This is a genomic window from Paenibacillus sp. IHB B 3415, from assembly GCF_000802655.2.
Classification (GTDB): Bacteria; Bacillota; Bacilli; order Paenibacillales; family Paenibacillaceae; genus Paenibacillus_AQ; species Paenibacillus_AQ phytohabitans.
This window is the reverse complement of the sequence record NZ_JUEI01000022.1, coordinates 1-56,517: the sequence shown is the minus strand read 5'-3', so window position 1 is coordinate 56,517 and position 56,517 is coordinate 1. Positions and strand designations below refer to the sequence as shown.

Sequence of the window (56,517 nt, the reverse complement as noted above, 5' to 3'; positions counted from 1 at the left end):
CTACAGCGCAGTGCTGAAGCTGGTGCAGGATTTCAACGAAGCCAAGAAGCCGATCGGGCAGATCTGCCATGCCGGCTGGGTCTTGATCTCCGCCAAAATACTGGAGGGTGTAACCGTCACCTCCACTCCAGGCATCCGTGATGATATGGAGAATGCCGGAGCCATCTGGAAGGACGAGCCTGTGGTAACCGACGGACATATCATTTCCGCCCGCCGTCCGCCGGATCTGCCTCCTTACGGCAAGGCTTTCTGCGATGCGCTGGCTGGGGAATAAGCCGCACCATATTGAAATTAAGTGACACTAGTACATGAAGAGCCCTGTTCTCCGCTGTAGCGGCGAGCAGGGCTTTTTAAATTACATTGTGTTATTTGCAAAGAGTAAGCTCTGCTTTATCTTTAATCAGATTCGGGTAACTAATGATCTTGAATGTCAAAGGCTGCTGCAGCTCGGCCGTGCCCAGCTTGTAAGCATGTTGAAAGGGAGGAACCTTGTCGTCAGCATGAGCAGGATCAATAACAGGCACCGCGGGATTATACGTAGCCGTATGCAATTTGCCTGCTCCGTCCTTGAATGTCTGATCCAGAATTACATTTGCAGTATAGCCAGCGCTTTTATTGCTGGGTCTTTGGTATTCCATAATCAAGCTATGAGTATTAGACGCAGCGGTTATCCGCAGGCGGTCGTCAGGTCCTTTGATTATTTGCTTCTTATCCGTATCTACTATCAGCTCCTGGGCGGATTTCTCAAGACCGACGACACCATCAATTTGCAGCTTCATGGTTCCAGGTGACAATTCACTGCCAGGGAATACGAGATACTGTTTGCCCTCAACATTAATCGATGCTTTTGAATACAATGCAGTGAAATCATTACCGCCTCCAAGCAGAATATGCGGGCTGTTCAGACCGAATATTTCCACGGAATTCTGCGGGCTGTATGCAGTTTCCACATAGATGCCAGTTGCAGCTATATATACGTCCCCGATCTCAACATCCTGGCCAGCGATTTCCATAGTCCGGTTAATGGATACGGTCTCTCCGGACTGTGCAACAGCATTCTGCTCAATGGTGATCGGGACATACACCTCATTGGTTGTCGCAAAGTTCTGTATGCCATCGACCACCCCGCCTACCGGCCCCACCACACTCAGCTTTACCGCCATCCGCTCCGGCAGCTTCGTATAATTGCGGTTCCAAAGTGCTTTTTGGTATCCTCGTGTTACTCCAGATACAGCTTTCGGATTACTGCTGAAGTAAGCCCCTTGTCCTAGTTCTATATCTGCAACTGTAGTCACTGAGAGCGAATAAGCAGATGCACTTAAGTTCTTATTCTCCAGCTTATAGAAAAAGAGGATTCCCATCCGATCTGCTGCAACGGCTTCCACTGTCAGAACATACCCATCCTTCTCTGCTGTTGCGCCGCTTAACGGCTTAATGAGGCCTGCGGCAAAAGCTGAAGTAACTGTAGAATCACCTCCGGCAACTTTGCTGTAAGCATCAAACCACTTCATATCCTGCGCCGTGACCTGTGAGCTCAGAGCAGAACTTCGCGGCTTCAAAGCCTCGCTCCCCCAAGGAAAAACGAACAGCAGCAGAATCGCCAGCATAGCCACCGAACCCAAAACATAACGCGCTTTTAGAGACATATTGAATTTCTGCGACCGGGTTATCCCCTTGCGAATTGCAGCATTCAGCTTCAGCTCAGCAATTTCATCCGCTTCGACTGACAGACTGTGATAATACTCCTTCAGCAGTGTTTCTTCACTCGTAGCCATCCTATAGTCCTCCTCTAATTCTCATTTTGTCGCGCAGCTGCTTCAGTCCCTTGTTCAGCCAAGTTTTGACCGTCCCTTCAGGCTTGCCCAGCACCTCGGCGATTTCGGTCAGTGTCATATCCCGGTAATACTTCAGTACGAGCACCTGGCGGTATTTCGGCTTGACCCCATTCAGCGCCTGCTCCATATCCAGCTTACGGTCACTGGTCATCTCCTGCAGGCCGCCGCTAATCTGAACCGGACCAGGAGACGCCAGACGTTTCCTCCGCTTCAATTCATCCTTACAGCAGTTGATCAGAATTCTTGTCAGCCAGGGCGCAAACCGGTCCGTATCCTTCAGACTCCCACGCTTGACCCAGGCTCTATATGTAGTTTCCTGCACTACTTCAAGCGCCTCCACCTCGCTCCGCAAGTAGCTATAGGCTATGCTGTAGAGTATTTTCTTCTGCTCTAGCACCCGGCTGATGAACAGCTGCTCCTGCTCATTTAAGACCCGCATCCGCTCGCCTTCCCAAACATTCTCCATCCCGCATCCTCCCTCTGTTTTTTTTGATTTCTGTATATACTGACTGCGCAGCGCCGCAAACGGTTTTACTTTTTTGGGACAAATAAGATAAACGGGTAAGGCAGCTTCTCTTTAAGGAGCCTGTGACAGCTGTGATTCACAGCAAAAAGCCCGGCGTGTATGGGTTGACCACCACGCCGGACTTTATATTAGTTAAGCTCATTATGTGTGCCCGTTAATGGTTATGACGTTTTTTCTTTGGAGTCACCGCCTGCACCCAGCGTAATTCCGCTGCGCCCGGCAAAGGCACTCAGCTGCTCCTCCGTCTCAGAACTGGTCCGGTTACGGAAGCAGAGCTTGGCAACTTCTCTGGCTTCGGAAGCCAGCGTGTTCAGGGTACGGTGCTTCACCTTAAGCAGCGCCTGCGGCGACATGCTCAGCACACTGATTCCGAGCTCCAGCCAGAGCGGTAGTGACCGTTCATCTGCGGCCATCTCACCGCACACACTGACATCGATGCCTACGCTGCGGGCCGCATCCACGGTCATCTTGATCATGCGCAGCACTGCCGGATGGTAGGGATGATACATATGGGCAATCTGCTCATTCATCCGGTCCACAGCGAGTACGTACTGCACAAGATCATTCGTGCCGATACTGAAGAAATCCACTTCCTCCGCCAGCAGATCGGCAATCATAACAGCGGCTGGAACCTCAATCATAATGCCTACAGGCAGCTTGCGGTCATATGGAATCCCCCGGCTGTCCAGCTCGCTTTTCACTTCCTCCAGCACGGCTTTGGCAGCCTGAACCTCTTCTACGGAGGAGATCATCGGGAACATCATCCGAACATTGCCGTAATGGCTGGCCCGCAGAATGGCCGTCATCTGTGTCTTGAACATGTCTTTGCGGTCCAGACTGATGCGGATCGCACGGTAGCCGAGGAACGGATTCTGCTCCTCCGGCAGCTGGAAGTAATCCAGATGCTTGTCTCCTCCGATATCCAGGGTGCGAATGACTACAGACTCCTTGCCGACTTTTTCAGCTACAAGCTTATAGACTTCAAACTGTTCGTCTTCCGTCGGGAACGTATTACGGTCCATATACAGAAACTCCGTACGGAACAGCCCCACACCTTCGGCTCCATATTTCAGCGCCATATTAAGCTCCTTCACAGAGCTGATATTGCCTGCCAGACGCAGAGATACGCCGTCTTTGGTGAAAGCTTCAACGGTAGCGAGCAGCTCCAGCTGTTCCCGCTTTTTGAGCTGTTTGGCACGTCTGGAGGTGAAATCCCGCACTGTGGACTCATCCGGATGGAGCATCACGGCTCCGGTCTCCCCGTCGAGCACCAGCATGTCCCCGGTCTGAATCGGGGTAAGGATTTTGTTCTCCAGGCCCGCGACCAGCGGAATGCCAAGCGCCCGGGCCATGATGGAGGAATGCGAAGTCTTGCCGCCCATCATCGTGACAATGCCCAGCACATAGGCCGGGTTCAAATGCGCCAGCTGGGACGGAGAGAGCTCCTTCGCCACAAGAATATAAGGCTGTGTATCCGACGGAAGGGTAACCTCCGGCGCACCCAGCAGATGCTTCAGCAGACGGTTGCCGACATCCTTGATATCCACCGCCCGCTCCTTCATATACTCATCGTCCAGCAGATCGAACATAGCTACAAAATGGTCAATGGCTTCCTTAACCGCCACCTCTGCCGCTTTATACTGGCGTTCGATAATGCCGCGGATTTCGCTCATGAACACAGGGTCGTCCAGGATCGCCAGATGGGCATCAAAAATACTCGACTCCTCCGGCCCGACGACCTCCCGGAATTCTCTTTTGATAAATTCGATCTCATCCTTGGAGGTGCGGATCCCTTCGTATAAACGTTCAAACTCCTTAGCCAGATCCACCGGATTCACCTGAGTGTCCGGCAGACTCCATTCCCAGTTCGGCAAGACAAAGGCCTTCCCGATGGCAACACCTGCTGCGGCGCCTATGCCTTGTATCATGCTTCGATCCCTCCAACATTACTTTCGTGTAGAACAACGGACATGACTGACGACTGCCCCTTTTTAACATTTTTAAATGGAGCATAGCTCCAGGATTTTACGCGGTCCGGATTGGTAATGACCATAGGTGTAGCGAGTGAAGCGGCATGCTCCTTCAAAAAAGCCAGATCAAATCTGACCAGCAGCTGCCCCGGCTCCACGCTGTCCCCCTCCTGTACAAGCGCCTCGAACGGCCCTTTAAGCTGCGAAGTATCAATCCCTATATGCATAAGCACCTCAAGCCCTTCGGGTGTAGAGATGCCCACTGCGTGCATTGTAGGGTATACATGCATCACCTTGCCGAATACGGGCGAGACCAGCTCTCCTTTTTCCGGGAAAAACGCTACTCCGTCCCCAACCAGCTTCGCGGCGAAAATATGATCCGGCACCTCTTCGATCGGCATCATCCGGCCCTGTATGGGCGAGCTGAACAGCACCTGCGGCAAATCGCGCAGCATCAGCTTGTCGATCTCTTCGCGGATCAGCTCCGAGTATGTACCGAAGACGACCTGCACATTGCCGCCGCCCAGCTTGATAATGCCTGCGGAGCCAAGCCCCTTAAGTGCTCCTGTATCTATCAAACGGTCGTTATGCACAGTTAATCTTAGCCGGGTGATGCAGGCCTGTACCTGTACGATATTCTCTTTGCCGCCCAGCGCCTCCAGAATCAGCGGAGCCTGATACGGTATATTCCCCGCCCAGTCTCCCAGCTCGGACCCTTCTTCGCGGCCCGGTGTAGGAATCTGGAAGCGGCGTATCGCCCAGCGGAACACATTATAGTAGACGATGCCATAGCCGATCCCGATCGGAATCAGCAGCCAGGCCCGCTGGGACAGATGCAGATTGAGGAAGAAATCGATCGCACCGGCCGAATACGAGAACCCGTGATGAATGCCGAGCGAGTAGGTCAGTACCATGGCAAGGCCGGACATGACTACATGCAGCGCGAATAAATATGGTGAAGCGAACAGAAACGCGAATTCAATCTGCTCCGACACCCCGGTCAGAAAGCAGACCAAAGCGGCACGCAAAAAAGTCTTCTTAATCTTCGGCTTGAGGTCCTCGCGCGCTTCCTGGATAATCGCGAAGGCAATCGCCGGCAGGGCAAACATCATGATCGGGAACAGCCCGGCCATGAAGATTCCCGCTGTAGGGTCACCGGCAAAAAAACGCGGCAAATCCCCTTGCACGACCGCACTTCCGTCAGGCGTCGTGAAGGAGCCCAGCTGAAACCAGAATACATTATTGAGAATATGATGCAGGCCAAAGGCCGTCAGCACCCTATACAATACCCCGTAGACGAAAACTCCATATCCGCCGGTAATCTGCACTCCCCTGAAGAGATCATTCAGCAGCTGCTGGAGCAGCGGTGATACGCCAAGCATCACCCAGGCGAACAGCGCGGAGAACAAGCCCATAAAAAGCAGTACAAAACGCGACCCTCCAAAAAACTGGATCGCCTCCGGCAGTTTGATATTCTTAAACCGGTTATGCGCTACGCCGGCTACAATCCCAAGGATAATACCAATTAATGTTGCAGGCTGTACAGCCCCGTCTCCCATGTTGGAAACAATCCGGTCATAAGTGAACATCCCTGCGAGCGCCGCCAGTCCGGCCGGTCCGGCCTGATTGGACAATCCCCACGCCACACCGACAGCAAACAAATAAGGCATGAAATAGAATATTCCTTGCCCCGCGTATGTCGTCACTTCGGATACCGAAGAAAGTCCCCATGCAGACCACGGTAAGCTGCCCAGACTCAGCAAGATGGCCGCCGCCGGAAGCACCATGGTAGGAAGCATAATGGCTCTGCCTAACTGCTGCAAAGATCCGAGCCAATTCAAGGTGACCCTCTCCTTTCTTTCTATATTGAATGGTAAGCGCTGCAGCAGTTTTTGTCAAAAGAATACGTGTGAACAAACACAGCAAGGATAGCCTGGCTCGGAGGCGATTACCCGGATACTTTTACCTGACACAAACCATCCTCTGCAATGCAGGTCAGTCGCAGGACTCCTGCGACTCCTGCGACTGCTGCGACTGCTGCGACTGCTGCGACTGCTGCGACTGCTGCGACTGAATAAGTGTAGTTTGTACAACTATAATTGACTAGGAGATCTTATATTTTATTTTAATTGCATTCTGTACAACTATTCAGGTCTAATTCCGCTATAATCGCAAAAATCGGTTTTTTAATTGTACGAAGTGCAGTTATTCCTGAAAAACCCTCTGTAGAGCGCATTTTAGTTGTACTAAATACACTTATCTGCTATTACACTTTCAGTTTGAAGACTGCAGTAAATAACGTTAGGCGTGTCCGCAATGAGCGGCTGTCTTTCGCACAGCACTAGATCTGAGGCGTATTTATTCCCATGCGATCACATTAATAATTGTTATTCCGAAGTCACCATACGATATCAGACCGCATTGTGCTAACCTCGTAGTACCGTACCCGTTCCTTTGAAAATACAGGTTTGAGCAATCCTTTATCACTCAAGGCTACCAGCAGCTTGCGCGCCGTCCGGAAATTGATGTGTAAATATTCAGTCACATCCTTGGGACGAAGCGGCCGTGCAATCCGCCATGCCAGTCTTAACACATCCATCTCTTCAGAAATCAAATGCTGAGCGGCAGTACTCCGGGCTAAATAAGGTGCCAACGCCAGTTGCAGCAGCATCCGGCATACCTCCGGACGCTGCTGGATATCGTCGAATGAGAAATGCAGCATTTTCCAGCCCATTCCCGTTAAGAAGGTATCCCTGTTAAGTGCATAGCTGAATTTTTCACGGTCCATGTCTTTAACATGACTCTGAAAACCATCGCATTCGATTCCGAAACGGCTGCCGCTTGCAGGCAGAAAAGCAAAATCCAAAAATTGCGACTTGCGGTTCCAGTCATATACTTCGTATTCCGGATGCAGCTGCTCCAGCGACTCAAACAGCGGCCACCATACATTCTGTAAAAACAGTTTCTCCGCATAATTGTGTCCACGCAGCAGCCTCCCCCGCCGTTCACCAGCCCTTTCATTAGTATGCGTCTCAATAAACGTGCAATGTGCCTGTTCAAAGTCCATATGAATGACCTCCTGTAAAATAAAAAAAACGCCCTTCCCCCATGAAATGGAGTAAAGGACGTTCTTCGTCTGTTTCAAGTATAGCAATCGCACTTGATAAAATCCATATTCCTCCAGCCGTGTGCGGCAAGAGGACAAAGACATTCGGATTCCAGGGATTTGTACTGTTCCAGCATTCCGGATTATGAAAACCAGAAGCCGGAGCTCCATCCGGCTCCCCATGAGCTCTTTCATCCGGCTGCATTCGAGCACCTAGGCCCGGCTCCGGCCCTTCATCGTAATCGCTTCTTCCACCTTGATACAGCGGTCCATGATGGCGATCATATCGTGGGCAGCGGCGATGTCAGCCGCCTCCTGGCTGATGATGCCCTGCTGCAGCCAGAGCACGCGCGCGCCTATATCTGCGGCTTCCTGCGCTACAGCCGCGCAGTATTCACTGCGGCGGAATACATTCACAATATCCACCGGCTCAGGAATTTCCGCCAGCGTGTGATAGCATTTCTCACCCAGGATCTCTCCGTCTACCGACGGATTGACCGGAATAATCCGGTACCCCCGGCTCTGCATAGCGCCTGCGACCATATAAGAGGTGCGGTCCGTTTTGTCAGATAGGCCAACTACGGCAATATTGCCTGCACCAGCCAGAATATCTCCAATTTCATCCCTGCTTGGATTCTCAAAGCTCATGTGTATTTCCCCTTCCCGTGGTTAGATGTCGTTATAAATACATCATACAGCGGAGCTTACCAAGTTCCAAATTCACACGGCTCACGCGACTGCTGAACCTGTTCATTATCAGTCTGGTAAGAAGCCGGCGCCAGGGAGACACGTTCCCGTTGGTGCGGCAGAAATTTCAGCTCACCGTACACAGCCAGACCATATGGACAGAATCCGGACCCCAATAATCCTTAACTATCACATAGGGTTCTCCAAATTTCCGCAGCCACCTGGTTTGTGCGCGTCTGTAGCCGCTGTCCAGGCAGAACTGAGTGATTCCCTGCTCCCGAAGAAATACCATGAGCATCGCAATCAAAGCCGACCCGATCCCTTGCCCCTGATATTCAGGCAAAACGTACAGACTGCCCAGCTCGCCTACAGCATCCAGCTGATTCCTGGTACAGACCCTGATGTCCTCTCCGCATGGTGCATAAGAAATGGTGCCGACAACCCTACCGTCAATTCTCGCGACCCAGAACCAGGTATCTGAATTCGGCGGATTCAAGGAAGCAGCAGCCATTCGTATCTTGGATTCGATCTCCTGCTGTAGGTCACTTTGCAGGTGACCCAGTCCTTCTCTTTCAAAAGCATCCAATATTGCAATCTTATAAAGATCCGATACCGGAGAAATATCATCCTCCGTGAGCGGATTGATATTTAACGGACCCACCTTTGTTATTCTACCCATTCCACATTCGCGCCCAGCGAACGCAGATGGTCAAAGTATTGCGGGTACGACTTCGCGACATGATGGGCATCCTTGATCCGCAGCGGCTGACGGGCTCTGAGGCCAACTACAGTAAGCGCCATAATTACGCGGTGATCATAATGCGCGTTTATGGTTACACCGCCTTCAACACCTTCAGGCGTGCCATGGACAATGATCTCGTCACGGCGCTCTTCCACCTTCGCACCGGCACGGGTCAGCTCGGCCAGGTAGTCGGTAATGCGGTCACATTCCTTGTAACGCAAATTCTCCACATTGTAGAAGCGTGAGGTTCCTTCAGCGAATACGGCAGCGGCCACCATGGCCAGTACAGCATCCGTAGCTGCATCACCATCGAATTCCACCGCCTTCAGAATACCGTTGCCCTGCACATGAACGGTACCATTCTCATGCGTGAGCGGTACCTCCATCATCCGCAGCACATCAACAATCGCCCGTTCCCCCTGCTTGCTATGCTCGGCCAGACGGTGAATCGTCACATCCGATTTGGTCACCGCTGCGGCCGCAAGTACAGCTGCTGATCCCGGATAATCCCCCTGAACCGTATAGGACTTGGCCGCATAGGCCTGACGGCCCGGCACCTGGAAGGACATATAATCCTCAGCAGCATGTACGGTAATACCGGCCTGCTCCATGACCTCAAGCGTCTGTCCGATGACCACCTTGGATTTCAGATCATCCTGGACGATAATCTCGCTGTCTTCTTCAAGAAGCGGAGTTAGAAACAGCAGCGCACTGAGATACTGTGAGCTAACGGCACCGGATACGGTAATCCGTCCGCCCTGCGGTTTGCCGCCGCGAATAGTGATCGGCAGCCTTCCGTTATGATGCTCTACCTCTACACCAAGCTGGCCCAGCGCCTGAATCAGGTCATCATGCGGGCGTTTGCCGAGCGAATCCGGATACGTATTCACGAAAGTGACCTCTGGGCTGAGCGCGGCAACCGCCATCAGGAAACGCAGCACGGCACCGGCATTCCCGACATTCAGCTCCTTGACATCACGCGGGTGACGCCCGAACCCCTGAACTACAATCTTCTCCTCATCTTCGGTCAGTACAGCACCGAGATCGGCGATACATCTGCGGATGGCATCGCTGTCCTCGCTGTGCGCGGGATGATAAATCGTGCTGACTCCTTCCGACAGGGCAGCTACCAGCAGGTAGCGTGTTGTGTAATTTTTGGATGACAGAGCTCCGAATTCCCCTTGCAGTGTCGGCGTTGGCCTAACAATAACGTCCATAATTTAAGCGCTCCTTAAAGTAATATAGTTTCTGTATGTACGGCCCCGTTTGACAGGGTAATCCGCAGTTGTGTTATCATTGATACATTCTATTAGGACAGAAAAGAGGGTACAACCATGAATGAAATCCCACAGATTACACCGCAGGAACTGCGTGAGCGACTCGCTTCAGGCGAAGAGCTTGTTCTGATCGACGTCCGCGAAGATGATGAGGTTGCCTTCGGCATGATTCCCGGTGCGCAGCATATCCCGATGGGCCTGATCCCGCAGCAGACTGATGAGCTTCCGGCTGATACCGAGATCATCTTCATTTGCCGTTCCGGCAACCGCAGCCAGCGTGTCTGCGAATATCTGCAGCAATTTGGCATTAAGGGCTCGAATCTGAGCGGCGGCATGATTGAATGGAATGAAACCGAACAAGCCTAGTCTAAATCACGAACGCAAACACACTTAAAAGCTCAAGCGCGGTAATGCATTAAAATATATTGTGAGACTTCGGCCACATTCAGCTCCGTTGTATCGACCGTGCAGTGCGCGAAACGGTAAGCTTCCCTGCGCTGCTCCATAATAGCGCGGACCCGTTCTGCAGCATTGCCGGCGAGCAGCGGCCGGTTCTCATCCCCGCTGACACGGGCGATAATCGCTTCCTCAGTGGCTGTAAGTGCCACAACAAGTCCCTGCTCGAGCATAACTTCCGCATTACCGGGTGCCAGCACTGCGCCTCCGCCTGTAGAGATAATTCTGCGTTCACCCTGCAGCATCCGCTTCAGTACGGCCGATTCAATCTTCCGGAAAGCCTCTTCGCCGCCTGCGGCAAAAATATCAGCAATACTCCGGCCTTCACTCTCCGTAATCACTGCATCCAGATCAACCAGTTCATATCCAAGCTCCTCAGCCAGCATAGCGCCTACCGTTGACTTCCCCGTAGCCATCATTCCAACAAGTATGATATTTCTGTTCTCTGTTATATTCCGTATATTCTGCTGTTCTTCCTGATCCCCAGCCATAACTACCTCCAACCGCGACATTTGTCATATCATAACACAGGGTGAAAAGTTTGCACAATGCAGCATAGGTGCAAAAAAGCCCGAAAGCTCTCCGCAGGAAGCGAAAAGCATTTCGGGCTCTCAATAGCCTAAGCTGGGCGGTTACTGTTATTCAGCCAGCCAGTTGTGGTGGAATACGCCTTCTTTGTCCACGCGTTTGAAGGTGTGGGCGCCGAAATAATCGCGTTGTGCCTGCAGCAGGTTCGCCGGAAGGCGTTCTGTACGGTAGCTGTCATAGTAAGCAAGCGCACTGGAGAAGCCTGGAACCGGAATACCCAGGGTTACGGCCGAAGCAATAACTTTGCGCCATGCGGATTGGTAGTTATCCATAACATCCTTGAAGAACGGATCAAGCAGCAGGTTCTTCAGGTCTGCATTATTGGCATAGGCATCCGTGATGTTCTGCAGGAACCGGGAGCGGATAATGCAGCCGCCGCGCCAGATCTTAGCCAGTTCACCATATTTCAGATCCCAGCCGTATTCATCAGAAGCTACACGCAGCTGTGCGAAGCCTTGTGCATACGATACGATTTTGCTGGCGAACAATGCTTTACGCACGTTCTCGATGAATTCAGCCTTGTCACCATCGAAGGCCACAGCAGCAGGACCGCTCAGCACTTTGCTGGCTTCAACGCGTTCTTCCTTCATCGCAGACAGGAAGCGGGAGAATACGGATTCGGTGATCATGGACAGAGGCACGCCGAGATCCAGCGAGCTTTGGCTTGTCCATTTGCCGGTACCCTTTTGTCCGGCAGCGTCAAGGATGACATCAACCATTGGTTTGCCTGTTTCTTCGTCATACTGCGCGAAGATATCCTTAGTAATCTCGATCAGGTAGCTGTCCAGCTCGCCGCTGTTCCACTCTGCGAAGGTGTTGTGCAGTTCCTTGGCATCCAGGCCCAGCACATCTTTCAGCAAATGATACGCTTCGCCGATCAGCTGCATGTCGCCGTACTCAATGCCGTTATGCACCATTTTCACATAGTGTCCGGCACCGTCCGGTCCGATATATGTACAGCAAGGCTCTCCGTCCACTTTGGCAGAAATAGCCGTAAGAATAGGTTCAACCAGCTTATACGCGCTTTCCTGACCGCCAGGCATAATGGAAGGGCCTTTCAATGCGCCTTCTTCGCCGCCGGATACGCCGGTGCCGACGAAACGGAAGCCTTTGTCCTCAAGATATTTGCTGCGGCGAACGGTGTCAGGGAAATAAGCGTTACCGCCATCGATAATAATATCGCCTTGATCCAAGAAAGGCAGCAGCTGCTCAATGGTAGCATCGGTTGCTTTGCCCGCCTGAACCATGATCAGAATTTTGCGCGGCACTTCCAAGGATTGTACAAACTCCTCGACTGAGAAAGTACCTACCAGGTTTTTGCCTGCTGCTTCTGCGACCAGATCATGTGTCTTCTCCGGGGAACGGTTAAACACGGATACGCTAAAGCCTTTGCTCTCGATGTTAAGAGCCAAATTTTTGCCCATTACCGCCAAGCCAATGACGCCGATTTGTTGTTTTGACATCTGGTTCTCCACCCTTTGCACCCTGTATTTTTTGTGAAATCCATTTCTCGCAGTATAAGAATACCACCCTTTGTCAGAGACAGCAAAGTTCTGCCTGCGAAAGAGAGATCAATTTCATTGACAAAGTCCTAAGAATCAGGGAAATTGCTCACAATGACTATTTTAACGGTTTTGGGCGCAGAAGTGAACCCCTGCACGCAACTTGCATTACAAAGTTCAAGGCACCCCGGAAGCAGGGTGCCTTGAACAGAAGATAATTCATTCAATTTCACCATTCAAGTGCGGCAAGCTCCCTGGTCAGAATGTTCAGCCTGGCCGTGCAAGCCTCCACCTCTGCAGAATCCTTATTGCGCATGGCTTCACTCAGCCGGTCCAGCTGCTCATCAACCTCCAGCCGGCGGTCACGGATCCGCTCCTCACCTTCAATAGAGTAGAACAGCTTCGTCAGTTCCTGATCGGATAGCAGCGGACCTTTCTGGTACAGGACACGCTGCTGATATCCGGAAATCTCCACCAGGCGGATCACTTCGCCGAATAGAATATTCTCAATAATAATCTGGCGGTCGCGGAAACGTTTGACTACAGCATGGCCGCGCATATCACCAATCAGCTTCTCCATCCATTCAGCCAGGCGCGCATCACGGATCATATAATCTCCCACCAGCTTGAAGCCATCCTTAATCCGCTGGAAGCGCAGCTTCACAAGCTTGCGTCCGGTGCGCACCGAAATAAGAAAAACATTCTCATTCTCACTCCAGTAAAGGGAATAGCCTTCCTTTATCAGATCCTTGATCAAGTCCTGGATATGTTGTCTGTCAAACCGGAGCTCCAGATTGCAGTACTCCACTTCGTCATTTTTGTTCACGGCACTCCCCCCTAACTGCTTGGTTACAGCATAGCCAGTTTCATGGCCTAACTTAAGAAGTAGAACTGACTGCCGGACCTCCACATACACACCATCATTTTGCATTCGTCTTACACTTATTTTATACTTCATTTTATGTAGCGGTAACTTGGTTTATTGACTATTTTTACCCGCTTTGCGCCTTTTCCAAACGCCAAACCCTACTTTTGACGTCATTCCCTGATCAATTGGCAAAATAAACTATATAAAAGCCGCAGGCAGCCGGGTTTACCGGTCTGTCTGCGGCTTTAGTGTTCCCTAATACTTTAAGAAAAACAGCACTTAATGCACACTGCCTTGTTTCAGTTTCGTCCGGTGGACAATCAGCAGATGCAGTCCGAAGAGCAGGACCATTACACCTGCACTGGCCAGAAAAGGCGCACTATGGCTGACGGAATCCCACAGCTTGCCGGACAACACGGGACCTGCGACCATTCCTGAGCCCTGCAGCGTCAGGAACAGGCCCCAGACCGTCCCCCGCTCTCCCTTGGGCACCTGCTTGGCCAGAAAGGCATTCCATGCCGGCAGAATAAGCGCATAGCTTATTCCGACCAGCGCCACGGCAACGAAGGCCAGCGGCAGCCAGCGGACCTGCGAGAAGAACGCCAGGGAGCAGGCTGCCAGCAGGAAGCCGATGTTGAGGAAGACCGATGTCCCGATCTTATCAACCAGCTTGCCCGCCGGGATTAGCGCCAGCACCGTGATGCCTCCGCCGGCAATCAGCAGCAGGCTGAACTGGTTAGGCGTCACATGCAGCTCGGAGCGGGCGAACAAAGTGACCACCGGGGTCATGAGTCCGATGGCAAAAGCCTGCAGGAACAGCGCCGGGAAGAGCAGCCGGCTTACCTTCAGCGAAGTTCTGACCTGATGCCAGGTCCGCTTCAGGCTCTGCAGCGGCCGCAGCGGCGTGCGCGGCACTGCGGCCCCTTCGGGATTCATCTCACGGACGACATGAGGCGCATGGCCGCCAATCCGGGACGGCAGCAGCAGCGCCACAGCTACAACAGCGGCGGCGAAGCCCATCAGCACCAGGAATACTGTACGGTAGCTCTGACCGCCATGGTCCATCATGAAATTGACGATGATCGGGCCGATCCCGGTACCGGCCAGCGATGCCATCTCCACAGCGCCCATCGCCGCCCCGCTGCTGCCGCTTTCTGTAGATCCGGCAAGTTCGGTAATCCCGGTCATAGTACAAGGCCATAGCGGCGAAGTACCGATGCCCAGGACTAGACAGGCAATAGACAATGTGGTTGCATCTTTGGCATAGATGATCAGCCCGACAGCCACCAGAATCAGCAGCAGTGCACCTGTCATCGTCCAGCGGTAGCCAATCCGCTCCATCACCCAGCCGAACGGGCTGCGGAACAGATTATCTCCCAGATACTGCAGGGCAAAGGCGAAGCCGACCACCGTCACCGACAGGCCCAGAATATTCTCCATGTAGACTGGCAGCAGGGCTACCAGCAGCGATCCTTTGACGAATTCGACCAGAAAAATAATGACCCACATCTCCACAATGAACGGCGAGGCCAAATTGATATGCATACGCTGCGCTACTTTGCCAGACATTTCATCACATCCTAGTATTATGTTGATTGATTTGTTATACTGATGCTTGCTCAAGCAGAAATGGCTAGTCCGTCCTCTAATGGACGGTATCCGTTTCAGCGAGAAATATAAGGATGAAGTTTAGTGTAAACTAATATTTCCTTATATTTTGAAAAATCGACTCTTCGCGAAAGGTTGTGACAGCATTAAATGGATCAACATGTAACTCCCCTCTTCACAGCTCTCAAAAAGCATGCCGCCGGAAACCCAGTTCAATTTCATATTCCGGGACATAAGAAGGGGCTAGGGACCGATGCCGAATTCCGTGAGTTTATCGGCGATAACGCTCTATCCATAGATTTGATCAATATTGCACCGCTTGATGACCTTCATCAGCCCACCGGGGTTATTCTTGAAGCTCAGAAGCTGGCTGCAGAGGCCTTCGGCGCCGATTACACGTATTTCAGTGTACAAGGCACGAGCAATGCCATCATGACTATGATCCTCTCTGTCTGCTCAGAAGGAGATAAAATTATTGTGCCGCGCAATATTCACAAATCAGTGATGTCGGCCATTATTTTCTCCGGAGCCAAGCCTATTTTCGTCTCTCCTGTACAGGATGAGAATCTTGGGATAGACCACGGCATAACCACAAGCTCGCTCGAACGGGCTTTGAGGCGCCATCCGGATGCCAAAGGTGTCCTCGTTATCAATCCGACGTATTTTGGCGTGTGCGCTGACCTGCGTTCGATTGTCGACCTGGCCCACAGTTACGGGGTTCCCGTACTCGTGGACGAGGCACATGGAGTATTGATTCATTTTCATGAGGAATTACCGGTATCGGCCATGCAGGCCGGTGCGGATATGGCAGCAACCAGCGTGCATAAACTGGGCGGCTCCATGACGCAGAGCTCGGTACTGAATCTCAATGCCAAGACAGGTCTTGTTAACCCTCAGCGGGTACAAACCATTCTCAGCATGCTGACCACAACTTCAACTTCATATATTCTGCTTGCTTCTCTGGATACCTCCAGACGCAACCTGGCGCTAAACGGGCATGAGATGGCCTCAAGAACCATCGCCTTATCCAACTATGCCCGGGATGCCATTAACAGCATTGAAGGCTTGTACAGCTTCGGCAAAGAAATTCTCGGTACAGAGGCTACCTTCAATCTCGATCCGACCAAGCTTAACATTCACGTCCGCCATCTGGGCATTACCGGATACGAAACCGAGAACTGGCTGCGTCAGAAGTATAACATCGAAGTAGAACTCAGCGACATGTATAATATTCTTTGCCTGATTACCCCTGGAGATACCCAGGAATCGGTAGATAAGTTGTTAGCCGCTCTGCGCGTGCTCTCAGCGATCCATTACAGCAAAGGTGAGATCTATGAGATGAAGGTGCAGGTGCCGAATATTCCGCAGCTGGCCCTGATTCCGAGAGATGCCTTCTACGCCGATACACAGCTGGTTCCCTTCCGGGAGTCTGCAGGCTACATTATTGCAGAATTTATCTATGTTTATCCGCCGGGCATCCCGATTCTTCTCCCTGGTGAAGTTATTACCCAAGATAACATTGACTATATCATCGACCATGTGGAAATCGGCCTGCCGGTCAAAGGCCCTGAGGACCGCAGCATTACCAACATCAAAGTAATTGTAGAGGCTGAGCCGATTTCTTAATCGGCTCTGGCCCTGCAGCAATACAAAACCCCGATACTGTTACAGTATCGGGGTTTTGTATTAGGCGGTGCTGTCTTGTCCAAGACAGCAAGCCTAAGTACTTGATTCACTGAAATCTATTCGGGGGGTTTTGTATTAGGCGGTGCTGTCTTGTCCAAGACAGCAAGCCTAAGTACTTGATTCACTGAAATCTATTCTTGCTGGGCCAGCAGCTCGTTGTAAGCTTCTTCAACAGCTTTCCATTCAGCTTCATCTTCAATGTTGTAGAGTACCATTTCTTCGTCTTCTTCTTCCATACGCAGAATGATGCCGTCTGCTTCAGGGTTTTCGCGCTCGAGCAGCAGTGCGTATAACTTCTCGCCTACGTCAAACGTTTCTACCAGCACCATCTCTACATCTTCGCCCTGCTCGTTCGTCAAGGTCAGCACAAACTCCTCGTGCTCATGGTCGTGATCATGTCCGCAACCGCATGCTTCACCATGTTCATGGCCATGCTCATGTTTGTGATCGCTCATTGAAATACCTCACTTTAAATTGAATTATCCTACATTTGGTATCGTAACACGTAAGATAAGTTCAGGTCAATTTGCAGACCCCGGTTAATTCTTGGCCGAAGCCGTAACCACCTTTTCTGACACAAGAACGTAATCTCCGCTCTTGGATGACTTGATGAAGAACCCTACACTGTATTTGCCGGATTCTTTGAAATCATAGGTGAATTCCGGGGTGGAGAACCAGAAGTCCTCATTCTTCGAGCCGCCGGCATCCTCCAGAATATCCTTCACATTCCCTGACGGATCGGTGATTGCCACCTTCACAGCTGAGACGCTGTCCTTCAGGCTGTCAACCTGGGTTAGGATCTTCATCTTCAGCTTGCCTGTGTTTACATTGCCGAATACCGTATCACCCTTGAACAGCACAATATGCACATTAGGCTTGAGGATCGTCACTTTGCCTGAACCGTCCCAGCTGACGACACCTCCCGCTTCTCTCGCAGGGATATAGGCCTTGCCGTCAATTAAATAGCCCCCATCAGCTATTTCCTTTCCATTGCTCCACACTTTGATTTTCTGGTTTACAGCGTCAGCGAACAAATATGAGCTTCCCATCATGGAAAACACAACCACGCATAGAGCAATTTTTCTCCATCTCATTGTAGAGCCCCTCCAAATAATTCATGCTGTTAATGTATACTACCAACCCTTCGACAAGTTGCGCAGAATTCAGGGAATTATTTCTTTTTGCAGTAGAAAAGAAAAACGCACCATTATGCAACCGGTTTCGGTATGGAATCTATGGAATTTCAGGGAAATGTGCCCTCCCCGCAACACAAAAAAAGCCGGACAATTACATCGAATAGATGCTTGCCCGGCCGTTTCATCCTGTTATCTATGCCTGGTTAAAATTGCGGAAGCTGATCCAGATTGTTGGTAGGATCCCCATCTGCATCGCCGCGAATATACATTTCTCCGTCTTTCCCTTTGAATGCGTTGACTCCGGCAATACTCCCGGACTGAACCTCCTGAAGTGCCTGCTGATAATCCAGCACACGGCCGGAAGAGGTCTGGAACTTGGTCAGATCACCATCACCGTTTCGTTGGGCTGCAATAAAGCGTTCACGTTCGTTGTTCATCACTTAGGATCTTCTCCTTCGCGCCTGGGATTAGCCATCATTCTGGCTCACAGATAGCTTGTCCATAGAATCGAAAGAGTATGTACCAGTTCTGATTAGAGCGTTTTCTGCATTCTCACATGAAGAATACCGGCATCATAGAAGGGCTCCAGAGAAATCACTTCATAGCCCAGTTTGCTGTAAAAGGCTTCTGCATGACACTGGGCATCGAGAATAGAAGCTACCAGACCGAGTTCACGGGCATGCCCCTCCATGGCGAGCAGTAAAATCCGTCCGAAACCCTTGGACCGGTATTGCTCGTGAACAGCAATCCGCTGCATTTTAGCAGTCTCTGCCTTGTAATAAATTAGTCTTCCGGTAGCTGCCGGCTCCCCGTTGTCCTTAAGCAGGAAATGATGCGCATTGTCACCGATCACATCATATTCATCCATTTCCTCTTCAGCCGGCACCTTTTGTTCGTCCACGAATACTTTATTGCGGATCGCAAGCGCCATCTGGAGCTGCTCCTCTGTAGTGACATGTACGATTTCTACTGCCATTCTCCTCTAACCCCTCTCTGTAGGTCCAATCAACATTGAGCCATTATACAGAATTTTTAATATCCTGTATAGAGCCTCAGGTCTTCAGGGATAGGGAAGACGGATAAGCCGCGTCCGCCGGACTACTGAATGGAATACACCTCTTCCGGAATCGAACGGTCGTACACATCCTGCATAACCGGTGATATAAGACCATCCGGTGTATCCAGTCTGCCATCCAGCCCGGTCATCTTATGAATCCCCGTATACCCGGGAGCCTCACCGCCAGCCGCACATCCGGCCGTCCCCAGCATCACACATACTCCAATGACTCCGCTCCACACTATTGACCTGCGCATAGTTGTACCCCCTGTTCTTCTTGGCTCTATACAGCTTTGACGAATCAGGGGCTTCATAAACGAGTCCTTACAGATTTACATTGCCAACGATATGCACAAGGTACATCATGCCGCCGAGAAAGCCTGCGAGTACAAAATAAGCAATACCATATCTCCAGCGTGACGCGGCCGGCACATCATAATATTTATCATTATCAAACACTGTAAAACTGATCTCACACTGCATCTTCAGCTGCAGCTTAGTATCTACATACAGCTGGTCCAGCTGCACGATCCGGACTTTACTGATCATAGACTGTACAGGCATAGTCGTTGTACCGTAGTAGTCCAGATTGTCCCAGCGGACACCAAGATATTGCTGGCGGTTCAAATCACTGTAGGTGGTAAAAGGCAGCTCCCTTTTGTGCTCAGGTCCGGGAATCAGATACCCTTGATCCTGCAAATCCTCAATCGGTATCAGGAAGCTCTTCAATACGGCATGCATCTGATTCTTCGTGCGCCGGCTGATATATTTCTTGTACATGTCATAGGCAAATAACAGCCAGATAATACCGAACAGAATAGATTTAAGATAGATGATCACTGCCAGACCTCCAACCAGACCTACCAGCCATAACCACCGGGTAACCGCAGTTGCAATTCTTCCCCCATCCAGCGGATGAATCGGCAGCAGGTTGATCAGGTTAAGGAAAAACCCGACATAGGCTAGTGAATACAGCAGCGGGCTCTGATAGTAATAAGCTGCTCCGAAGACGGCGGCCGCGCCAATGCTCCCCAGAATGGGGCCTCCAAAAGCAACATAGGCTTCCTCTCTGGCATCCAGCGGTTGTTTCTTCATCGTAATTAATGCGCCCATAAAAGGAACAAACAGCGGTGCGCTCACCGGCAGCCCGATCCGCTTGGCGGCGATAACATGGCCGATCTCATGAACAAATAATAAGGCAACGAAGCCCACTGCAAATTGCCAGGGTGAGATCAATGCGTAGGCCCAGATAGATACCATCATCGAAATCAGCGGTCCCGCAATCTTCCCCAGCTTAAGCAGAGACAGAATGGTTTTGCCCTTCAGCAGCAGCAGGACCCCTACGCTACCAAGCCATCCCATTATGCCTGAGCTTTTCTTTTCCTGCTTGTTTTCCGGCAAAAGTCTCATTCTCCTTTATTTCTGTATCTGGTGTTGACATTCGCCTGCACCTGCATATATGATATCCAGTAATTAGGATAACCACAATAGCTATGAAGAGAAAGAGTACCTTGGCCATTCTTTCACAGAGAGCTCCAGCCGCTGAAAAGGAGCAAAGAAAACCCAAGGGAATATGGTCTCAGAGCTGCGCATCGAAGCCCGCATGAACGGGACGTAGGCTGCGCCGGAACCCGCATCCGTTACCATGCTAGGGTATACCCGCAGGCTTATGCGGACGTACCTGAAGAGGTGGATGCCGCAAGGCATTGATGAATTTGGGTGGTAACACGTGAGCACAGGCTCTCGTCCCTTTTGGGGATGAGAGTCTTTTTTGTGTTCAACCGAACCTTAGGAGGAATTTAGATGACAAACATTTTTATCGGAGGGGCTTGGCCGTATGCCAATGGCTCCTTGCATCTGGGCAGGCTTGCGAGTATTCTGCCGGGAGATATCCTGGCCCGCTATCACCGTGCCAAAGGCGACGCTGTACTCTATGTCTCCGGCAGTGACTGCCACGGCACTCCAGTTGCTGTACAGGCAGCGCAGGAAGGTGTATCCCCTGGTGAATTCGCCAGCAGATATCATCAGGAGTTCGCAGATTGCTTCCGCACGCTGGGATTCACCTATGACTTGTACACCCGGACCGATCAGGAGCATCATCACAGCGTAGTGCAGGAGCTGTTCCTTAAGCTGCTGGATAACGGGTATCTGTACCAGAAGTCCACGCTCCAATGCTACTGTGAGCAGGATGAGCGCTACTTGCCGGACCGTTATGTAGAGGGAATCTGCCCGGTCTGCGGACAGCAGGCCCGGGGTGACCAATGTGATTACTGTTCTACGATGCTCGACCCGGTTGACCTGCTGGAGCGTACCTGCAAAATCTGCGGAACCCCGCCAGTGCTGCGTTCCACCCTGCATTATTATTTGTCACTGTCCAGCTTCCAAAGCGCACTCTCGGAATACGTAGATTCTGCGCAGGGATGGAGAGACAATGCTGTGCGCTTAACCCGCAGATATCTGCAGGAAGGACTGCAGGACCGCGCCGCAACGCGGGATCTGGACTGGGGGGTGGATGTTCCGGCGGACGGCTTCACGGACAAAAAAATCTATGTGTGGATCGAAGCGGTCAGCGGCTATCTGTCCGCCAGCAAACAGTGGGCTGCCGGGACCGGCAACCGCTGGGAGGATTTCTGGCTGGAATCCTCTGAGGACAAGGACGCCGGGAACCCTCCCATTACGGCCTATTATGTGCACGGCAAGGATAATGTGCCTTTTCACAGCCTGATCTGGCCGGCTCTGCTGCTGGGTGCTGAAGACCTGCATCTGCCGGACCGCATCTTCTCCTGTGAATACATGACGCTGGAAGGGGAGAAATTCTCCACAAGCCGTAACTGGGCCGTCTGGGTGCCGGATATTCTCAGCCGCTACGACCCGGATTCCATCCGGTATTTCCTGACAGCGAACGGTCCTGAGAAACGGGATGCCGACTTCTCGTGGAGAGAATTCATCTACAGCCATAACAGCGAGCTGCTGGGTGCCTTCGGTAATTTCGTCAACCGCAGTCTGGTATTCGTGAATAAGTTCTGGAATGGCGAGGTGCCTGAGGGCACAATGGATGCCGTTTGGGCCAGCAGCATTAGTACTCTGTACAGCGAGACCGGGAGACTTATTGAGGGGGGCAGCTTCAAAGAAGCGCTCGAGCATGTCTTCACCCATATCCGCCAGGCCAACAAATATTTCGATCAGCAGCAGCCGTGGCTGCAGATTAAAAATGACCCCGCCGCCTGTGCCAGTACGCTGTATACCTGTGTACAGATCATTGCTAATCTGTCCAACCTGCTGAACCCGTTCATTCCATTCTCCTGCGGCAAGATCAGGCGGTTCTTGGCCTTAGAACAGCCTGTATGGCAGCCAGTGTCCGTTCCGGCGCATCAGCGGGTGCAGGGGCTGGAATTATTGTTCGAACGGATTGATGTGGCGCGGATTGAGGAGGAAACCGAGCGCCTCAAGAGCTTGCAGCGCCGTGACGGCGAGGGTTAGCAGCCTGAGCTTTAAGCGTGGCTACCGAAGTGTTTCCACTAATTAGTCTCTAATAGGTGAATACGGCTGCTGCTGCAGCTTAGCAGCAACATCTTTGGTGGATTTGGCGGGAACTTGCGGGATCTGGCGGTGTTCCCGAACTTGACGAAGGTTGAGCGGGAGCTTCATCATCCCCTCGTCAGCTGGCTGATGAGGCGGACTGAGATTCCTCTATTCCTGCAAATCAGGCAGATTCCCCGGTCAAACGGACTGAGAATCTCTTATATGCCCGGCCACCCCTCATTTTGGGGCCGGATGAACAAAATAACGGAATCTCAGTCCGATTCAGCCTCAAAAGCGGCTTTTTCGGGAAATAGGGTCCTCTCAGTCCGATTCACTTTTGCGATGAACACTTGCTCCAGTACACCTGCTACCTGCTATTCGTTACCTGTTACTTGTTACCTGTCACCTGTCACCTGTTACCTGTTTCTGTTTCCACAAGTTTCCGAACACCAGCGATATGCCGGCGCAACTCCAAAAGCGTTCTTATCCGCAGACCGCTCACAAAAATAAGCGGTGCAGATAAGAACGCTTTTGGATTTCAATGCATAACTGATGCTGCTGCAATTCTTAACCCTTCAGCCCTTAATGGCCGGGAAAGCGCCCTCCGGCTGCAACACCCTGCGGGGAGATCCGCTCGATCCGGGCCAGATCTTCCGCTGACAATACCACCTGCAACGCGCCGAGATTCTCTTGTACCCGCTCCAGCCGCTTTGTTCCCGGGATCGGCACAATTTGCTCACCCTGCGCAAGCAGCCAGGCCAGCGCAAGCTGCGAAGGAGCACAGTCCTTCTCGGCTGCCATCTGCCCGATCAGCGAGACCACTTCGAGATTCCTGGCGAAATTCTCTCCCTGGAACCGCGGATAGTGACGGCGGTAATCGTCCGCCGGCAGGTCGTCAAAGCTTTTAATCTGACCGGTCAGAAATCCGCGGCCCAGCGGACTATAAGGTACGAATCCGATGCCCAGTTCTTTGACCAGCGGCAATATTTCATCCTCTACCTCCCGGCTCCAGAGCGAATATTCTGTCTGCAGTGCCGTAATGGGATGTACCGCATGTGCACGGCGTATCAGCTCAGGGGAAGCTTCCGATAAGCCAATGTAGCGGATCTTTCCTTCCTTGACCAGTTCAGCCAACGTGCCTATAGTCTCCTCGATAGGTGTGTTCGGATCAGGACGGTGCTGATAATACAAATCAATATAATCCATACCAAGATGGTATAAGCTGGAATCTACGGATTTTTTGATATAAGCCGGATCACCCTTGGGGCCCTGAGTATGCGTAACGCCAAATTTGGTCGCAATAACCGCTTTATCCCGTCTGCCTTTAAGCGCGCGGCCCACGAGCCTCTCATTGCTGCCAAAACGCTGCTGCGCGAAATCTCCATAGATATCTGCTGTGTCCAGCAGGGTTACTCCCAGGTCGAGTGCCCCATGGATCACTTTTACCGACTCTTCATTGTCCGGCATCATCATCGTTCCTAGTCCCAGAGCCGATACTGCCAGCCCTTCGTTTCCGAGTGTTCTTGTCTGCATTTGGTTGTCTCCCTCTTTTCCCGGTGAAAGATTCTTCGGATATGTCCCTATTCTAACCTTCCTGCCATGGAGCAGCCACAGTACGTTTATGCTAGTAAGATCATTACCAGGGAACAGAACAGCACAGAACAGAAATAGAAACAGACAGGCCGTTCAAGTGACTCCATTCGATTCTCAGCTCTCTGCCACAGGTGTATAAATACAGATATGCAGACCCGGATGATCGGCCAGACTCGCAACGGAGTTAATGTCATAGGTCACAGATTGATTCGTGCTTAGACTTTGTATGACTACACGATTTACTTTTTTGCCTTGAATATTGTGCAGCTTCCACATCTCAGCGAAATCCATACTGTCCTCACTGAGCTTCACTACCATGTCTTTATACCAGGGGTCGTGCAGATGCATGTCATAATAGGTTCTGAACACAGCTACTGAATAGAGCGCGAACTCCTCCCAATTCAGCATCCGGCGGCGCAGCCCCTGATCGAGAAACAACAGACGGAGCATAATGCGCTCGGAAGCGGGCAGCTTCCCGAAATTGCTAAGGACTTCACCCGCCTTATCATTCCAGGCCAGAACCTCGGACCGCTCATTCGTAATAAAAGACGGATAAGACAGCTGGCTGATTATATCCCGCCACTGCGGATTCAGCTCGGGACTCACCGTATTAATAGAAGGAACTGTATCCGGGATGCCTGGATTCCACAGCTCGAACAGATGCGTCCGCTCATCAGGGGTCAAGCGCAGGGCCTGGCTGAGACTCTCCATAATCTCTCTGGAAGCGGTAACTTCTCTGCCTTGCTCCAGCCACGTATAATAGGTGCTGCTGACACCCGCCAGAATCGCCACTTCCTCCCGCCGTAGTCCGGGTGTTCTGCGCTGGCTGTTCGTTTCCTTAAGCCCTGCAGCTTCAGGCTGCAGCCGGTCCCGGCGTGATTTCAGATACTCTCCAAGCCGCTTGAACTTCGAATTCTCATCGCTCATAAACTAACCTCTTCTCACAGCAATTGGTGTCCCTATTCTACCTTATTCTCTGGCGTTCACAAACTTACACGGAACTCGGACCTGAGAAGCTATAACATAATCTCTCGCATAAAAAACTGCAGAGCCACTTTCGCATTCGTACCGCCAGCTATAGCAATAGCCCCATTGGCTTCTCCAAGCCGCTGGTGCGGTAACATGGACGAGGCTTATGGGGCTAAACTATTTCGCTTGTCTTTCTTTCAGCTGCTCACCTACGGTTCCATTACAGCCTGGAAGCTTCAGCCTGACTAATCTCAACAGAATGTGCAGCAATCTTCTGCAGCTCGGCTGCGATAGCCTCCAAAGAGCCCTTCCACAGCTTGCGTCCTAATTCTTCGCTGGCATGAGTCGGATCACCAATGACACCCGTTGCCGAGTACTTGGTGAAGTCGAGTCCGGGATCGTCCCAGTCCGGTTCACTGCTGCCGGGATTCTCAATCAGCTCCTCACGGATGCACTCGGGATGTTTGTAGAGTCCCAGTGATGTGGTGAAGCTGTCGGCATGACCACCCGGAATATGCGGATCGGCATGTGTACACCAGACCTCATGGAACGGATGATGCGGAATATGAACCATGGCTTTTCCTGCATACTCCTGATTAAATTTCACAGCCACCTGGTTCAGCATATGTCTGCCGCAGCCGCGCATAATCACGAGTTGCCTGAAGCCCTGGCCGGCCAGTGAAACCAGAACCGCATAGATCAATCCTCATACACCTTCTGCGGGATGTCGATGTAGCCATAGCCGTAATTACGGTGCTCGGGAGTTGGACCAAATGGAATCGTCGGAATTACCAGCGACTTCACACCGTAGCTCAAATTTGCCATAGTTGCTGCTTCAATAGACAGCTCGGTAGCCAGCCAGATATCAAAATCCGCCCCTGCTGCTCCGTGCAGCCGGTTGGAATAATAGCCATATAGCCTTCGGCTGCTTTTTGCTTGATCTCCAGAAAAGTTAATTTCCCATATTCTACGTTCATCTATAATCTCCTTATATGATACTGCATTATATCTTCCTGCTCAGACTTACTGTAAATTCGGGCTCGGTCTGGTAGGCCATATAAGCGACTGTACCGTCAAATGCCAGATAAGCTTCATAACGGGTGCGGATAGCGGGGCTGGTAATCATCTCAAGCACTTTATCCCGGTTGACCCAACAGCTCTCCGATGTTTCATCCGATGTTGCTAATGCCCCGCCGATTGGCCGGCACACATAGTCCAGCATCACTTTGGTCGGAACATCGGTTACACCGTCATGCCCTTTGTACATCCCCGTATTGGAATACACGCCGATCAGCCGGTCAACAACAGTGAGGATGCCACTTTCCTCCTGTATTTCACGGGTTAGCGCATCCATCAGATTCTCACCTGCCTCCACCTGCCCGCCGGGGAACTTCCAGCCGCCCTTAAACGTTTTTACCAGTAAAATTTCTCCCAGTTCATTCTTTACAATCCCGCCCACCGCAACAATATGAGTAGGCATAAACATGGCAATCACTCCGTTCAATGGTATGATTATTGCGCACCAAATTACACTTGCTCAATAGATCTGCTTTCATTGGCATTTCCGCTCAGCTGCTTGATATATTCAGTTACTATCGCGATTAGCGTGGGATATATCCCCGGATACGTAACCGTTTCCGGTATTTCTCTGAATCTGCAAATCTCCTCCATTTCATATGGGGGCAAGGGGCCGAACTTATCTACAGCTGCAAAGTACAGCATCCCGTAGCTCGCGGGGACTTCTTCTCTGCTAACCGAATATACGCATATAGGGTATAACTTGTACGCCTCTGCGCCCGTTTCCTCATACAGCTCCCTCGCGGCAGCTTCATCAGGACTCTCTCCTGCTTCAATATGTCCCCCGGCAAATTCCCATGTGGACCGCTCGCGGTGCCGCACCAGAACCCAGTCCTCACCCTGCTTCATGACAATCACAACATATTTCAGACCCGCCCCGGACTCAGGCCATTCGGATTCATGCAAAGTTACGATCATTAGAAGAACTCCTTCGGCTTCATTATGTATAATGGAATGATTGAGAGATATTCCCAGACAACCGCCATCATTATATTATAAAATCTTTACCGTGTCGCTCAACTTTTTCGCTGCAAAAAAAGCCCCGCTCACATTCAGCGGGACCTGCAACCTAACTTATTATCTGCCACCAGTAAAGGGATTAATCTCACCTGTCAAATCACGGCCGGTCTTCTTCTCTTCCGCCGAGATCCGCTTCCCCAGAGCAGCATAGCACTACCTCCTATTTATTTCCAATAAATAACATATGTCATCCAGCCTATTTCTTCGTTATAAAAAATTCTTGCCATTCCCTCACATCGTATGGTATTATAAATTTCGTTGCAGGACGGTAGCTCAGCGGGAGAGCACTATCTTGACAGGGTAGGGGTCATGGGTTCGAACCCCATCCGTCCTATACTGCACTACCTGACAAAACCCTTATTTTATAAGGGTTTTGTCTTTTTTAGATTATAGCATCCCTTCAACTTTCTTGAGATGGGGGCGGATTGGGGACGAGATTTTTTTGCCACCAAAAAAACGGCTACCCTATTTACAACTTGGGCAGCCGTTTCGTTTATTTAGATATTTCAAGTTCGTATATCTTATCCGGGGTAATTACTTTTACTTTCGCTGGAAGCGTAATATTCATGAAAAAGAGCGTACTTCTTTACTTTATGTTTTAAGTATTTTTTTGTTATTGGTTTATCGTATGTTATGGTATACGTTTTAATCTTCTGATTGCGAGCGAAGGTCCAGATGATAACCGGCCAAATGTGGTTTGCTTGATTCAAGTCTTTACAGAGTTTATAGTATAACCCAAAAACAAGCCCGCCGACCAGTTAAGGTTGACGGGATTTTGAGGATAGTATAGAGTCCTATATACTATATTCCAAATAGCAATGACTCATTTAACCCATGAGATCTTCCTGAAATTAACGAATCCTCTTGGTCTACAAAATAAAACTGTTGAATGTCTAGTTCATATTTGATTTCATTAAGGACACTCTTTAAACCAGGAACCCACAACAAGGTATCTTGACGTATGTAATTCAAAATTAATTCGTAGCTATGCTCAAACTTTTGAATATTTGGGCTATTATCCTTTTTCAGTACTGTGCGTACCTTTTCTGCTAATTCCATGTAATCAGCATCAATATGCTCTTGTCTACTAATAGCTACTGGTTTTAATTTTGACCATGCGTAGGCTCCGCCAGCTACCACTTCTTCGGACCCTTCTACATATTCAATGCTTGAATCATCATTAATAAAATCATTAATCCGTTCCTCTAAATCTTTGAAAGCTTGAACGAGCGTTATTATTTTTTTCATAAAGAAACCTCCTAACAAATAGCCTGTTTAATTTCTCATTTAGCTATTATAGTCTTTTACTTTTGCAATCCAGTATATCGCATTTTGAAACACAAATTCAATTAAGAAAAATTTACTAAATTCACATCATTATCACTGACTATCGGTTTGAAAAATAGCACAGGTAGGTATTGTATAAGTAAGACTTATGAAGGAGTTGCCTATGTATGAAACCAATCGAGATTCACTCTATTTTAGAAACGGCTAACCCTTTACTTTTTCATCTAATAAGTGGTGAAAATTACTCCGGTACATTTATTAAAGACGAGCAAACTGGATACATACAATTAATTGGAACTAGCATATCATTTCCTATCTGGGCGATTAAACGTATACAGAAAACCCCATAAAATAAACCCGCCGGGCCAATGCCTGACGGGTTTATTTTATGTATACTCAAAATTCAAATCGTTCCCGAACGAACCTGGCGCCGGATATATTAATTAATTCTGATATATATCCTTCCACGATGATCCCATAAAGCCTTCATTATCCGTCTTCCATTCGGTCTACATCCTGAATTGTAATTTTGAGTGAACTGATAACCTTTTCCTTTGGATACCCCTTCTGTCTCTTGCTTAACAAAACAGATGCTGCTACTGCTGATACAACTATTAGTACATCTAAGATGACTACAAACTCCAGCAATATTATCCCCCCTACAAAAATCGAGCCTGCGATTATATCCACGCGGCCTTTAATTTTGCTTCTGGATTATACTGTTGGTTCTTCTGAACCATGTAATATAAATATAATAGATCTTAAAAAATATTCGCGTGACAATAATTAAAACTTTTTTAACGCAAATGCCCCCTTCCTGGGAGAGTATGGTTCTTCCGTATAATTCATATAGAACATTATATTAGTATAGAGTGGAATTCGTGCGGAGTTACTACGGATAATTGGGATTCGGTTATACCGTTAGCCTCCATGCCCCGGCGTCTGCATTCTTCGGGGTCTTTGTCGATCAGATCATAATCATCTATCATCGTGTTGTTGTCATTTAGCATATTCCTACCTCCCGGGGTTCATGGTTGAAGCACATAGGTCCTTCCACCAATGATTAGTTTGATTGCGATACCTTCATCTTCTTCCGCGATTCGGACTCGCTTATAGTTTGGTTTATCTACCTTGACTTCCACTGGTTCAGCTTTGATCTTCCACACTTCCCGCGCTACCTCCATGGGGTTCCCTGACCTTCTGCCAGCCCAGCCCGTTCAGGTTCACCTTTCCACCCAAATTTACTTTGATCACCTTCGGCGTCCCTCCCGGCTGTTGCGGCTGCTGAAGATCACTCCGTCCCGGCTTACGCTGTATCCTGGATAGTTTGGTATGGGTTTTGTCTCCATTAGGTAGCCTACATTCAAATGTGTATTTGATAGTTCTCTACCAATCCTTTACAATCGAGTTGTGAGGGCTTGCCCCATCTTTCTCTTCGACCTCTCCCCTACACTAAAAATTGGGAGAGGTATTTTATTTAAGAGGTGAATTTATGAACGGAAATAAAGTTATCCTTATTCTTCTTGCCATCTCAATACTGGGTGTAATCCTTTTCTTCGGAATAACTTATATATTATTATGGTATATCATTAGTAATTAATAGCTAACACTAACCGGCCCCCTGCGCTAGGATTATCTGGTCGCGTCTCGATGGCCTTCGGCCTGACCAACAACTTCTCCTGAAATAAACTCCTTCACCCTGTTCAGTTCACTTTTCTCTATAATGACTCGGTCTTGCATATCCGCAGCATGGAAACTAATAATTCCATTGGTAAAATCTCTTGCCATTTCAGCAAGTTCATCGGGACTCTCCGCCGAACTATCCTAACTTTCTTGTTCTGCCCAGTCGGTCACGTCCTCTTTTCTGATCGTGAATTGTATCTCCTTGCTGGTTGCGATCTGCGGAAGTTTCTGGTGACAGCATGTGCAATATGCTCTTTTCGTGACATAATTGACGATGATTTTGCTCAATCTAGGGCAGCCAACAGCTCCTTAGTAACCTGCTATTAAAATGTTCCAGTCTATTAATCCGTGTTTGGTTGCTATCTCTTTTAGCTGCTCCGGTGTGGGTGAGGAAACTTTTCATGTTCGCTCATGGTTGTGCTCCTTCCCAACTCCAGAGTGATAGATCTGATTACGATACAATTAGACTCTACATTGTCCGAAACCATTCCCTCCGTTGAATTATTATTATTACTTATTTGTGTCATAACGCTTAGCACCTATCTTAAATGGGCTCTCGCCTAGCTCTTTAATTAGGCGTTTGCATAGCATGAGGTATAACCATTCGGGAGGTAACAAAGTGCTGAATAATCAAATGTATCCAATGCATCAACAGATGCCGCAAGCAATCATGGTCTATCCAATTGACCCCTATGTCGTTGAAACCTTAATGTCTGTAAAAGGTAAGCAGGTGGTACTTGAAACCACTCGCGGCGGGATTAGCGGCTGTTTGATGGATGTAAAGCCAGACCACGTTGTATTGGATACCAGAGGCAGAAAATTCTTTGTACGCATCTGTGAGATCGTTTGGATCATGCCAGAGTAAATGGCAGTTCATGAGAGAGAGTTGCGAAAGCAGCTCTTTTTTTTTGCCTTTTACACCTGAGCCCCGAGAAGCTTACTTGCTGCAGCCCAAAAGCTTGCATACAAATATCGAATTGGTCTTTATCCTCCCCTCCCTGCATGTTGGCATATGTGATAGGGATACCCAGATCAGTAGAGTAAGCAGTATTATTATGCTTCTTCTCTTTTTCATATTCTTTTTTCCGATGCTGTAGATTTAAATGGACTAGAAAAGACTCTAAAATAACTGCATCTGTCATTTCGTTGTTGTATAGATCGGTCCGTTCCGTGGGGTAGAACTTGGGACCTCCACGATTCGTCCTCCTCTACGTATGTCGTATCCTTATAGGATCAATAGCCTCTGCCTCCTTCATTGCGAAAATCCACCTATTATCGTATTGTTTATTTAAAGGAGTGATAGTTGTGCGTATAGCCTTTTGGATTGTATTTGCCTTTGTTGGTATTTTGATCTTTGGGATAGTTGGCGGCTTAATTGGCCGTAAGAAACGGAAGTAATTAATAGGGGCTATAACAGCCCCTATTAAATCTATATAATGATTGCCACCATGCGGATGAATTGATTCGAGCTATTGCATAACATAACAGCCAGCTCCATTCCCGTACTCGCCTCGCCGCCCCCGCGAAGTTATCAACAATGATCTGTGATCATCTCCTCTATTAAACGTCTCTGTGTAGCCGCATGAGTGTAGAAACGCTCATTCTTCATGCCCTTTAAGTTCCATCCACACTTAGGGTAAATCGCTCTGATCGCCTATCGTAACCACCTCCTGGACATAGAAAAAGGCCACCTTTTAAAAGCAGTGACCTTTAAATTTCTGAAATTATTTTATTTCATATAAAACAAAACGCGCATATTGCCAGCCGCGGGAGTGTGTTCTTTAAAAGTGGCTCCGCACAGGTCTGATGTACTTAAAATGCCGTTCCGGATTAAAATAAAAGTAAATCATTCTACCGGGGGAAGTATCAAATGAGTAACCCGTGCCTGCAAAATCAAAAGTTGCCATTACCCGTTCAATCTTTTCCTCCACACTACGATTCTCCTGCTCATAATCGAATGGCCCATGTTCAAATACAATATACTCTGCTTCAGCAACATCAGTCATAAGCATTTGTGGTGGTACTTCGCCTTTATAATCCAAAGGAAGCCGTACACCATAACACTCTGTACGCGGAATACCCCAATCGCACAGTCTGCCGTCCGGGTCATTAATGTACGCCATAATCTGACCGCTGCCCCCATTAGGTTCACTCCCGCCATCGTCATCCAATTTGCCCTTGATACTATCGAGTAAGCCGCAGATGGTTTCGTAGTCCTGTCCCTGAATAAGATTTTGCTTTTGCCAAAAATCCCAATACCCATTACTCTCATAGTTTTTAATGTGCAAAAATTTGTGAGCGGGAATGGTAACAAAATAAATTTTTACATCATCTGTAGATTTAATCATCCCAATCTCCCCCAATCCTAAAAAGTAGCGGTCAAAAGGGTTTAATTTTGTACGAAGAACGACTGGCTTAGGATTTTTCCGGAAATCACTTGGAGTTACAGCATAGGTTCCCTTAAAGGCTCTGGTAAACGCTTCATGTGATGAAAAGCCATAATTAAAGGCAATATCTAAAAGGCTTTTTTCACTATCCCGAACTTCTTTTAGCGCAAAGGCTAGATTTCTATTCCGCAGATAATCCCTAAATTGCATACCCGAGATTTCCTTAAATTTTCTCGTAGTATGAAATTCGGAATAACCCAGCCTGCGGGAAAGATTGCGTAGTGTCAAAGCTTCATCATTATAATTTTTAATACATATGTCTATTTCATCAACGATGATTTGAATTTGTTTCTGCCACTCGTACATTCGTCATTTCACCCCGTTTCAATCACCCTACATTTATTTTAAAGATAAAGGAAGATCCTTACTTGATTTTACTTGCTGTTATTTCATTTCTCTCTTTTTAAGTTAAATGTATGTAATCATCAGGAACTAAGTCCAATATATACTTGCGGATTTACAATATATTAACGTATACCGATGAAATGGAGTGATGATAAATGGCGACAATTATTAGTTATGGTTCAGAGGCAAAAATCCCGTTAGACCCGTTCAATACTGCTGTAACGGTTGCGGGGATTCCTGGAGCAGGCGCGGCTCTAGCCACAGCGCAAGTAAATATTAGTCCTGCTAATCCTGCCTCTTTCTCCAGTAGAGTCGAGTTAAATGGCAGTTTTAGTCTTACTGCACTTGCTAATAGTCAATTTTTTGTTATTATCCGGCGTGCCGGGGTCGATATTTATAGATCCTTTTTTCGTTTTACTACAAACACTGATATCCAATTAAATGTTCTGTGGGTTGATGGTCCTTATCTTGGAATCCACAACTATGAATTGATCATCCAAAATGATAGTATCTTGCCTATAAATCTTTTTGGGCCTATAGCATTCACAGCAACAGCTATTGGAGGAGAAGGCGTAATTTAAAAAATTGAAAAAAGCCCTGCGGACCATTACTGGCGGCAGGGCTTTTAACACTGCTCCCGGACCGCACGCCAGCTCACTTCCATTTCTCCGCAACATTTTCCTCGCCTTCATAGTAGTCCACCCGCTCTTCCGCCATATAGATTTCCTCGTACGGCAGAATGTTGATCTTTCCGGAATCCGGATATTCGCAAATATCGATCCCCAGGTTCGTACGTAAATCCAAGTACCTGCAAGGCTCGGAGGTATGATTAAATAATTGATGCGCCCCTTCCGGCCCCGTTTCAAAAAAAACCGTATCACCTTCCTGCACTTCCTGAAACCCTGCTGGCGTTCTAAGTGTAGCCCGGCCTGATAGAATCACAAATACCTCTTCAACACTTCTATGGAAATGATATGGGTACGAATACTTCCCTGGATCAAGCGACCTGATCTCAAAAAGCAATTGCTTCGCCCCTGCCATCTCCGCCAGCTTCCTGCTTGTATGCCAGGCGAATTCAGGAACCGGGGATTGTCTTTGTTCAAACGAAACGTTCTTGTCATTGAAAATAGTAGCCATCCTTGTCCCCCCCTAGTTGTAAGTGATATTGTTATACCAATCGCCGCCAGTAGTATGAATAGCATTTATTCATATTTGTTATATTATACCATCTACCCTGCTACAAACTCTAATATTCAGCAATAAGCAATATACAGCAGTTTACTCCGAGAGGACCTATCTAATGAACATCAAAAGAAATGAAGCCATCATATATCTGACTCTAAAATATATCGAGCAGGAAGAAGAGCCTGAATTCCGGGAATTAGGCACTAGTAAGAAAGCTTTCTACGCTGCCCTGGAAGAGATACATAAAGCAGATTGGGCTACTAATATTACTTTTAAACGGGGCGGTTTACTAAATCGCATAAAGTTGGCCGTTGTTACCGGTAGCAGGCTAACTCAATCCGGCCGTTACTTCATCACAGACTTCGAGCGTAAAGTTTCCAGTGAGGATAGCCATCCCAATATATAAATCAAAAAGAAGAGGTGTTCCTGAATGACGGGTAGTGAAATGAATCCTAAAGTGGATTTTTTCTTTAATAAAGCAAGCCAATGGAAGGAAGAATACGGGAAACTCCGGGCGGTTCTGCTTGGATGTCAGCTGACAGAGGAATTGAAGTGGGGGGTTCCTTGTTATACGTTTCAAGGCGGGAATATCGCTCTAATCCACGGATTCAAAGAATATTGTGCGATTATGTTCGTCAAAGGCTCCTTGCTGCCTGATCCCCAGGGCATTCTGATTCAACAAACCAAGAATGTGTAGGCCGGGCGCCAGATCCGGTTCACTACTATTCAAGAAATAGCCGATAGGGAAGCTACTATTAAAGACTATATCTATACTGCCATAGAGGTTGAAACCGCTGGTCTGGAAGTGGACTATAAGAAGGATACGGAGTATGAGATTCCTGAAGAGTTTCAAACAAAGCTCGATGAGAATCCGGATTTGCAAGCAGCCTTTGAAGCCCTAACCCCCGGACGGAAAAGACAATATATCACTTATTTCACGGACCCCAAACAATCCAAAACCCGTACAGCACGGGTTGAGAAATATACGCCGCATATTTTGAACGGCAAGGGATTGAGTGATTAGGGGCTCAGCTTAAAATAGGAATCTGTTTACCTTTGGGCAGATGGGACGGGCCTTCCTACAATTATATAAACGGCAGAGTTATCTGGGGTACCGATATTGGCATTCTGGCATGAATGGCTTTATATCCGGAGGTTGACATTGTACAACGCTTGGAATTATTTATGGCCGATCCGAAATAGGCCAATTTATAGGTGGAGTCCACCATTTTGACTTTGTCCAGATTCGCTAAGACCCCCCGGTCCAAACGCAAAAAGTTTAAGCCCGCCTTCTCGAAGGCAGCTTCCCAAAATCTTAAATTCCCGACAGTAAAATATTGTGCCGCTTCAGTTTGAACGGAGATCAACAAGCGATTGTCGAATTGCATATAAAGTATATCCTCGACTGGTAGTTGTTGTATTCCTGCACCGTGCTGATCCTCAGTAACTGTTAAATAAATCATAACATTCCTCCATCTCTTTCTTCTCCCCTCATCCAGTGCCATTCATTTATCATTGTGTATAATCACTTTTTATTAATGATCGGAGATTTATAGCAGAAGCCTTGTTCCAATGACTAAATAAATATTTTTGTCAACGATTTTTCAGCGGTTGAGTTAATCCTATTTAATCTCATATTTCATTGCATGACAACAAACTTTCGTCTAGACGAAAAGTTGAAGACTTTTATCATAATTAGACTGCATTCGACATGCAGATTATGTTATAATGCAATACTCCATAAAAAAAGAACCGCTGCAGTGCGGTTCTTTTTGGTGTTATGCAAGAAGATGAGATTTATAGGGCATTTGTATCATATCTGCTATCTGATCAAACCTGATATTCGTCAGTGTACAACGTTTAGATTTCTTGGTTGGTTCGGATTCAAAATAAGCATTATGCTTGATCTCATCCAAATATCGGATACGATCTATATTCACAACGTTTGTCCGATCAACCGAAATGAATCTATGACCGTTTGCCACTAAAGCAGTTTGCCAGAATACTAGAGTACCCATGAGATAAAATTCATCCTCTACAGTATGCACTACCACGCGATTAATTTTCTTAATATAGGCCATGAATGCAATATCGCTGATAGGCAGTTGAACCAGACCGGCAGTGCCATCGACATCCCGCGTTACTGATAATATCTCCATGATCCTCATCTCCAGTTACTTCAATAATTCTTCGGGAGCATCAGCGCCATAAACAAAGAATACACTCGCAGGTGAAACAGTAATTACAGCCAATAAAGCCAAAGCGGAAGAAATTAGGTTCCATTTGTTCTTTTTCATTTATTCTTCACCCCCTTCCAAGGAATTAATAGCAGGGTTTGTACCAAAAAACTAGCAGCTACTACGGGTGATCCCAAGAAAAAGTTCACAGAAACCAAGATCATGGATAGAACCTTGAGTACCGGATAATATTTCTGAGGAATTCGTGACTGCTTTTGTATATCCGTTGGCGCAAACGCTGCAGCCAGGATAAAACTCAAAGCTGTTATTTTCCAAGTTAGACTTCCCGTCATTTCAACATGTGAAACCAGCAGCACCATCGCAGTAGTAACGATTACGCACCAAGTCCCTGATCGTAGATGTAACCCGCCCGAGACCATTCGCAGCGCAGCAAAGGAAATTAGTACGGCCAAAGTTTCATAAAGATGCTCCGTAACAATCCCAAGCACCAAGGTCAGCACTAAAATCGAAAATGTATTGATCAGAATGGCGAGCGAGTGTTTAAGCACAGCAAGCGTTGCAGGATGTTCAGGCGCTCTTTGTTTGATTCCCCGGGCCATTTTGTCAGCCATTAGCTCAATCATAGGTCCTTCTCCTTAGCTATTGCATATTTTAAGAAAAAGAGAAGCGAAATTGCCAGCACAATGATGACATTCAGGATTTGATTCAAATACAGTACTAGAGCAACAGTGGTCATGAATACGGAAATTGTCAAAATAATCATTATTTTTTCATATTTCAGGCGGAATCTCTCGAAATCATAAGAAAATCCATAACCGTAACGGTATAAAAACCAGGATAGCGGCAAACCAATTACAGCAGTGCTTATTTGCAGTGCATATCCATTCGCAACTGATGCGTCCACCGCATTAATTGAGCCAAAGAGCACAATGGCCAACACGGTCTGGATAAATCCGAATACAACCAATCCTGCACTTGCAATCGTTAACGAGCCTAGCAGTGAAACTCTAACAATTGTAGAAAACAGGAATGTGATAAACAAAATGTTGATAAGAGGAACCAGATAAGAAAGAGATAATTCATTCCGCAGAACAAAACTTTGTAAATTCATCAGCGTCACAACGACCAGGATCTGCCACGCATAATCCGATGTTTTGAACCTGAAGATGGACATACAGAGAGCGCACCAAGCGAACGCCTCCAGATTAGAGAACACCATAAACCCGACTGGTTCCCACGACAAAATACAACACCGCCTGACATTATTTTCATTCAACAGCTTAATTATATAACTGCTTCCGATATTGAGTATACTACTTATTTTCGGGCTTCCGCACTAGATTGCAGAGTATGTGTATTTAGCAAGCTGGGACTCCGCATAAGTCTGATGCATTATAATTCTCCCCTGCATTCTATATAGAGAACCTTAATAGAAAGGGGTAGATTAGCATGGCGACTCGTCAGCCGGATTTGGTGTTGATCAATTGGAGCCGGAACCCGTTAGTGCCCGGATCTGCACGCAGAATTACCGCCAGCCGGGTTATCGGAAATGCCGAACCCTGCTTGCCCAGCTTAAGAACCAACGGACTGCTTAGCACGGCCTTAGCCTGTCTGCAGGATAACGACATCGGTTTCAGAATCGTGTTCCGCAAAAAAACCTCAAGCATCAGCGGATATTTGTTACTCCAGCGTAATTGACCGGATTTCAGGGGTCTGGCTAATTGCCAGGCTCTTTTATTTTGCAACTTCTCTGAGAGGACGAACGTAACAAGTGAAGGGAATCCAGGCGTATTACCGCCTTTCTCTGGTCCACGCGGGATTAATATTGGGGGATTGTATGGTAAAATACACTAATATAAACAGAACATCCGCCGGTCTTTCCTGACCATAAACCAACGGATGTTCATCACTAAACAGGATTGTTAATTTATAATTCCGCCCATGTTACATTTAGCTCTACAGTACCTTCCTGGGAAGCCAAAGAACCGCCGATGATCGACCAGCTCTGCTTATTGTCTTTGGTGGTACCCTGGATAATCAGGTTCTTGTCATCAAGGGTCTGCGCAGAATCGCTTCCGAGTCTTGAAGAGAAATAATCCTGATAGAGCTTCGATACTGTATCCATGCTTTGCGTTGTGGTGAAGATCAGCAGAGCTGTCTTTTTGCCTTCGTTTTCTTCAGAATGGGATAGCTTGATTTGAACATCCTCAGGCAGCGGGAAATCCTCAGGCAGATTCTCCGGCAGCTCTTGGGAAGCAGCAGAAGCATCCGGCTGAGCCGTAACTCCATTGTTCCCGGCGGACGGTGCAGAGGTCTGCATAGAATCAGTTGCAGGCACATCCGGCTGATTACTGCAGGCATTCACTGCCAACATGGATAACATCATCGATAAGGTCAAGATTAGTTTTTTGGTATACACATCTTCACTCCTTAAGCGTTCTAGGCCTAACATTGCCAGTAAGATATGCAGGCTTACCGGATAATACCCTTTATGCTATTCCGCCAATCAGCTTCTTGATTTTAATTACATCTATAAAAGGAGACATGGATATGGATAAGAAAAAAGACTCCTCCCAGCAAGGCATCGCCCTGGGCTTATGCTTTGGTATAGTGTTTTGGATGGCTTTTGATAATTTGCCTTTGGGCATAGCCTTGGGTATTGCCTTTGGAGTTGTTTTCTCTAGGTCCGGCAAATCTAAGAATGATCCAAAAGATCCTCCGGCTGAGTGAACCGGAATGATATATTCACGGCAAAGGAGTCATTAGCACATGTTCCAATCTAATAACGGTAAGAAGCTTACCAGGTACGGCTTGATTGTATTAGCTCTTACGATTTCGTTGGTGACAGCTGTCCTGTCGAAAGATGAACCGGACAATACCTTTGAAACACTGGACACGATTGTTCTTACATATCCTTCTCAGGCAGAAGTTCTATCTGTGACCGACGGAGATACTTTCAAAGTTAAGTTCGAAGATGGTTCGGTGGACAAAATCCGGCTCCTGCTCATTGATACTCCTGAAACCAAACGCGCCAATACACCGGTTCAGCCCTTTGGCCCTGAGGCCAGCGAATACTTAGCGGAGCTTCTGAACGGGCAAACGGTTAGGGTCGAAATGGATGTGTCTGAACGTGATCAATATGGCCGGGTTCTGGCTTATGTCTATCTCGGTGATGAGATGGTGAATGAAATGCTGGTCGCTGAGGGTCTGGCCAGGGTTGCCGTGTATCCGCCTGATGTGAAATATGTGGATCAGCTCAGAGCCACTGAGAAAAAGGCTAAGTCTGCGAGACTGGGGATTTGGAGCATAGAGAATTATGTGACCGACCGGGGATACGACACTTCTGTCACAGCTACCCCCGCCAACAAAAAATAGACCCGAGAGACAAAAGTCTCCCGGGTTCTTCAATAGTTACTTATAATAGGAAGTAGTCAATGGAACGAACATGGATGAGCCGTCTTGTACGTCTCCGGTTACATAGATAGAGCTTACTCCAGCAATGTCCACTTCTACGGTTACGAGCCCTTCTTCTGGGGTAATGTTCAGCTTCTTAAGCACCGTATCCGTATCGCTGTCTTGCACGGTAAAGTCTTTAATATCAGTGCCGATCGCCGCTACCTGAATGTACAGCTTCTGATATTTCTTGTTCGGGTAGAGCATGAACGAGCTGCCGCGATTGCCGCTGCCATTATCGAAATGGACATCTTTGTAGTCCTTATCTTTATAGACGGTTTTGTCAGGATCTTTGGTATGGTACGATGAGTCAAAACCGGCTGCAATGGAGACTCCTTCCGTCTGCTCGCCTAATGAAATGGTATTGGAGGCGGCATCGAATTTAACGGTAACTCCGAGAAGATCCGACACAGAACGGACTGGCAGATACGTAGTATCCTTATAAGAAATCGGAGCGATCACTGCACCGCTGCTATTCTTCAGCTGCACAGGCTGGCCATCTACCTTGAATTTGATTCCCGGGTTCAGAAAAGCTTTGATCTCCTGCAGATTGGCTCCGGCGTATACCCCCGTCCCCATTCCTCCAAGTACAGCAAAAACAGTCAGCGAAGCGGTTAATTTCTTTTTCACCCGATCAAACTCCTCTCCATGTATTTCAAATTTAAAACTTACATACTGGGAGTATAATAAATCTTACCATAATATGCAAATGGGCGGAGAATCCGCCGAAATACAAAAAAACACCCCGCCTTCCGGCAGGGCATCCATACTTCCAATTCCAATTGGCTATGTATCATTTAGAACTCATCTTTTTTGTGAACGGATTCGTAATGGTTGCGGATTTCCAGATTCTTGGCATGATTGTACAGATCCAATGCAACAATTCCTCTGCGCGCGAGCTTTACAACCAGAACGAATAAATAAATACCGAGCCCCAGACATGCCAGCCAGACTAAAAAGAAAAATATACTAAAACTGCCGGCAAGCAATGACCCAAAACCTGTTGCCATCATTTCTCACAGCCCCTCTCCTCGTATAGAGTTCTGAATCTTTAAGTAAATCATAATAGGTATAGAACATTTTGTATATACACTCAAAAAAACCGCCGGACCGGAGTTCAGCGGGTTTGTTCTATGCATTTCTTTTATCCGATGGAGGTTCCTGAGAATGTCACGGGTCCCGTAACACTGGCTGCATTGAGCAGGATATTCAAGCTGTTATTGGCGACACCCAAGCTGTATGCATGATAACCAGCGGGGACACTTCTATCCATATAAGCAATAGTAATAGGCTGAATGGCCAAAAGCGCAAGGCCGCTGGAGCCCATATTGAAGATGGGCTGCCCGTCCCGGTACAATGTGAAGACCACACTGGGTACGCCGAGCGTAGTTTGAAATCCGATGGAGGCACTCAGTAATACAACCCCTGAAGCTACAGTAGCAAGGCCAAACTCGGCCAAGATCAGATTGCCTGCCGGTGAAAGAATCGGAATCGATACGGTCTGACTGCCCGTTGACGCAGTGCTGGCCCCTGTGTCAATAATCGTTGCCATGGTGATACCTCCTCTCTAATCTACTACTCATAGAATATGTAAGAAAGAAGGTTCAGGTTGGACAAATCAGATTAAATTTCAAACTGTGCGCGCATGATCAGCGGCCGTTGTCTTTGGGCGGTACCTGATATTGTCCGGTCAAAGGATCATACTGCGGACGTTCCCCGGCAATCTCTAACTCAATGCGCTGCAGGGAATAGACAAGTTCACCGAAGCCAATAAAAAACATACCGGCTATGCAGGAAACGGCGAGGAAGATAACAACAGCAAGCACACCGCCCAAATGGAATCCCATTGGAATACAAGCAAATACCCCCAGCACGATGATCGCCACGCCAAAATACTTCAGATAGACCCCTTTCATCAGTTGCCCTCCTTGTGATTGCTCAGTATTAAATAAGGATAGCATATTTCTTGTGGAACTATTTGTAAATGAGTCATGTGACAATGCTGCCGGGGGAGATGGGGTGATTTAAAGTTTAATTAACATTGAATAATCTCCTATAACCATAAAAAGATTGCTACTCCGCAATGGAGTAGCAATCTTTTCTTTTGACGGCTTATCGCCTGTTCTTATATTAGTTGCTTAAATTATAAAAGGTCACTTTCACCTGGATGGGAACCGTAGTATCCGTCGCATTCAGGTAGAGCAGCGCATTTCCGGCACTGCCGTCCCAATAGCTGAAATACAGATCCTGCACAGCACTGGCACCACTCATTGTGCCCATTTGGATTTGGCCGCGGTTGCTCATGTTGAAATAATAAGGTCCCGTCACTTTACCCGTATCCGATTGCTTCTCCACAACAGCTTTAATCGTTTTGGCGGAGGCTGTACAGAGCAAATATGTGGTTTGTCCCGGCTGCAGAGTCAGGGTTACTGGCGAATTAAAACCCGGCGCTAGAGAAAGGGCATGCGCAGAAGGAGCGGAGACCCACAAGAAACTTGCTGCGAAGAGAAACACTATCAACGTTTTTAATTTTCGCATTTATTAATATCCTCCTTAATTCTTTGGGTATAGGGGAATCGGTCTGAACGAAACGCACAGCACTCGCTTGGCGTAGTCCGGCTCAACAGAGCAGCAGACTATTTGCACTTCACACTACCCGGCAGATTGGAGTCTATAAGCAAGTCTCCTTCCCTCTCAAAATGGTCTATATGAGCATTTTTAATATATCATCTATAATTTCCCATGTAAATATTTAGAATTTAATAGATTCTGTATGATATTCTTCCGTGATCTCAATGCAGACAACACAAGGAATAGTTGTATTTCGTGCAGTTAAAAGACGGCGAAAAACCGGATGAGCTAGGATAAGTGCACTCTGTACAACTAAAATTGAGAAAAGCGTTCGTTTGCGGCGTAGCTGTAATTTTTAGTTGTATGAAGTGCAGTTAAAACTCCCACGGGGCAAAAATCGCCCGCTTTAGTTGTACAAAATACAGTTAAACATGAAGCGAGCGTCTCGTAGCAGACAACCTGTCATTCGGGCACGATGTCAGGTGCAGAGCCGGAGGAATCAGATTGCTTAATGGCGTTCCAACACCTATTCCTTCATCCTCATCACGCCATTACTTTCTTCCAGCTCCAGAAATACCGGCCGTTCGTCGGGAGTCTGATTCGGTGTATGGATCGCCAGCATCAGCTTATCGCCGAAGGTCCGGAATACCATCGCGTGTCCGCCGTCCTTCTGATAGAGAGCCTCCTCCTGATGAATCCACGGTCCGGTTATCTCACCACTCCCGGAACGGGCAATGCCCAGCGCATAGGTGTTATTAATGAAGCTGGCCCACAGCAGGTACAGCGTATCATCGTCACTTGACCTGAACAGAAATGGCCCATCGGTTACATAATTGAGCTGATCCGCATACCGCTTGGATACAAACGGTGTTGTCCATGGGGCTTCCGATGCCCGGAACAGAACGGCCGGCTCTCCTTCCGCACTCCGCAGGTCCTCCGTTAACCGCATGGCGCAGATCTCCCCGTCTCCAGTCTGCTGCCACTCATGGCAGAAGACCATCCATGGCTGGTCCTGCTTATCTATATAGAGCGTTCCGTCCAGGGAGCTCCAGTCCCGCGGGGTCACCGGCCTTTCGCTATGCGGCTTGAACGGGCCAAGCGGATGCGGCGAAGCAAGCACAGCCGTCCCCAGCAGATCATTGTCTTTGCGCCGGAAGGTGGCGAACATGATGTAGCTCTGGCCGTAGGCATAAACTTCCGGCGCCCAGAAATTACGCTCGGCGTAGAAATCCGCTTCCGGCCGGAACACCGGAAACGGTCCTTCCCAATGCTCCAGATCCTTGCTTGTGTAGGCGTCGAACCCCGTTCCTTTGCCCCAGATATTGCTGTCGGTGCTGCCATACAAATAGTATAGTTCCTGTCCCTGTCCTTGTCCGGCAAGCGGCAGCACAAACGGATCTCTGATCTGTAAGCTGTTGTTATCTATCATTTATAACTCTCCTTTCTACCACACACGCTGCAAGCAATATTTATATAAGGTGTACTTAAGAAAGTACACTAGGTGAACAGGAACGAAGGTGAATATTGGAACTGGAGGAGCGAATGCGTAAAGTTCAACTTATTTACCGGTATTCCGGCAGCACCACTCCAATATCGCTGATGCTGCTGAACCCGCCGTCCGCATATTCCAGCTGTTCATTGCCCTTGATCGTAAACGGGAGGCTCTTGCCCTGATAACAGATGCTGCCCCCGACTTCGTGGATACTCATCCCGATCAGCTTCAGCAACTGTCCGTTCCGGTCCGTTATTACACGGACTCCAAACGGAAAGGACATGTACTCCTCCATGTCCCGGTAGATCACTGCCCCCTGGCGGGTAGTGATCAGCTCATAGACTGCTCCATCTACCGCCCGGCGGTATCCTGTCTCATGGGCCACCTCCTGGCCATGATCCATATCATAAGGAAGCAGTCCGGTGAACCATAGCTCCTCCCCGGCTACCGGCATAATTCCACATAGGCGCTCCACATAATCCAGCAGGCACAGAATAGCTGGGGAATACGATTCTGTATATCCCTCTTCTCCTGTCCAAGGGCTTAACGTCTGGGCAAAGCGTGTCATCCGCGACAGCGCAGCGAGAATAGGCAGCAGCACCCAGGTCAGCTCGACATAACGCCCGTGATGCTCAAAGGCATGCGCCGCGCGGATGATACTGAGGAAGTTGGATGAGCCGCCCCAGGTGTTGTAACTGGAGAACGGATCAAACCGGGGGTCGTCCATCGCTATGGAGGTGAACGGATATTTGGCGAAGAACTTGCTGGTATTCAGCAGATAACGCCGGAGTGCAGCATCAAAGAAATCGCGGTCTCCCACTTCGCAGGCCAGCACACGCAACAGCACATCCGACTGCACACGCACAAACCGGCCCCCGCGGTCACGGTCATAGAAGAACTGATCTTCTTCGTCATAGCAATAATTGAACAGGCTCTGGCTGCTGGCAGCCGCCTTGGAACCCCACTCCGCCCCGCTCTCTCCCAGTTCCTCTGCTATTCTGGACAGATACTGCCGCTGGCAATAGACATTGGCTGTTAAATCAGGGGCCAGAAAAGGCAGCAGCGGTGAATCCGGGTTACATTGCGCCGCATCGTCCAGATGGGGTGTATCCGGAATATGCCAGAAACGCGGAGACAGATCATGCCCGGTATCAAAGGTGCAGAAGGCCTCCACGCAGCCTGTTCCTCGTGTATCGCGCCGGCTGGCCAGCCAGTCGTCGAACTTGCTCATCGCCTGGTACATCGAGCGGAGGAACATCCTGTTGCGTCCGTTCTGCACGTAATGATTCCAGACACTCCGGGCCAGCGGGGTCACCATCTGGATCTGACGGTAAGCAGGCCCCGCAGGGGTTACTTTGTATGGGATCAGACCATCCTCCCGCTGATAATCGGCGAACAGGCGAAAGGTCGCTTCCGCCACCTCCGGCATAAAGCGTGACAGCAGCTCAGCGCTGATGGTTCCCGTGCTCTCCAGCCAGCTGCCGAGATAGACACCTCCTTCATGCAGAACATGGCCATTGCCGTCCATCGGCACGATACAATCCATAAGCTTATACAATCCGGAGTAATAGACATTCTCCATCGCTTCCGAGGAGGCGGCAAAAGCAACTCCCGACTGCCTCCATTGCTCCATAGCGCCATGGTCTGCCGCCTTCTTGAGCACTCCGATCCGGTCATCAGCCGTTACTCCCCGGAGCTGTTGTAATAAGTCCCTGGTCATGCACTTTCCCTCCTGTATCTTCTCTTCTCTCCCAAGACAGAGAAGCAGACTGCCCGGGCAGTCTGCTTCCGGTAAATACCTTATTTGCTGCCAAAAATTTGCGTAGCTCCTTTATAGAAATCCTCCACTCCCTGCTTCACATCCTTCTGCTCGAAACCGATTTCCTGCACAGCGGTTTCAGCCAGCTTGGTGAACTCGGTGAAGCTTGGCGGATTGTAGCTGATGGCAAAAGGCTCCTTCTTCGTCGCCTCAGACACCCGGCTCGTGAAGTCGTATACGGTCTGCTCCAGCGGAGTGGCATCCTTCATCAGGAGGTCACGCATTTTGGAGGTAACAGGGACTCCGCGGTCACTGCCGAGAATCTGCGCGGCATCGGGGTCATTGATCCAGTAGTTCATCAGTGTGGCTACTTCCTTCGGATGCTCCGTCTTCGCGTATCCGGACAAGCCTTGGCTGGATTCGAATACGACACCTGTTCCTTTAGGACCACGCGGAACCTGAACCATCGTCAGTGTATCCTGGATCAGATTCTGATGGGCGGCGAACTGGTTGGACGGAATCAGGCTCATCGCCACTTTGCCGGTGACTACCAGTGATTTACTTGTGTCTCCAGGAGGATTCGATACCTGCAGGGACGGTGTAACCATCCCGCCGTTTTTAGACATGTCGTTCCAGTAGTTGAACCAGTCCTCGGCGTCCTGCTGTTCGAAGCCCAGAGCATCTTTCTCCATATCATAGACCTGCTTGCCGCGCTGCTTCATATAAATGTCCATGCCCTCAACTGTAAAGTTGTAGGTGCCGTAATAGCCCTTACCCAGCTTCCCGGAGATTTCCTTGCTGATCCGGGCGTAATCTTCCCAGCTCCAGCCGTCCGCAGGAATGTCCATTCCGGCTTTTTTGAACAGCTCGGTGTTGACGACCATCCCTCTGGCATTCGCTCCGGCAGAGATATGAACCAGCTTGCCTCCCAGCGTTCCGTATTCCACCATGGTCTGATCCATATCCGTCAGATCGAGCTCTTTGCCGACATACGGCTGAAGATCCAGCAGTACCCCTTTATCCGCGTAATCCGTTACGTTGCCTCCGAGGAAAAATACATCCGGCGCTGTCCCCGAAGCCAGCTGGGTGTTCAGCTTGTCAAAATACCCGGAGTTTGGCGCGAACTCCCCGACCACTTTAATATTCGGATACTTCTCCTCGAATTTGCGCAGTGCCTCGTTTGTCTTGTCTGCCCGCTTCTGATCGCCCCACCACATAATCCGCAGCTCGACCTGATCCACAGATGGCTCTGCAGTGTCCGGGCTGCCGGCTGCCGGTTTGCCATTGTTGCCACCCGAACAAGCGGTCGTTGCGGCCAGCAGCAATACGGCCAGTGTAAGGCTCAACGTTTTTTTCATCGAAATGTCCCCCCAAGAATTTTTGTAATCGCTTGCATTCCCATCCTAATCATTTCTTGACCGGAGTTGAATTTCATTTCTTCGGGTCTCCGCTAGTGGTTTTTTCGGGTCTGCATTTCAGTAGAGCCCGTCATTTCAAACCGGTCGTAGCGATGCCCTCCAGGAAATGCTTTTGAAAGAGAAGAAAGATAGTCATGATCGGCACAAGCGAGAGCACGGACATCGCCAGGAGCGCGCCCCAGTCGGATGATCCGGAGGGATCATAGAGTGAACGTATGCCCAGTTGAACGGTGAACAGATTGATCCGGCTCAAATAGATCATCTGGCTGAAGAAATCATCCCACGTCCAGATAAAAGTAAAGATAGCCGTTGTGATCAGCGCCGGAACCAGCAGCGGAATAATAATCCGGAAGTACAGCTGACCTTGTCCGCAGCCGTCTATGGTTGCACTTTCATCCAGCTCTTTCGGAATGCCGCGGATAAACTGGATCATCAGCAGCACGAAGAACGAGTCATGCGCCAGCCATTTCGGTACGATCAGAGGTAAGTAGGTGTTCACCCAGTCCAGCTTGCTGAAAATAATATATTGCGGAATCAGCAGCACATGGTAAGGAAGCATAATTGTCACCAGCATGCAGGCAAACAGCACACTCTTGAGACGGAACTCCAGCCGGGCGAACGCGTAAGCCGCCAAAGAGCAGGTGAGAATATTGCCGATCACCGACAGCACGGAGATCGTTGCCGAATTGAGGAAAAAGCGGCTGAACGAGATGCCCTGAAGCCCCTTCCAGCCATTCACATAGTTCTCCAGTGTAAACCTCGCCGGCCACAGACCGGGATCAGAGAAGATCAGCTCATTCGGTTTAAAGGAACTCGACAGCAGCCACAGCACCGGATAGAGCATCAGCAGCCCAAACAGAATAATGAGACCATGCTTGCCGAGCTTAAAAATCGTCTTTTGTTCAGCCATGATTTATCGCCCGTCCTTTCCGTCGCCGTAGAACACCCAGAACCTGGAGGTCACGAACACAATCGAGGTAAACAGGCCGATGATGATCAGCATGATCCACGCCAGAGCGGCGGCATAGCCCATATCGAAGAATGAGAAGCCTTTCAGATACAGATAGAGCGTATAGAACAGCGTTGAATTTACCGGACCGCCGCGTCCGTCCCCAATGACATACCCCGGGGTAAACACCTGGAAGGAGTTGATAATCCCCATGACCAGGTTGAAAAAGATTACCGGTGACAGCATGGGCAGCGTTATTTTGCCGAACTGCCGCAGCTTACCGGCCCCGTCCACCTGTGCCGCTTCGTACAGGTCCGCAGGAATCTGCTTGATTCCGGCCAGGAATATGACCATCGCAGAACCAAATTGCCAGACAGACAAGGTAACGATGGTGGAGAGAATGTAGCTCGGATGGGCGATCCAGGCCGGACCTTCAATCCCGAACCAGCTTAAAAAGTGGTTGATCAGGCCTTCCCCGTCAAAAATCTGCCGCCATACGATGGCGATGGCCACACTTCCTCCCAGCAGGGAAGGAATGTAGTATACCGTTCTGTAGATGCCCAGCGCCCGGATGCCTTTGTTCAAGACGACGGCGACCAGAAGGGCGAAGGCCATTTTGAGCGGAACCGAAAAAAGCACGTATTTAAAAGTCACACTAAGAGATTTGTAGAAGTATTCGTCTGCCGTGAAAATGTGCCTGTAATTGTCAAAGCCCAGCCATACCGGGGCATTGAGCAGGTTGTACTTGGTCAGGGACAGATAAAAGGATCCCAGCATGGGGCCAAGTGTGAGTCCGAAAAAGCCGATCAGCCAGGGAAGCAGGAACAGGTAAGCGGTGCCGCTTCTTCTCCATAAAGCCGATTTGTGTGCAGTCTTCATATGCGCCTTCTCCTTCTTAAATGGATATAGGCTCATTATAGAAAGTAGCGCAGCCCGCTTGAATGCTATTTCTTCGGCTGCTCACTATTGAATTTTTCAGGTGGGTTCAGGCGGAAGTCTGAAGGGGCGATCCCGTACATCTTTTTGAATTTGGAGCTGAAATAGCTGGCATTCGAGAACCCGGTAAGCTCGGCAATGTCCCATAGACCAAGGGTTGTGCTCACCAGCAGATGGGTGGCCTGGGCCATCCGGATGTCGGTCAGATAGGCCATGAAGCTGCGGCCTACCTTGGCTTTGAACAGCTCCGAGAAATAGGATGAATTGTAATTGAACCGTTTAGCCAGCTGGGTCAAATTCAGATCATACATGTAATTGCCGTCGATATACTGCGTCGCAGTGCGGATCACCGAATCATCAGGGTCCCCTGCTTCCTGCAGTTGACGGTGTGCACGTCCGGCCAGCTCCAGCAGGAACTGCTCCGCCTTGTCTACTGAGTCAAGCTTATGGACCATCTCCGGATGGAGCCACAGCTGCTGGGCATGACCGGTCCCATGTGCGGCCGCTCCATCCGCTCCGTCCACAAGCAGATAGAGCTGAAAGATCAGCTTCACGAAACGGGAACGTGACTGGGAGAATGCCTGCTGAAGCTCCTGCCGGACCGTTTGGCCGAAGCAGCTCCACTCCCCCTGAATCAGCAGGCGGCGCAGAGTCCGTGTCAGCTCCTCTGTAAGCACTGCTCCCGGCTCTGACTTTCCTTCAGCCAGCGGGTAAGCTGCATTCTCCGAGAGGTTCCAGGCCAGCAGAGACTCCATATAGCCTTCCTTCCACTGGCGGAATCCGTGCTTGACGCCGCAATAGCCGATGACAGGAGCAAAACCCAGATGTGCAGAGATACAAGCAGCCAAATCTGCACAGAACTGCGGCATATCCGTCAGACCCTCCTGCAGAATATAGTGAACCAGTCCGGGATAGTTCGGATCGCGGAACACCAAGCAGCCGCTGCCGTATCTGCCCACGAATTCCCTGCCCAGCAGCTCAAAAGGCAGGCGCAGCATGCCGGGCGTACGCTCAGGCAGCTGCGGAGCCTCCCCCGTCCGTTCTCTGAGTCCGGCAGTTGCAAAATGCACTCCTGCCGAATCCCATCCGCCCAGCTCAAACAGTGCGGCACGCTCCTTCAGCGCATTCACCTGCCCTACGTCTTCCTTGACAAGCTGGACAAGCAAATGCTCTTTCATCTCCTTGTAATACTGGGATAGCCGCCACTGGATTACGGACTGCTGATCACGGTCATTGCGTTCCCGGTCCAGCTCCTCCTTCACTTTCCGCAGGACGGCCATCAACTCATCGGCAGCTACCGGCTTCAGCAGATAATCTCGCGCCTGATTACGGACAGCCGCTCTGGCGTAATGAAAATCCTCATAGCCGGTAATTACAATCAGCTTCAGCTCCGGATAGAGCCTGCGGCAATCCTCTAGGAAAGACACGCCGTTCATAACAGGCATGTTCATATCCGTGATTACGATGTCTACCGCCTCACAAGCCAGCCGCTCCATTGCCTCCATGCCATTCCCTGCCTCACCGATCACTGACAGATTCAGGCCCGCCCAGTCTGCCTTGAGCCGCAAGCCCTGACGGATTTCCGGCTCATCATCCACAATCAATACGCGATACATCTTCATTCCTCCTCTGAATGGGCAGACTCAGTTCGATGCTGGTGCCCTGCTGTTCGCTTGAATCTATCCTGAAGCTGAATAAATCGCCATAGTAGAGCCGGCATCTGGCCAGCACATTACGAAGTCCAATCTGATGGGTCTTGCTCTGCAGAAGCTGCTCCAGCTGCTGGCGCATGGCCCGATCATTCAGCTCACGGAGCAGCTCCGGGGCCATTCCGATGCCGTTATCAGCGACAGCAAGATACAGCCTGTCCTTGTCCTGTCTTACCGTGATCAGCACCCTGGCATTCGCCTGGTGAATGAAGCTGTACTTCACCGCATTCTCGATCAGCGGCTGGAGCAGGAACTTGACGATTTCCAGATCGTCAAGCTCGCCCTGCTCTTCGATCCGCAGATCGAGACCCGGGCCGAAGCGGATGTCCAGAATGGACATATAATAGCGTACATACTTCAGTTCCTCGCGCAGCGGGATCAGATCCTCGCTAATGCGCAGCGAGAACCTGAGCATTTTGCCGAGTGACTCAATGACCGTAACCGTCTCCTTCGTCCGCTGCTGGATAGCCAGGCTGCTCATCAGCTCCAGCGTATTGAACAGGAAGTGGGGATTGATCTGCATCAGTAGTGCTTTATATTCTGCCTGCTGGCGCAGCAGCTTCTGTTCAAACTCGGTCCTTATCAGATGCCTCAGCTGTTTGACCATACTCCGGAAGGTGTCGGTTGCGTAGTCTACCTCGTTCCGTATCCTGCGTTCCGGCGGAGTGAGCCGCTCGGCCTGGGCGAAATCCCCCTTCTGGACATGCCGCATGGCCGACACCAGACGGGACAGGGGCTTGGTAATACCGTAAGAAATCCAGTAAGCCAGCACAAAGGCGGCAATCAGCATCAGGGAAGCGAATACAATAATGCTGTTGCGGAGCTTGAACAGCTTGACATACAGATCCTGTTCAGAGACAAAACCGACCAGCAGCCAGTTGGTGATTGCCAGCTTTTTGTAGACCAGAATATGTGTAGCGCCCTTCTGATCCTTCAGGTAGACAACGCCTTGCGCGGCTTTGCCTGCACGGACCCGCCGGACCTCCGCCGCCGCTTCAGGATAAGTGCTGTACTCCTGCTGTGACAGAATGGGATTACCCTGCTGGTTAAGCAGAAAAATGGTACCGCTTTCACCGAGATGTATACGATTCAGCGGCTCCAGCAGGAAGTCCGCCTTGATATTGACCTTCATCACATTTTTGGCCAGCGAAGGCTCAAAAATCCCGATCGGCAGCAGCAGGCTTACCACCTCATACGGCTTGGCTCCCTTAATCTCCACCTGATCCGTATGGGCCGGAACCCAGTGATTGCTGTGTTCAATGAAATTGCGGTACCACGTCTCCTGCTTGAACGAGGCATCCGTAACCACCTGGTTATCGGCACCGATCCGCATCCCTTCCTGACGGTAGATGGTCACTGAGGAGACAATCGAATAATTGTTGGTGGTCTGGGTCAGGAACTTGCTCATGGTGATATTGGAGAGCATCTTCTGCCCTTCGGTTGAAGCCGGATTGGACAGCTGGGCGTCCCACCTCTGGGTGATATCGCTGTTGTAGACCAGAGAGGACAAGTCATAGCTCTGCTGCAGGGCCATGTTAATAAATGAGCCGTACTCGTCCATTTTCTCCAGTGCCGAGGATTCGATATAGGAGCGGATGATGGAGCGTGACTGGTTGAACAGCAGCAGCGACATCGTGCCGAAGGATAGTACCAGCAGCACAACGAAGAACGCGATCAGGCGGTTTTTTAACGAGTAAAAAATAGTAATCCCTCCTTCTCCCTGCGTAACTGCGAATCTATTTCCCGTATAATCATCTATTTCGTCCTTTCCAGCATCTCTTTTTTCCTGATGCATTTATTTGTAACGCAGATCGGAGAATCCGGCAAGTGGAAACGGCTATTCCGTCTTCAAGGGCGGGATTCGTTTCAGCGAGAAATTGAAGGATAAAGTTTGGCGTAAAACTAATCTTTCTTATGTTTCAAGGCAAAATTGTTTGGGCGGACGATTGATTTTCGCGCCGGTTTATTTTACAATGAATTCATAAACGCGCGTTTACAATAGAGGGGGTACACCATGCGAAGCGAAGATATTGCCAAGCTAGCCGGGGTTTCGCGAAGCACAGTATCCCGTGTGATCAACAACTATTCCAATGTCCCTGAGGAGACCCGGGCCAAGGTGCTGAAGGTGATTGAACAGCATCAGTACGAGCCTAACAGCTTCGCCCGGGCTCTGGCCGGCAAGAAGACCGATACGATCGGGCTTTTTGCAATCAGCATGAACGAGAAAGAGAACGCGACGCGAATCTATCAGAATAACTACTTCGCCCCGTTCGTCGATGCCGTTGTCGACACGGCGAATGCCCGCGGCTGTTATGTTCTGATTCATACCGTATATTCTCCCGACGACTTCCTGAAGGTGAAGCAGGCTTTCCTGCAGAAACGGATTGACGGCGGCATTATAGTCGGCACCCAGAAGGATATCGGGATTGTACGGGAAATGGTCGGTCTCGACTCGCCGCTTGTGCTGATTGATTATGACATTTCGGAGATTATGTCGGAGCATCTGGATCGCAATCATCTGGCTATAGTGAATTCCAAGGACTATGAGGGTACGGTTGAAGCCATTGAGTACCTGATCGGTCTCGGCCATGAAGAAATTGGCATGATCTGCGGACGGATGAACACATACTCCGGACGGGAACGCTATATGGCATATGAGGATACACTGAAGCGTCATGGGCTTTCGTTGAATGAGGATTTCATCCTACAGGGTGATTTCCTCAAGGAAACCGCCTATGAAGAGGTTAAGAAGCTGCTGAATTCCGGCGGCCCGCTGCCGACTGCGTTCTTCTCCTCCAATGATGATATGGCTATTTCGGCGATGGAAGCGTTCTCCGAGCATGGCATTTCCGTGCCGGAGGATATGTCTATCGCGGGGTTTGATGATGTGCAGCTCGCTTCCCGGATTCATCCCAAGCTGACCTCCGTCCGTCTGCCGATTTACGAAATGTCCAAGGCCGCTGTCGAGAAGGTCATCGAGCTGTGCGATTCACAGCAGCCGACCTTCAGCACGATCAGTTTCCCGGCGCGTCTGGTGGCAAGAGATTCCTGCCAGCCGCCGAAGCAGTAATGTATTAGTATACAGAAAAATCCCTTACCCCGAGGGGATTTTTTCTCAGCTTTGTAAACGCGCGTTCACAATTGAAAGGAGACTTGTCTCTAATGAAATTCGGAACTTTTGACGACACTCGCAAAGAGTATGTAATCAACACCCCAAAAACACCTTACCCATGGATCAACTACCTCGGCAACGAGCAATTTTTCGGCCTCATCTCTAATACTGCCGGTGGTTATACCTTCTACCGCGATGCGCGCATGAGAAGACTTACCCGTTACCGGTATAACAATATTCCGCTGGATACAGGCGGCCGCTACTACTACCTGTATGATGACGGTGATTTCTGGACCCCGGGCTGGATGCCGGTAAAACGCGATCTGGACTTCTACGAATGCCGCCATGGTCTTGGCTACACTTCAATCACTGGTGAGCGTAACGGAATTTCCGTTAATCAACTCGCTTTTGTACCAATGGGCCACAATGCTGAAGTACACCGCCTGATCGTTAAGAACACTGGCGACGCGAAGAAGACGGTTAAGCTGTTCTCCTTTGCCGAATTCTGTCTGTGGAATGCCAATGATGATATGACAAACTTCCAGCGTAACCTCAGCACCGGTGAAGTTGAAGTGAAGGATTCCGTCATCTATCACAAAACCGAATACCGTGAGCGCAGAAACCACTACGCTTTCTATTCAGTAAACAAGGAAATCGCCGGCTTCGATACCGACCGCGAATCCTTCGTGGGTATGTACAATGGACTGGACGCTCCGCAGGCAGTTGCTGCCGGTGAAGCTACCAACTCTGTGGCCAGCGGCTGGTCGCCAATCGGCTCCCACGCACTGGAAATCACACTGGAACCAGGTGAAGAGCAAAGCTTCATCTTCGTACTCGGCTATATTGAGAACCCGGAAGATGAGAAATGGGAATCCCTGAACGTTATCAACAAAAAACCTGCGCAGGCTGTAATCGATCAGTTCGCTACAGATGCCCAGGTAGATGCTGCCCTGGCTACACTGGCTGCACACTGGGATAACCTGCTGTCCAAATATCAGATCCAGAGCGGTGACGACAAGCTGAACCGGATGGTTAACATCTGGAATCCGTACCAGTGTATGGTTACCTTCAACATGTCCCGTTCCGCTTCGTACTTCGAATCCGGAATCGGCCGCGGTATGGGCTTCCGCGACTCTAACCAGGACTTGCTCGGCTTCGTCCACCAGATTCCAGAGCGTGCCAGAGAACGTATTCTTGATATCGCCGCTACCCAGTTCCCTGACGGCAGCGCGTATCACCAGTATCAGCCGCTTACCAAGAAGGGCAACAACGAAGTCGGCTCCGGCTTCAACGATGATCCGCTTTGGCTGATTTCGGGTACTGCTGCCTATATCAAGGAAACCGGCGACTACTCGATCCTTGATGAGCAGGTTCCTTTTGACAGCAATCCGGATCACACGGCTACCCTGTTCGAGCACTTGAAGCTGAGCTTCGAGCATGTAACGAATAACCTCGGACCTCACGGCCTGCCGCTGATCGGACGCGCGGACTGGAATGACTGTCTGAACCTGAACTGCTTCTCCACTGAGCCGGGCGAATCGTTCCAGACAACTGAGAATATCGCAGGCGGCGTAGCAGAATCCGTGTTCATCGCAGGTCTGTTCGTCTTCGTTGGACCGGACTATGCTGAAATCTGCCGCATGCGCGGACTGGATGATGTAGCTGCTGATGCGGTTGCGAAGATCGAGAACATGAGTGCCATTACCCTGTCCCACGGCTTCGACGGCGACTGGTTCCTGCGCGCTTATGACCACTACGGCGACAAGATCGGCAGCAAGGAGAACGAGGAAGGCCAGATCTTCATCGAGCCGCAGGGGATGTGTGTAATGGCGGGTATCGGTGTGGAGAACGGCGAAGCAGCCCGTGCCCTGACTTCCGTGCAGGAACGTCTGGATACGGACTACGGTATCGTATTGCAGCAGCCTCCTTACTCCAAGTACTACGTGAACCTGGGTGAAATTTCTACGTACCCTCCGGGCTACAAAGAAAATGCCGGTATTTTCTGCCACAACAACCCATGGATCATGATCGCTGAAACGGTTCTTGGTCACGGCGACAGAGCCTTCGAAATCTATAAAAAAATTGCTCCGGCTTACCTGGAGGACATCAGCGAAGTTCACCGTATGGAACCTTACGTGTACTCGCAGATGATTGCCGGTAAAGATGCGGTACGTCACGGGGAAGCGAAAAACTCCTGGCTGACAGGTACAGCGGCATGGAACTATGTAGCGATTACACAGTCCATCCTCGGTATCCAGGCTGACTTTGCCGGTCTGAAGGTTGATCCTTGTATTCCTACGGAGTGGGACAGCTTCGAGATTACCCGCGTCTTCCGCGGCGACACTTATGTCATCTCGATCCAGAACCCGAACCATGTCTCCAAAGGCGTGGCCAGCCTGACTCTCGACGGTGCTGCTGTTGAAGGCAACATCATCGCTCCTGTGGGCGACGGTGCGGTTCACCAGGTTGTAGTTGTATTGGGTTAGTTAGCATTATTGAAAATAGCCCCCGGTTGTTCCGCCTAAGCGGTGCAGCCGGGGGCTTTCTTGTTGTTTAGGAAACTATACAACAGGAAAAGAGACGATAACGGTGAAGCGGCGATAACGGTGAAGAAGCGGCTAAAGCGATGGCTAAAGCGGCTTGAAGCAATACTCGCATGAGCCGGGCTGCCGCGGCAACCGTAAATAGATGGATTCTCTCAGACTGTTGAAAAAGTCGATTTTCAAGCTGCTACATTCCCGGAAATTC

Annotated in this window: 61 protein-coding genes, 1 tRNA gene, 1 pseudogene and 1 other annotated feature (1 of these 64 only partly in view); of the genes and pseudogenes, 15 read left to right on the top strand and 48 right to left on the bottom strand. The window is 49.4% G+C overall.

What is annotated here, in order from left to right:
• Positions 1–274, top strand: the 3' portion of a protein-coding gene (locus tag QW71_RS12095) for a type 1 glutamine amidotransferase domain-containing protein (protein ID WP_039297933.1). Its footprint begins 251 nt before the window's first position; only the last 274 of its 525 coding nucleotides appear in the window; its start codon lies off the left edge, out of view; its stop codon occupies positions 272–274.
• Between the two features lie 91 nt (positions 275–365).
• On the opposite strand, the gene QW71_RS12090 is transcribed toward QW71_RS12095, so the two are convergent.
• From QW71_RS12090 to aroA, 9 genes are all read right to left on the bottom strand, one after another.
• Positions 366–1,775, bottom strand: a complete 1,410-nt coding sequence (locus QW71_RS12090; protein WP_039297931.1) for a hypothetical protein — start codon at positions 1,773–1,775, stop codon at positions 366–368.
• A 1-nt stretch (position 1,776) separates the two neighbouring features.
• Positions 1,777–2,301: a sigma-70 family RNA polymerase sigma factor gene (locus tag QW71_RS12085; protein ID WP_083442522.1), complete on the bottom strand. Its 525-nt coding sequence runs from the start codon at positions 2,299–2,301 to the stop codon at positions 1,777–1,779.
• Positions 2,302–2,522: 221 nt separating this feature from the next.
• On the bottom strand, positions 2,523–4,289 hold the full coding sequence (gene ptsP / locus QW71_RS12080; RefSeq protein WP_039297929.1) for a phosphoenolpyruvate--protein phosphotransferase: 1,767 nt from the start codon (positions 4,287–4,289) through the stop codon (positions 2,523–2,525).
• Positions 4,286–6,172: a glucose PTS transporter subunit IIA gene (locus QW71_RS12075; protein ID WP_039297927.1), complete on the bottom strand. Its 1,887-nt coding sequence runs from the start codon at positions 6,170–6,172 to the stop codon at positions 4,286–4,288. The genes ptsP and QW71_RS12075 overlap by 4 nt, the downstream gene beginning before the upstream one ends.
• A gap of 557 nt (positions 6,173–6,729) precedes the next feature.
• On the bottom strand, positions 6,730–7,398 hold the full coding sequence (locus tag QW71_RS12065) for a hypothetical protein (RefSeq protein WP_039297924.1): 669 nt from the start codon (positions 7,396–7,398) through the stop codon (positions 6,730–6,732).
• Positions 7,388–7,642, bottom strand: a complete 255-nt coding sequence (locus QW71_RS39795) for a hypothetical protein (RefSeq protein WP_152679747.1) — start codon at positions 7,640–7,642, stop codon at positions 7,388–7,390. Before QW71_RS39795 ends, QW71_RS12065 begins: the two co-directional genes overlap by 11 nt.
• Before the next feature lie 8 nt (positions 7,643–7,650).
• Positions 7,651–8,085, bottom strand: coding sequence for a CoA-binding protein (locus tag QW71_RS12060; RefSeq protein WP_039297922.1), 435 nt, complete (start codon positions 8,083–8,085; stop codon positions 7,651–7,653).
• Positions 8,086–8,251: 166 nt separating this feature from the next.
• A complete protein-coding gene (locus QW71_RS12055; RefSeq protein WP_039298164.1) occupies positions 8,252–8,803 on the bottom strand; it encodes a GNAT family N-acetyltransferase in 552 nt (183 codons plus the stop codon).
• Positions 8,791–10,083, bottom strand: a complete 1,293-nt coding sequence (gene aroA / locus QW71_RS12050) for a 3-phosphoshikimate 1-carboxyvinyltransferase (protein WP_039297920.1) — start codon at positions 10,081–10,083, stop codon at positions 8,791–8,793. Before aroA ends, QW71_RS12055 begins: the two co-directional genes overlap by 13 nt.
• A gap of 117 nt (positions 10,084–10,200) precedes the next feature.
• On the opposite strand from aroA, the gene QW71_RS12045 reads away from it, so the two are divergent.
• Positions 10,201–10,509 carry a rhodanese-like domain-containing protein gene (locus QW71_RS12045; RefSeq protein ID WP_039297918.1) on the top strand — a complete coding sequence of 103 codons (309 nt, stop codon included), beginning with the start codon at positions 10,201–10,203 and terminating at the stop codon, positions 10,507–10,509.
• A 32-nt stretch (positions 10,510–10,541) separates the two neighbouring features.
• On the opposite strand, the gene QW71_RS12040 is transcribed toward QW71_RS12045, so the two are convergent.
• The 4 genes from QW71_RS12040 to QW71_RS12025 all read right to left on the bottom strand — a co-directional run bounded on the left by QW71_RS12040 (position 10,542) and on the right by QW71_RS12025 (position 15,126).
• Positions 10,542–11,090, bottom strand: coding sequence for a shikimate kinase (locus QW71_RS12040; RefSeq protein WP_047013755.1), 549 nt, complete (start codon positions 11,088–11,090; stop codon positions 10,542–10,544).
• A gap of 147 nt (positions 11,091–11,237) precedes the next feature.
• On the bottom strand, positions 11,238–12,650 hold the full coding sequence (gene gndA / locus QW71_RS12035; RefSeq protein ID WP_039297916.1) for an NADP-dependent phosphogluconate dehydrogenase: 1,413 nt from the start codon (positions 12,648–12,650) through the stop codon (positions 11,238–11,240).
• 268 nt (positions 12,651–12,918) lie between these two features.
• Positions 12,919–13,515: a hypothetical protein gene (locus tag QW71_RS12030; RefSeq protein ID WP_039297913.1), complete on the bottom strand. Its 597-nt coding sequence runs from the start codon at positions 13,513–13,515 to the stop codon at positions 12,919–12,921.
• Between the two features lie 321 nt (positions 13,516–13,836).
• Positions 13,837–15,126: an MFS transporter gene (locus QW71_RS12025; RefSeq protein WP_047013754.1), complete on the bottom strand. Its 1,290-nt coding sequence runs from the start codon at positions 15,124–15,126 to the stop codon at positions 13,837–13,839.
• 189 nt (positions 15,127–15,315) lie between these two features.
• On the opposite strand from QW71_RS12025, the gene QW71_RS12020 reads away from it, so the two are divergent.
• The gene (locus QW71_RS12020; protein WP_039297911.1) at positions 15,316–16,791 is read left to right on the top strand and encodes an aminotransferase class I/II-fold pyridoxal phosphate-dependent enzyme; all 1,476 of its coding nucleotides are present in this window, start codon (positions 15,316–15,318) and stop codon (positions 16,789–16,791) included.
• 191 nt (positions 16,792–16,982) lie between these two features.
• Here QW71_RS12020 and QW71_RS12015 read toward each other — a convergent pair whose 3' ends face one another.
• From QW71_RS12015 to QW71_RS11995, 6 genes are all read right to left on the bottom strand, one after another.
• The gene (locus QW71_RS12015; RefSeq protein WP_019911532.1) at positions 16,983–17,306 is read right to left on the bottom strand and encodes a DUF1292 domain-containing protein; all 324 of its coding nucleotides are present in this window, start codon (positions 17,304–17,306) and stop codon (positions 16,983–16,985) included.
• 84 nt (positions 17,307–17,390) lie between these two features.
• A complete protein-coding gene (locus QW71_RS12010) occupies positions 17,391–17,945 on the bottom strand; it encodes a hypothetical protein (protein WP_039297906.1) in 555 nt (184 codons plus the stop codon).
• A 245-nt stretch (positions 17,946–18,190) separates the two neighbouring features.
• The gene (locus QW71_RS12005) at positions 18,191–18,427 is read right to left on the bottom strand and encodes a DUF3892 domain-containing protein (protein WP_039297904.1); all 237 of its coding nucleotides are present in this window, start codon (positions 18,425–18,427) and stop codon (positions 18,191–18,193) included.
• Between the two features lie 92 nt (positions 18,428–18,519).
• Entirely contained in the window at positions 18,520–18,963 is a 444-nt protein-coding gene (locus QW71_RS12000) for a GNAT family N-acetyltransferase (protein ID WP_039297902.1), read from the bottom strand.
• 122 nt (positions 18,964–19,085) lie between these two features.
• Positions 19,086–19,301, bottom strand: a complete 216-nt coding sequence (locus QW71_RS39790) for a hypothetical protein (RefSeq protein ID WP_152679746.1) — start codon at positions 19,299–19,301, stop codon at positions 19,086–19,088.
• 67 nt (positions 19,302–19,368) lie between these two features.
• Positions 19,369–20,454 (bottom strand): site-2 protease family protein, encoded by a 1,086-nt coding sequence (locus tag QW71_RS11995; RefSeq protein ID WP_039297899.1) that lies wholly within the window; start codon positions 20,452–20,454, stop codon positions 19,369–19,371.
• Positions 20,455–20,528: 74 nt separating this feature from the next.
• Positions 20,529–20,798, top strand: a binding site (T-box leader).
• 49 nt (positions 20,799–20,847) lie between these two features.
• On the opposite strand from QW71_RS11995, the gene metG reads away from it, so the two are divergent.
• On the top strand, positions 20,848–22,524 hold the full coding sequence (metG, locus tag QW71_RS11990) for a methionine--tRNA ligase (protein WP_039297897.1): 1,677 nt from the start codon (positions 20,848–20,850) through the stop codon (positions 22,522–22,524).
• Positions 22,525–23,148: 624 nt separating this feature from the next.
• On the opposite strand, the gene QW71_RS11985 is transcribed toward metG, so the two are convergent.
• The 7 genes from QW71_RS11985 to QW71_RS11965 all read right to left on the bottom strand — a co-directional run bounded on the left by QW71_RS11985 (position 23,149) and on the right by QW71_RS11965 (position 27,123).
• A complete protein-coding gene (locus QW71_RS11985; RefSeq protein WP_039297895.1) occupies positions 23,149–24,099 on the bottom strand; it encodes an aldo/keto reductase in 951 nt (316 codons plus the stop codon).
• Positions 24,100–24,273: 174 nt separating this feature from the next.
• Entirely contained in the window at positions 24,274–25,086 is an 813-nt protein-coding gene (locus QW71_RS11980; protein WP_039297893.1) for a helix-turn-helix transcriptional regulator, read from the bottom strand.
• 262 nt (positions 25,087–25,348) lie between these two features.
• The gene (locus tag QW71_RS40910) at positions 25,349–25,831 is read right to left on the bottom strand and encodes a creatininase family protein (RefSeq protein WP_039297890.1); all 483 of its coding nucleotides are present in this window, start codon (positions 25,829–25,831) and stop codon (positions 25,349–25,351) included.
• Positions 25,828–25,953, bottom strand: a complete 126-nt coding sequence (locus tag QW71_RS41815) for a hypothetical protein (RefSeq protein WP_268794616.1) — start codon at positions 25,951–25,953, stop codon at positions 25,828–25,830. Before QW71_RS41815 ends, QW71_RS40910 begins: the two co-directional genes overlap by 4 nt.
• A complete protein-coding gene (locus tag QW71_RS40905) occupies positions 25,941–26,105 on the bottom strand; it encodes a hypothetical protein (protein ID WP_200905916.1) in 165 nt (54 codons plus the stop codon). The genes QW71_RS41815 and QW71_RS40905 overlap by 13 nt, the downstream gene beginning before the upstream one ends.
• A gap of 26 nt (positions 26,106–26,131) precedes the next feature.
• Entirely contained in the window at positions 26,132–26,614 is a 483-nt protein-coding gene (locus QW71_RS11970) for an NUDIX hydrolase (RefSeq protein WP_039297887.1), read from the bottom strand.
• 41 nt (positions 26,615–26,655) lie between these two features.
• Positions 26,656–27,123 (bottom strand): NUDIX domain-containing protein, encoded by a 468-nt coding sequence (locus tag QW71_RS11965; protein ID WP_047013753.1) that lies wholly within the window; start codon positions 27,121–27,123, stop codon positions 26,656–26,658.
• Between the two features lie 364 nt (positions 27,124–27,487).
• Between QW71_RS11965 and QW71_RS11960 the strand changes: the two genes are divergently transcribed.
• Positions 27,488–27,559: transfer RNA gene (locus tag QW71_RS11960), tRNA-Val, on the top strand.
• 467 nt (positions 27,560–28,026) lie between these two features.
• Here QW71_RS11960 and QW71_RS11955 read toward each other — a convergent pair.
• Positions 28,027–28,473, bottom strand: a complete 447-nt coding sequence (locus tag QW71_RS11955; protein ID WP_039297885.1) for a hypothetical protein — start codon at positions 28,471–28,473, stop codon at positions 28,027–28,029.
• A gap of 206 nt (positions 28,474–28,679) precedes the next feature.
• On the opposite strand from QW71_RS11955, the gene QW71_RS11950 reads away from it, so the two are divergent.
• Positions 28,680–28,862 (top strand): hypothetical protein, encoded by a 183-nt coding sequence (locus QW71_RS11950; RefSeq protein WP_039297883.1) that lies wholly within the window; start codon positions 28,680–28,682, stop codon positions 28,860–28,862.
• A gap of 507 nt (positions 28,863–29,369) precedes the next feature.
• On the opposite strand, the gene QW71_RS40445 is transcribed toward QW71_RS11950, so the two are convergent.
• The gene (locus QW71_RS40445) at positions 29,370–29,522 is read right to left on the bottom strand and encodes a hypothetical protein (RefSeq protein WP_160311796.1); all 153 of its coding nucleotides are present in this window, start codon (positions 29,520–29,522) and stop codon (positions 29,370–29,372) included.
• 1,307 nt (positions 29,523–30,829) lie between these two features.
• Here QW71_RS40445 and QW71_RS11945 point away from each other — a divergent pair.
• Positions 30,830–31,060, top strand: coding sequence for a YuzF family protein (locus QW71_RS11945; RefSeq protein ID WP_231575419.1), 231 nt, complete (start codon positions 30,830–30,832; stop codon positions 31,058–31,060).
• Positions 31,061–31,976: 916 nt separating this feature from the next.
• Here the strand turns inward: QW71_RS11945 and QW71_RS11935 are convergent.
• Complete coding sequence (locus QW71_RS11935) at positions 31,977–32,948, bottom strand: helix-turn-helix transcriptional regulator (RefSeq protein ID WP_039297878.1); 972 nt, start codon at positions 32,946–32,948, stop codon at positions 31,977–31,979.
• 194 nt (positions 32,949–33,142) lie between these two features.
• On the opposite strand from QW71_RS11935, the gene QW71_RS11930 reads away from it, so the two are divergent.
• A complete protein-coding gene (locus QW71_RS11930; protein WP_039297874.1) occupies positions 33,143–33,568 on the top strand; it encodes a hypothetical protein in 426 nt (141 codons plus the stop codon).
• A 73-nt stretch (positions 33,569–33,641) separates the two neighbouring features.
• On the opposite strand, the gene QW71_RS11925 is transcribed toward QW71_RS11930, so the two are convergent.
• Positions 33,642–34,124 (bottom strand): cupin domain-containing protein, encoded by a 483-nt coding sequence (locus QW71_RS11925; protein ID WP_039297873.1) that lies wholly within the window; start codon positions 34,122–34,124, stop codon positions 33,642–33,644.
• Positions 34,125–34,287: 163 nt separating this feature from the next.
• Between QW71_RS11925 and QW71_RS11920 the strand changes: the two genes are divergently transcribed.
• Both QW71_RS11920 and QW71_RS37065 read left to right on the top strand, forming a co-directional pair.
• On the top strand, positions 34,288–34,578 hold the full coding sequence (locus tag QW71_RS11920; protein ID WP_039297871.1) for a hypothetical protein: 291 nt from the start codon (positions 34,288–34,290) through the stop codon (positions 34,576–34,578).
• Between the two features lie 24 nt (positions 34,579–34,602).
• Positions 34,603–35,196 (top strand): annotated as a pseudogene (locus QW71_RS37065) (YdeI family protein).
• 61 nt (positions 35,197–35,257) lie between these two features.
• On the opposite strand, the gene QW71_RS11910 reads toward QW71_RS37065, so the two are convergent.
• The 5 genes from QW71_RS11910 to QW71_RS11895 all read right to left on the bottom strand — a co-directional run bounded on the left by QW71_RS11910 (position 35,258) and on the right by QW71_RS11895 (position 37,613).
• Positions 35,258–35,635, bottom strand: coding sequence for a LytTR family DNA-binding domain-containing protein (locus tag QW71_RS11910; RefSeq protein ID WP_039297868.1), 378 nt, complete (start codon positions 35,633–35,635; stop codon positions 35,258–35,260).
• 315 nt (positions 35,636–35,950) lie between these two features.
• Positions 35,951–36,331, bottom strand: a complete 381-nt coding sequence (locus QW71_RS11905; protein ID WP_039297866.1) for a LytTR family transcriptional regulator DNA-binding domain-containing protein — start codon at positions 36,329–36,331, stop codon at positions 35,951–35,953.
• A gap of 15 nt (positions 36,332–36,346) precedes the next feature.
• On the bottom strand, positions 36,347–36,469 hold the full coding sequence (locus tag QW71_RS38930; protein ID WP_083442519.1) for an AgrD family cyclic lactone autoinducer peptide: 123 nt from the start codon (positions 36,467–36,469) through the stop codon (positions 36,347–36,349).
• Positions 36,466–36,993: an accessory gene regulator ArgB-like protein gene (locus QW71_RS11900; RefSeq protein WP_039297864.1), complete on the bottom strand. Its 528-nt coding sequence runs from the start codon at positions 36,991–36,993 to the stop codon at positions 36,466–36,468. The genes QW71_RS38930 and QW71_RS11900 overlap by 4 nt, the downstream gene beginning before the upstream one ends.
• On the bottom strand, positions 36,990–37,613 hold the full coding sequence (locus tag QW71_RS11895) for a hypothetical protein (protein ID WP_152679745.1): 624 nt from the start codon (positions 37,611–37,613) through the stop codon (positions 36,990–36,992). The genes QW71_RS11900 and QW71_RS11895 overlap by 4 nt, the downstream gene beginning before the upstream one ends.
• A 206-nt stretch (positions 37,614–37,819) precedes the next feature.
• On the opposite strand from QW71_RS11895, the gene QW71_RS38925 reads away from it, so the two are divergent.
• Positions 37,820–38,068 carry a hypothetical protein gene (locus tag QW71_RS38925; protein ID WP_076245358.1) on the top strand — a complete coding sequence of 83 codons (249 nt, stop codon included), beginning with the start codon at positions 37,820–37,822 and terminating at the stop codon, positions 38,066–38,068.
• Between the two features lie 229 nt (positions 38,069–38,297).
• Here the strand turns inward: QW71_RS38925 and QW71_RS11885 are convergent, their stop codons facing one another.
• Positions 38,298–38,789 carry a hypothetical protein gene (locus QW71_RS11885; protein WP_052769994.1) on the bottom strand — a complete coding sequence of 164 codons (492 nt, stop codon included), beginning with the start codon at positions 38,787–38,789 and terminating at the stop codon, positions 38,298–38,300.
• Positions 38,790–38,920: 131 nt separating this feature from the next.
• Between QW71_RS11885 and QW71_RS11880 the strand changes: the two genes are divergently transcribed.
• Together QW71_RS11880 and QW71_RS11875 are read left to right on the top strand one after the other, a co-directional pair.
• On the top strand, positions 38,921–39,100 hold the full coding sequence (locus QW71_RS11880) for a hypothetical protein (protein ID WP_039297859.1): 180 nt from the start codon (positions 38,921–38,923) through the stop codon (positions 39,098–39,100).
• Positions 39,101–39,139: 39 nt separating this feature from the next.
• Positions 39,140–39,745 carry a thermonuclease family protein gene (locus tag QW71_RS11875; protein ID WP_039298151.1) on the top strand — a complete coding sequence of 202 codons (606 nt, stop codon included), beginning with the start codon at positions 39,140–39,142 and terminating at the stop codon, positions 39,743–39,745.
• 36 nt (positions 39,746–39,781) lie between these two features.
• Here the strand turns inward: QW71_RS11875 and QW71_RS11870 are convergent, their stop codons facing one another.
• The 12 genes from QW71_RS11870 to QW71_RS11815 form a co-directional block, all read right to left on the bottom strand.
• Positions 39,782–40,453 (bottom strand): stalk domain-containing protein, encoded by a 672-nt coding sequence (locus QW71_RS11870; protein WP_039297858.1) that lies wholly within the window; start codon positions 40,451–40,453, stop codon positions 39,782–39,784.
• 167 nt (positions 40,454–40,620) lie between these two features.
• Positions 40,621–40,836: a hypothetical protein gene (locus QW71_RS11865; protein WP_039297855.1), complete on the bottom strand. Its 216-nt coding sequence runs from the start codon at positions 40,834–40,836 to the stop codon at positions 40,621–40,623.
• Positions 40,837–40,967: 131 nt separating this feature from the next.
• Positions 40,968–41,375: a hypothetical protein gene (locus QW71_RS11860; protein WP_039297853.1), complete on the bottom strand. Its 408-nt coding sequence runs from the start codon at positions 41,373–41,375 to the stop codon at positions 40,968–40,970.
• A 97-nt stretch (positions 41,376–41,472) separates the two neighbouring features.
• A complete protein-coding gene (locus QW71_RS11855) occupies positions 41,473–41,739 on the bottom strand; it encodes a hypothetical protein (protein WP_039297851.1) in 267 nt (88 codons plus the stop codon).
• Positions 41,740–41,953: 214 nt separating this feature from the next.
• Positions 41,954–42,361 carry a hypothetical protein gene (locus QW71_RS11850; protein ID WP_042136288.1) on the bottom strand — a complete coding sequence of 136 codons (408 nt, stop codon included), beginning with the start codon at positions 42,359–42,361 and terminating at the stop codon, positions 41,954–41,956.
• Between the two features lie 559 nt (positions 42,362–42,920).
• Positions 42,921–43,823, bottom strand: a complete 903-nt coding sequence (locus QW71_RS11845) for a glycoside hydrolase family 43 protein (RefSeq protein WP_039297846.1) — start codon at positions 43,821–43,823, stop codon at positions 42,921–42,923.
• Positions 43,824–43,956: 133 nt separating this feature from the next.
• The gene (locus QW71_RS11840) at positions 43,957–45,606 is read right to left on the bottom strand and encodes a hypothetical protein (RefSeq protein ID WP_039297844.1); all 1,650 of its coding nucleotides are present in this window, start codon (positions 45,604–45,606) and stop codon (positions 43,957–43,959) included.
• Between the two features lie 80 nt (positions 45,607–45,686).
• The gene (locus QW71_RS11835; protein WP_039297842.1) at positions 45,687–47,003 is read right to left on the bottom strand and encodes an ABC transporter substrate-binding protein; all 1,317 of its coding nucleotides are present in this window, start codon (positions 47,001–47,003) and stop codon (positions 45,687–45,689) included.
• Positions 47,004–47,133: 130 nt separating this feature from the next.
• On the bottom strand, positions 47,134–47,973 hold the full coding sequence (locus tag QW71_RS11830) for a carbohydrate ABC transporter permease (protein ID WP_039297839.1): 840 nt from the start codon (positions 47,971–47,973) through the stop codon (positions 47,134–47,136).
• A gap of 3 nt (positions 47,974–47,976) precedes the next feature.
• On the bottom strand, positions 47,977–48,891 hold the full coding sequence (locus tag QW71_RS11825; RefSeq protein ID WP_039297837.1) for a carbohydrate ABC transporter permease: 915 nt from the start codon (positions 48,889–48,891) through the stop codon (positions 47,977–47,979).
• A gap of 65 nt (positions 48,892–48,956) precedes the next feature.
• The gene (locus tag QW71_RS11820; protein WP_039297834.1) at positions 48,957–50,564 is read right to left on the bottom strand and encodes a response regulator; all 1,608 of its coding nucleotides are present in this window, start codon (positions 50,562–50,564) and stop codon (positions 48,957–48,959) included.
• Positions 50,539–52,359, bottom strand: a complete 1,821-nt coding sequence (locus tag QW71_RS11815; RefSeq protein WP_039298149.1) for a sensor histidine kinase — start codon at positions 52,357–52,359, stop codon at positions 50,539–50,541. The genes QW71_RS11820 and QW71_RS11815 overlap by 26 nt, the downstream gene beginning before the upstream one ends.
• Positions 52,360–52,671: 312 nt before the next feature.
• On the opposite strand from QW71_RS11815, the gene QW71_RS11810 reads away from it, so the two are divergent.
• Positions 52,672–53,727, top strand: a complete 1,056-nt coding sequence (locus QW71_RS11810) for a LacI family DNA-binding transcriptional regulator (RefSeq protein ID WP_039297832.1) — start codon at positions 52,672–52,674, stop codon at positions 53,725–53,727.
• Between the two features lie 92 nt (positions 53,728–53,819).
• Positions 53,820–56,255 carry a GH36-type glycosyl hydrolase domain-containing protein gene (locus QW71_RS11805; protein WP_039297830.1) on the top strand — a complete coding sequence of 812 codons (2,436 nt, stop codon included), beginning with the start codon at positions 53,820–53,822 and terminating at the stop codon, positions 56,253–56,255.
• Positions 56,256–56,517 lie beyond the last annotated feature (262 nt).

Bases quoted from the DNA above. Each gene is read 5' to 3' on its own strand.
- QW71_RS11920 (WP_039297871.1), top strand. From the start codon at position 34,288: ATGAACATCAAAAGAAATGAAGCCATCATATATCTGACTCTAAAATAT.
- QW71_RS12045 (WP_039297918.1), top strand. From the start codon at position 10,201: ATGAATGAAATCCCACAGATTACACCGCAGGAACTGCGTGAGCGACTC.
- QW71_RS11985 (WP_039297895.1), bottom strand. From the start codon at position 24,099: ATGCAGACAAGAACACTCGGAAACGAAGGGCTGGCAGTATCGGCTCTG.
- QW71_RS11910 (WP_039297868.1), bottom strand. From the start codon at position 35,635: ATGATTTATTTAACAGTTACTGAGGATCAGCACGGTGCAGGAATACAA.
- QW71_RS40445 (WP_160311796.1), bottom strand. From the start codon at position 29,522: ATGCTAAATGACAACAACACGATGATAGATGATTATGATCTGATCGAC.
- QW71_RS12015 (WP_019911532.1), bottom strand. From the start codon at position 17,306: ATGAGCGATCACAAACATGAGCATGGCCATGAACATGGTGAAGCATGC.
- QW71_RS39790 (WP_152679746.1), bottom strand. From the start codon at position 19,301: ATGCGCAGGTCAATAGTGTGGAGCGGAGTCATTGGAGTATGTGTGATG.
- QW71_RS11955 (WP_039297885.1), bottom strand. From the start codon at position 28,473: ATGAAAAAAATAATAACGCTCGTTCAAGCTTTCAAAGATTTAGAGGAA.
- QW71_RS12025 (WP_047013754.1), bottom strand. From the start codon at position 15,126: ATGTCTGGCAAAGTAGCGCAGCGTATGCATATCAATTTGGCCTCGCCG.
- QW71_RS11970 (WP_039297887.1), bottom strand. From the start codon at position 26,614: ATGTTTATGCCTACTCATATTGTTGCGGTGGGCGGGATTGTAAAGAAT.
- QW71_RS11830 (WP_039297839.1), bottom strand. From the start codon at position 47,973: ATGGCTGAACAAAAGACGATTTTTAAGCTCGGCAAGCATGGTCTCATT.
- QW71_RS11950 (WP_039297883.1), top strand. From the start codon at position 28,680: ATGAAACCAATCGAGATTCACTCTATTTTAGAAACGGCTAACCCTTTA.
- QW71_RS11875 (WP_039298151.1), top strand. From the start codon at position 39,140: ATGTTCCAATCTAATAACGGTAAGAAGCTTACCAGGTACGGCTTGATT.
- QW71_RS12010 (WP_039297906.1), bottom strand. From the start codon at position 17,945: ATGAGATGGAGAAAAATTGCTCTATGCGTGGTTGTGTTTTCCATGATG.
- QW71_RS38925 (WP_076245358.1), top strand. From the start codon at position 37,820: ATGGCGACTCGTCAGCCGGATTTGGTGTTGATCAATTGGAGCCGGAAC.
- QW71_RS11905 (WP_039297866.1), bottom strand. From the start codon at position 36,331: ATGGAGATATTATCAGTAACGCGGGATGTCGATGGCACTGCCGGTCTG.
- QW71_RS11835 (WP_039297842.1), bottom strand. From the start codon at position 47,003: ATGAAAAAAACGTTGAGCCTTACACTGGCCGTATTGCTGCTGGCCGCA.
- QW71_RS11840 (WP_039297844.1), bottom strand. From the start codon at position 45,606: ATGACCAGGGACTTATTACAACAGCTCCGGGGAGTAACGGCTGATGAC.
- QW71_RS11805 (WP_039297830.1), top strand. From the start codon at position 53,820: ATGAAATTCGGAACTTTTGACGACACTCGCAAAGAGTATGTAATCAAC.
- QW71_RS12055 (WP_039298164.1), bottom strand. From the start codon at position 8,803: ATGGGTAGAATAACAAAGGTGGGTCCGTTAAATATCAATCCGCTCACG.
- QW71_RS11945 (WP_231575419.1), top strand. From the start codon at position 30,830: ATGTATCCAATGCATCAACAGATGCCGCAAGCAATCATGGTCTATCCA.
- QW71_RS11965 (WP_047013753.1), bottom strand. From the start codon at position 27,123: ATGATCGTAACTTTGCATGAATCCGAATGGCCTGAGTCCGGGGCGGGT.
- QW71_RS12090 (WP_039297931.1), bottom strand. From the start codon at position 1,775: ATGGCTACGAGTGAAGAAACACTGCTGAAGGAGTATTATCACAGTCTG.
- ptsP (WP_039297929.1), bottom strand. From the start codon at position 4,289: ATGATACAAGGCATAGGCGCCGCAGCAGGTGTTGCCATCGGGAAGGCC.
- QW71_RS11995 (WP_039297899.1), bottom strand. From the start codon at position 20,454: ATGAGACTTTTGCCGGAAAACAAGCAGGAAAAGAAAAGCTCAGGCATA.
- QW71_RS12065 (WP_039297924.1), bottom strand. From the start codon at position 7,398: ATGGACTTTGAACAGGCACATTGCACGTTTATTGAGACGCATACTAAT.
- QW71_RS11925 (WP_039297873.1), bottom strand. From the start codon at position 34,124: ATGGCTACTATTTTCAATGACAAGAACGTTTCGTTTGAACAAAGACAA.
- QW71_RS12020 (WP_039297911.1), top strand. From the start codon at position 15,316: ATGGATCAACATGTAACTCCCCTCTTCACAGCTCTCAAAAAGCATGCC.
- QW71_RS12000 (WP_039297902.1), bottom strand. From the start codon at position 18,963: ATGGCAGTAGAAATCGTACATGTCACTACAGAGGAGCAGCTCCAGATG.
- aroA (WP_039297920.1), bottom strand. From the start codon at position 10,083: ATGGACGTTATTGTTAGGCCAACGCCGACACTGCAAGGGGAATTCGGA.
- QW71_RS11850 (WP_042136288.1), bottom strand. From the start codon at position 42,361: ATGCGAAAATTAAAAACGTTGATAGTGTTTCTCTTCGCAGCAAGTTTC.
- QW71_RS11865 (WP_039297855.1), bottom strand. From the start codon at position 40,836: ATGATGGCAACAGGTTTTGGGTCATTGCTTGCCGGCAGTTTTAGTATA.
- QW71_RS11980 (WP_039297893.1), bottom strand. From the start codon at position 25,086: ATGAGCGATGAGAATTCGAAGTTCAAGCGGCTTGGAGAGTATCTGAAA.
- QW71_RS11900 (WP_039297864.1), bottom strand. From the start codon at position 36,993: ATGATTGAGCTAATGGCTGACAAAATGGCCCGGGGAATCAAACAAAGA.
- QW71_RS40905 (WP_200905916.1), bottom strand. From the start codon at position 26,105: ATGAACGTAGAATATGGGAAATTAACTTTTCTGGAGATCAAGCAAAAA.
- QW71_RS11855 (WP_039297851.1), bottom strand. From the start codon at position 41,739: ATGAAAGGGGTCTATCTGAAGTATTTTGGCGTGGCGATCATCGTGCTG.
- QW71_RS12040 (WP_047013755.1), bottom strand. From the start codon at position 11,090: ATGGCTGGGGATCAGGAAGAACAGCAGAATATACGGAATATAACAGAG.
- QW71_RS11880 (WP_039297859.1), top strand. From the start codon at position 38,921: ATGGATAAGAAAAAAGACTCCTCCCAGCAAGGCATCGCCCTGGGCTTA.
- QW71_RS11930 (WP_039297874.1), top strand. From the start codon at position 33,143: ATGGCGACAATTATTAGTTATGGTTCAGAGGCAAAAATCCCGTTAGAC.
- QW71_RS11810 (WP_039297832.1), top strand. From the start codon at position 52,672: ATGCGAAGCGAAGATATTGCCAAGCTAGCCGGGGTTTCGCGAAGCACA.
- QW71_RS12060 (WP_039297922.1), bottom strand. From the start codon at position 8,085: ATGAGCTTTGAGAATCCAAGCAGGGATGAAATTGGAGATATTCTGGCT.
- metG (WP_039297897.1), top strand. From the start codon at position 20,848: ATGACAAACATTTTTATCGGAGGGGCTTGGCCGTATGCCAATGGCTCC.
- QW71_RS38930 (WP_083442519.1), bottom strand. From the start codon at position 36,469: ATGAAAAAGAACAAATGGAACCTAATTTCTTCCGCTTTGGCTTTATTG.
- gndA (WP_039297916.1), bottom strand. From the start codon at position 12,650: ATGTCAAAACAACAAATCGGCGTCATTGGCTTGGCGGTAATGGGCAAA.
- QW71_RS39795 (WP_152679747.1), bottom strand. From the start codon at position 7,642: ATGCAGCCGGATGAAAGAGCTCATGGGGAGCCGGATGGAGCTCCGGCT.
- QW71_RS11860 (WP_039297853.1), bottom strand. From the start codon at position 41,375: ATGGCAACGATTATTGACACAGGGGCCAGCACTGCGTCAACGGGCAGT.
- QW71_RS11820 (WP_039297834.1), bottom strand. From the start codon at position 50,564: ATGTATCGCGTATTGATTGTGGATGATGAGCCGGAAATCCGTCAGGGC.
- QW71_RS11825 (WP_039297837.1), bottom strand. From the start codon at position 48,891: ATGAAGACTGCACACAAATCGGCTTTATGGAGAAGAAGCGGCACCGCT.
- QW71_RS11935 (WP_039297878.1), bottom strand. From the start codon at position 32,948: ATGTACGAGTGGCAGAAACAAATTCAAATCATCGTTGATGAAATAGAC.
- QW71_RS12085 (WP_083442522.1), bottom strand. From the start codon at position 2,301: ATGGAGAATGTTTGGGAAGGCGAGCGGATGCGGGTCTTAAATGAGCAG.
- QW71_RS11845 (WP_039297846.1), bottom strand. From the start codon at position 43,823: ATGATAGATAACAACAGCTTACAGATCAGAGATCCGTTTGTGCTGCCG.
- QW71_RS41815 (WP_268794616.1), bottom strand. From the start codon at position 25,953: ATGGCAAATTTGAGCTACGGTGTGAAGTCGCTGGTAATTCCGACGATT.